49 protein-coding genes and 1 pseudogene (2 of these 50 cut by a window edge) are annotated in these 57,428 nt (G+C 64.8%); 16 read left to right on the top strand and 34 right to left on the bottom strand.

All coding sequences use genetic code 11. The features are described 5' to 3' along the window. The 17 genes from pal to ACW7G0_RS01490 form a co-directional block, all read right to left on the bottom strand. A protein-coding gene (gene pal, locus ACW7G0_RS01570) for a peptidoglycan-associated lipoprotein Pal (protein WP_456962320.1) crosses the window boundary here: on the bottom strand, positions 1-461 show its 5' portion. Its footprint begins 52 nt before the window's first position; only the first 461 of its 513 coding nucleotides appear in the window; it begins with the start codon at positions 459-461; its stop codon lies off the left edge, out of view. 82 nt (positions 462-543) lie between these two features. Further along, complete coding sequence (gene tolB / locus ACW7G0_RS01565; protein WP_456987222.1) at positions 544-1,878, bottom strand: Tol-Pal system beta propeller repeat protein TolB; 1,335 nt, start codon at positions 1,876-1,878, stop codon at positions 544-546. Between the two features lie 104 nt (positions 1,879-1,982). Then, positions 1,983-2,888, bottom strand: coding sequence for a cell envelope integrity protein TolA (locus tag ACW7G0_RS01560; protein ID WP_456989421.1), 906 nt, complete (start codon positions 2,886-2,888; stop codon positions 1,983-1,985). A gap of 71 nt (positions 2,889-2,959) precedes the next feature. Beyond that, on the bottom strand, positions 2,960-3,400 hold the full coding sequence (gene tolR, locus ACW7G0_RS01555; RefSeq protein WP_456987220.1) for a protein TolR: 441 nt from the start codon (positions 3,398-3,400) through the stop codon (positions 2,960-2,962). A 107-nt stretch (positions 3,401-3,507) separates the two neighbouring features. Continuing rightward, positions 3,508-4,290: a protein TolQ gene (gene tolQ / locus ACW7G0_RS01550; RefSeq protein WP_456987218.1), complete on the bottom strand. Its 783-nt coding sequence runs from the start codon at positions 4,288-4,290 to the stop codon at positions 3,508-3,510. 74 nt (positions 4,291-4,364) lie between these two features. Then, positions 4,365-4,787, bottom strand: coding sequence for a tol-pal system-associated acyl-CoA thioesterase (gene ybgC / locus ACW7G0_RS01545; protein WP_456989420.1), 423 nt, complete (start codon positions 4,785-4,787; stop codon positions 4,365-4,367). A 39-nt stretch (positions 4,788-4,826) separates the two neighbouring features. Next, positions 4,827-5,879, bottom strand: a complete 1,053-nt coding sequence (gene ruvB / locus ACW7G0_RS01540; RefSeq protein WP_456987217.1) for a Holliday junction branch migration DNA helicase RuvB — start codon at positions 5,877-5,879, stop codon at positions 4,827-4,829. Between the two features lie 26 nt (positions 5,880-5,905). After that, positions 5,906-7,825, bottom strand: a complete 1,920-nt coding sequence (locus ACW7G0_RS01535) for a potassium transporter Kup (protein WP_456987216.1) — start codon at positions 7,823-7,825, stop codon at positions 5,906-5,908. Positions 7,826-7,864: 39 nt separating this feature from the next. Then, the gene (gene ruvA, locus ACW7G0_RS01530) at positions 7,865-8,461 is read right to left on the bottom strand and encodes a Holliday junction branch migration protein RuvA (protein ID WP_456987214.1); all 597 of its coding nucleotides are present in this window, start codon (positions 8,459-8,461) and stop codon (positions 7,865-7,867) included. Positions 8,462-8,474: 13 nt separating this feature from the next. Continuing rightward, on the bottom strand, positions 8,475-9,002 hold the full coding sequence (gene ruvC, locus ACW7G0_RS01525) for a crossover junction endodeoxyribonuclease RuvC (protein ID WP_456987212.1): 528 nt from the start codon (positions 9,000-9,002) through the stop codon (positions 8,475-8,477). Between the two features lie 17 nt (positions 9,003-9,019). Then, a complete protein-coding gene (locus tag ACW7G0_RS01520; RefSeq protein ID WP_456987210.1) occupies positions 9,020-9,751 on the bottom strand; it encodes a YebC/PmpR family DNA-binding transcriptional regulator in 732 nt (243 codons plus the stop codon). A gap of 25 nt (positions 9,752-9,776) precedes the next feature. Further along, on the bottom strand, positions 9,777-10,502 hold the full coding sequence (locus ACW7G0_RS01515) for an alpha/beta hydrolase (protein WP_456987208.1): 726 nt from the start codon (positions 10,500-10,502) through the stop codon (positions 9,777-9,779). Next, positions 10,502-11,044: a DUF3016 domain-containing protein gene (locus tag ACW7G0_RS01510; RefSeq protein WP_456987206.1), complete on the bottom strand. Its 543-nt coding sequence runs from the start codon at positions 11,042-11,044 to the stop codon at positions 10,502-10,504. The genes ACW7G0_RS01515 and ACW7G0_RS01510 overlap by 1 nt, the downstream gene beginning before the upstream one ends. A 122-nt stretch (positions 11,045-11,166) precedes the next feature. Then, complete coding sequence (locus ACW7G0_RS01505) at positions 11,167-11,715, bottom strand: N-acetyltransferase family protein (RefSeq protein ID WP_456987205.1); 549 nt, start codon at positions 11,713-11,715, stop codon at positions 11,167-11,169. Then, entirely contained in the window at positions 11,716-13,515 is a 1,800-nt protein-coding gene (aspS, locus tag ACW7G0_RS01500; RefSeq protein WP_456987204.1) for an aspartate--tRNA ligase, read from the bottom strand. A 133-nt stretch (positions 13,516-13,648) separates the two neighbouring features. Continuing rightward, complete coding sequence (locus ACW7G0_RS01495; RefSeq protein WP_456978378.1) at positions 13,649-13,987, bottom strand: FmdB family zinc ribbon protein; 339 nt, start codon at positions 13,985-13,987, stop codon at positions 13,649-13,651. A 168-nt stretch (positions 13,988-14,155) separates the two neighbouring features. After that, positions 14,156-15,370 carry a cation:proton antiporter gene (locus ACW7G0_RS01490; protein ID WP_456989419.1) on the bottom strand — a complete coding sequence of 405 codons (1,215 nt, stop codon included), beginning with the start codon at positions 15,368-15,370 and terminating at the stop codon, positions 14,156-14,158. A gap of 161 nt (positions 15,371-15,531) precedes the next feature. Between ACW7G0_RS01490 and ACW7G0_RS01485 the strand changes: the two genes are divergently transcribed. Then, positions 15,532-16,242, top strand: coding sequence for an SIMPL domain-containing protein (locus ACW7G0_RS01485; RefSeq protein WP_456987203.1), 711 nt, complete (start codon positions 15,532-15,534; stop codon positions 16,240-16,242). A 69-nt stretch (positions 16,243-16,311) separates the two neighbouring features. Here the strand turns inward: ACW7G0_RS01485 and ACW7G0_RS01480 are convergent, their stop codons facing one another. Continuing rightward, a complete protein-coding gene (locus ACW7G0_RS01480; protein ID WP_456987202.1) occupies positions 16,312-18,213 on the bottom strand; it encodes an ABC-F family ATP-binding cassette domain-containing protein in 1,902 nt (633 codons plus the stop codon). Between the two features lie 100 nt (positions 18,214-18,313). Between ACW7G0_RS01480 and ybaL the strand changes: the two genes are divergently transcribed. After that, positions 18,314-20,017, top strand: a complete 1,704-nt coding sequence (ybaL, locus tag ACW7G0_RS01475) for a YbaL family putative K(+) efflux transporter (protein WP_456987200.1) — start codon at positions 18,314-18,316, stop codon at positions 20,015-20,017. 154 nt (positions 20,018-20,171) lie between these two features. After that, positions 20,172-22,556 (top strand): TonB-dependent receptor plug domain-containing protein, encoded by a 2,385-nt coding sequence (locus ACW7G0_RS01470; protein WP_456987199.1) that lies wholly within the window; start codon positions 20,172-20,174, stop codon positions 22,554-22,556. A 539-nt stretch (positions 22,557-23,095) separates the two neighbouring features. On the opposite strand, the gene clpB is transcribed toward ACW7G0_RS01470, so the two are convergent. Beyond that, the gene (clpB, locus tag ACW7G0_RS01465; RefSeq protein WP_456987197.1) at positions 23,096-25,681 is read right to left on the bottom strand and encodes an ATP-dependent chaperone ClpB; all 2,586 of its coding nucleotides are present in this window, start codon (positions 25,679-25,681) and stop codon (positions 23,096-23,098) included. Positions 25,682-26,027: 346 nt separating this feature from the next. Between clpB and ACW7G0_RS01460 the strand changes: the two genes are divergently transcribed. Both ACW7G0_RS01460 and ACW7G0_RS01455 read left to right on the top strand, forming a co-directional pair. Then, the gene (locus tag ACW7G0_RS01460; protein ID WP_456987196.1) at positions 26,028-26,465 is read left to right on the top strand and encodes a hypothetical protein; all 438 of its coding nucleotides are present in this window, start codon (positions 26,028-26,030) and stop codon (positions 26,463-26,465) included. 44 nt (positions 26,466-26,509) lie between these two features. Next, the gene (locus ACW7G0_RS01455; protein ID WP_456987194.1) at positions 26,510-28,714 is read left to right on the top strand and encodes a methyl-accepting chemotaxis protein; all 2,205 of its coding nucleotides are present in this window, start codon (positions 26,510-26,512) and stop codon (positions 28,712-28,714) included. A 106-nt stretch (positions 28,715-28,820) separates the two neighbouring features. Here ACW7G0_RS01455 and pgeF read toward each other — a convergent pair whose 3' ends face one another. Together pgeF and rluD are read right to left on the bottom strand one after the other, a co-directional pair. Beyond that, positions 28,821-29,645, bottom strand: coding sequence for a peptidoglycan editing factor PgeF (gene pgeF / locus ACW7G0_RS01450; protein WP_456987192.1), 825 nt, complete (start codon positions 29,643-29,645; stop codon positions 28,821-28,823). A gap of 131 nt (positions 29,646-29,776) precedes the next feature. Beyond that, on the bottom strand, positions 29,777-30,751 hold the full coding sequence (rluD, locus tag ACW7G0_RS01445; RefSeq protein ID WP_456987190.1) for a 23S rRNA pseudouridine(1911/1915/1917) synthase RluD: 975 nt from the start codon (positions 30,749-30,751) through the stop codon (positions 29,777-29,779). A gap of 81 nt (positions 30,752-30,832) precedes the next feature. Here rluD and ACW7G0_RS01440 point away from each other — a divergent pair, with 81 nt between their 5' ends. Beyond that, on the top strand, positions 30,833-31,675 hold the full coding sequence (locus tag ACW7G0_RS01440; RefSeq protein WP_456987188.1) for an outer membrane protein assembly factor BamD: 843 nt from the start codon (positions 30,833-30,835) through the stop codon (positions 31,673-31,675). A 9-nt stretch (positions 31,676-31,684) separates the two neighbouring features. On the opposite strand, the gene ACW7G0_RS01435 is transcribed toward ACW7G0_RS01440, so the two are convergent. From ACW7G0_RS01435 to ACW7G0_RS01415, 5 genes are all read right to left on the bottom strand, one after another. Next, on the bottom strand, positions 31,685-33,364 hold the full coding sequence (locus tag ACW7G0_RS01435) for an NAD+ synthase (protein WP_456987187.1): 1,680 nt from the start codon (positions 33,362-33,364) through the stop codon (positions 31,685-31,687). A gap of 1 nt (position 33,365) precedes the next feature. Further along, entirely contained in the window at positions 33,366-33,725 is a 360-nt protein-coding gene (locus ACW7G0_RS01430) for an endonuclease domain-containing protein (protein WP_456987185.1), read from the bottom strand. 277 nt (positions 33,726-34,002) lie between these two features. Continuing rightward, the gene (sucD, locus tag ACW7G0_RS01425) at positions 34,003-34,878 is read right to left on the bottom strand and encodes a succinate--CoA ligase subunit alpha (RefSeq protein ID WP_456987183.1); all 876 of its coding nucleotides are present in this window, start codon (positions 34,876-34,878) and stop codon (positions 34,003-34,005) included. A 24-nt stretch (positions 34,879-34,902) separates the two neighbouring features. Continuing rightward, positions 34,903-36,066: an ADP-forming succinate--CoA ligase subunit beta gene (gene sucC, locus ACW7G0_RS01420; protein ID WP_456987182.1), complete on the bottom strand. Its 1,164-nt coding sequence runs from the start codon at positions 36,064-36,066 to the stop codon at positions 34,903-34,905. A gap of 219 nt (positions 36,067-36,285) precedes the next feature. Next, positions 36,286-37,629, bottom strand: coding sequence for a hypothetical protein (locus tag ACW7G0_RS01415; RefSeq protein WP_456987181.1), 1,344 nt, complete (start codon positions 37,627-37,629; stop codon positions 36,286-36,288). 178 nt (positions 37,630-37,807) lie between these two features. Here ACW7G0_RS01415 and ACW7G0_RS01410 point away from each other — a divergent pair, with 178 nt between their 5' ends. From ACW7G0_RS01410 to ACW7G0_RS01400, 3 genes are read left to right on the top strand one after another with little or no spacing between them, the layout of a single operon-like run. Beyond that, the gene (locus ACW7G0_RS01410; protein ID WP_456989418.1) at positions 37,808-39,439 is read left to right on the top strand and encodes a sensor histidine kinase; all 1,632 of its coding nucleotides are present in this window, start codon (positions 37,808-37,810) and stop codon (positions 39,437-39,439) included. A gap of 32 nt (positions 39,440-39,471) precedes the next feature. Next, entirely contained in the window at positions 39,472-40,905 is a 1,434-nt protein-coding gene (locus ACW7G0_RS01405; protein ID WP_456987179.1) for a sigma-54-dependent transcriptional regulator, read from the top strand. A gap of 16 nt (positions 40,906-40,921) precedes the next feature. After that, positions 40,922-43,567 carry a type VI secretion system Vgr family protein gene (locus ACW7G0_RS01400; protein ID WP_456987178.1) on the top strand — a complete coding sequence of 882 codons (2,646 nt, stop codon included), beginning with the start codon at positions 40,922-40,924 and terminating at the stop codon, positions 43,565-43,567. Between the two features lie 67 nt (positions 43,568-43,634). On the opposite strand, the gene ACW7G0_RS01395 is transcribed toward ACW7G0_RS01400, so the two are convergent. The 3 genes from ACW7G0_RS01395 to ACW7G0_RS01385 all read right to left on the bottom strand — a co-directional run bounded on the left by ACW7G0_RS01395 (position 43,635) and on the right by ACW7G0_RS01385 (position 44,786). After that, positions 43,635-43,928 carry a HigA family addiction module antitoxin gene (locus ACW7G0_RS01395; protein ID WP_456987177.1) on the bottom strand — a complete coding sequence of 98 codons (294 nt, stop codon included), beginning with the start codon at positions 43,926-43,928 and terminating at the stop codon, positions 43,635-43,637. Further along, on the bottom strand, positions 43,928-44,071 hold the full coding sequence (locus ACW7G0_RS01390) for a type II toxin-antitoxin system RelE/ParE family toxin (RefSeq protein WP_456987175.1): 144 nt from the start codon (positions 44,069-44,071) through the stop codon (positions 43,928-43,930). The genes ACW7G0_RS01395 and ACW7G0_RS01390 overlap by 1 nt, the downstream gene beginning before the upstream one ends. A gap of 181 nt (positions 44,072-44,252) precedes the next feature. After that, positions 44,253-44,786, bottom strand: a complete 534-nt coding sequence (locus ACW7G0_RS01385; RefSeq protein WP_456987174.1) for an outer membrane beta-barrel protein — start codon at positions 44,784-44,786, stop codon at positions 44,253-44,255. 474 nt (positions 44,787-45,260) lie between these two features. Here ACW7G0_RS01385 and ACW7G0_RS01380 point away from each other — a divergent pair, with 474 nt between their 5' ends. From ACW7G0_RS01380 to ACW7G0_RS01370, 3 genes and pseudogenes are all read left to right on the top strand, one after another. Further along, positions 45,261-45,689, top strand: coding sequence for a pilin (locus ACW7G0_RS01380; protein WP_456987173.1), 429 nt, complete (start codon positions 45,261-45,263; stop codon positions 45,687-45,689). Between the two features lie 180 nt (positions 45,690-45,869). Continuing rightward, a pseudogene (locus ACW7G0_RS01375) lies at positions 45,870-45,935 on the top strand (prepilin-type N-terminal cleavage/methylation domain-containing protein); the annotation flags it as partial. A 451-nt stretch (positions 45,936-46,386) separates the two neighbouring features. After that, positions 46,387-48,105 carry a hypothetical protein gene (locus ACW7G0_RS01370; RefSeq protein ID WP_456987172.1) on the top strand — a complete coding sequence of 573 codons (1,719 nt, stop codon included), beginning with the start codon at positions 46,387-46,389 and terminating at the stop codon, positions 48,103-48,105. A gap of 212 nt (positions 48,106-48,317) precedes the next feature. Here ACW7G0_RS01370 and ACW7G0_RS01365 read toward each other — a convergent pair whose 3' ends face one another. From ACW7G0_RS01365 to ACW7G0_RS01345, 5 genes are all read right to left on the bottom strand, one after another. Beyond that, entirely contained in the window at positions 48,318-49,214 is an 897-nt protein-coding gene (locus ACW7G0_RS01365; RefSeq protein ID WP_456987171.1) for a lysylphosphatidylglycerol synthase domain-containing protein, read from the bottom strand. Continuing rightward, on the bottom strand, positions 49,211-49,906 hold the full coding sequence (locus ACW7G0_RS01360) for a class I SAM-dependent methyltransferase (protein ID WP_456987169.1): 696 nt from the start codon (positions 49,904-49,906) through the stop codon (positions 49,211-49,213). The genes ACW7G0_RS01365 and ACW7G0_RS01360 overlap by 4 nt, the downstream gene beginning before the upstream one ends. Next, entirely contained in the window at positions 49,903-50,970 is a 1,068-nt protein-coding gene (locus tag ACW7G0_RS01355) for a glycosyltransferase family 4 protein (protein WP_456987168.1), read from the bottom strand. Before ACW7G0_RS01355 ends, ACW7G0_RS01360 begins: the two co-directional genes overlap by 4 nt. Next, positions 50,967-52,025 carry a UDP-N-acetylglucosamine 2-epimerase gene (locus ACW7G0_RS01350; RefSeq protein WP_456987167.1) on the bottom strand — a complete coding sequence of 353 codons (1,059 nt, stop codon included), beginning with the start codon at positions 52,023-52,025 and terminating at the stop codon, positions 50,967-50,969. The genes ACW7G0_RS01355 and ACW7G0_RS01350 overlap by 4 nt, the downstream gene beginning before the upstream one ends. Before the next feature lie 62 nt (positions 52,026-52,087). Next, a complete protein-coding gene (locus tag ACW7G0_RS01345; protein WP_456989417.1) occupies positions 52,088-52,945 on the bottom strand; it encodes a glycosyltransferase family 2 protein in 858 nt (285 codons plus the stop codon). 164 nt (positions 52,946-53,109) lie between these two features. Between ACW7G0_RS01345 and pilB the strand changes: the two genes are divergently transcribed. The 4 genes from pilB to coaE all read left to right on the top strand — a co-directional run. Further along, complete coding sequence (gene pilB, locus ACW7G0_RS01340) at positions 53,110-54,837, top strand: type IV-A pilus assembly ATPase PilB (RefSeq protein ID WP_456987166.1); 1,728 nt, start codon at positions 53,110-53,112, stop codon at positions 54,835-54,837. A 201-nt stretch (positions 54,838-55,038) separates the two neighbouring features. Beyond that, positions 55,039-56,301 (top strand): type II secretion system F family protein, encoded by a 1,263-nt coding sequence (locus ACW7G0_RS01335; protein ID WP_456987164.1) that lies wholly within the window; start codon positions 55,039-55,041, stop codon positions 56,299-56,301. A 9-nt stretch (positions 56,302-56,310) separates the two neighbouring features. Continuing rightward, the gene (locus ACW7G0_RS01330; protein WP_456978335.1) at positions 56,311-57,174 is read left to right on the top strand and encodes a prepilin peptidase; all 864 of its coding nucleotides are present in this window, start codon (positions 56,311-56,313) and stop codon (positions 57,172-57,174) included. Positions 57,175-57,199: 25 nt separating this feature from the next. Further along, on the top strand, positions 57,200-57,428 hold the start of the coding sequence (gene coaE / locus ACW7G0_RS01325; protein WP_456987163.1) for a dephospho-CoA kinase. The gene runs 386 nt beyond the window's last position; 229 of the gene's 615 nt are visible here — the first part of the coding sequence; the start codon lies at positions 57,200-57,202; the stop codon falls past the right edge of the window.

Here is a 57,428-nt window from a genome sequence, read left to right as displayed (position 1 = left end):
TCACTGGAGGTGGTGCATACCGGACGCTCTTCGCCGTAGCTGACCACGGTCTGCTGGCTGCCCGAGCCGCCATTGGCCTGGACCGCCGAGGACACCGAATTGGCGCGACGCTCGCCCAGGCCAAGGTTGTACTCACGGCTGCCGCGCTCATCGGCGTGGCCTTCCAGGGTCATGCGCGAGGAAGGACGGTCACGCAAGTACTTGGCGTGGCAGCCGACCAGGGCCTGGAACTCAGGACGCAGCGCGTCGCGATCCAGGTCGAAGTACACCACGCGCTGGCGCAGGCAAGCATCGGTGTCCAGGTCGCCGGGGCCATACGCGCCCTGCATCGTCGGGGTGGTGTCGGTGGCGGGGGCGGTGGTGACCGGAGTCTCCGGCGGAGCCTCCTTGACCTTCTTGGAACAGCCGACTGCAGCGACGCAAAAAAGAGCGGTCATCAATAAACGCGTGGTGGTATTCATCATGGTTTCCTCGTCATGGCTGGGACAGGTGGAACTGTGGGAGAACGCGGTAGATAAAGGATGTCAGCTGATCAGGAGGACATCAGCGCGGTGTACGGAATGGCCCCCAGGCTGGCTCGCGCACGTTGCCGTCCGCCAGTACCAGACGCTGGCGCACCCGGCCATCGGACGATACGGCATACAACACCCCACGCGTGCCTTCACGAGCAGCATAGATGATCATCGCGCCATTTGGGGCAAAGCTGGGTGACTCGTCCAATGAGCCGGGGGAAAGCGTGCTCCAGCGTGCCGACCCCAGGCTCGAGTCCATCATCGCGATGCGGTAGGTATTGCCCGCACCCTGGGCAACGGCAATCTTGCTGCCATCCATCGAAACCGTTGCGCTGGCGTTGTAGTTGCCCTGGAACGTCACCCGGCTGGCGCTGCCACCGCCCGCGGACACCTGGTAGATCTGCGGCGCACCGCCGCGGTCGGAGGTGAAGTACAGCGAGCTGCCGTCGGCGCTCCAGGTCGGCTCGGTATCGATGCCGAAATGGTTGGTCAGCTGGGTCAGCGCGCGGCTGCCCAGGTTCATCACGTAGATCTCCGGGTTGCCACTGCGCGACAGCGTCAACGCCAGGCGGCTGCCATCCGGGGAGAACGCCGGCGCGCCATTGATGCCACGGAACTTGGACACCACCTCGCGGCTGCCGGTATTGATGTCCTGGATGTAGATGGCCGAGTTGCCGCTTTCGAAGCTGACGTACGCCAACTTGTTTCCGTCCGGGCTCCACGATGGCGACATCAGCGGCTCGGGCGAGCTGACCACGGTCTGCGGGTTGTAGCCGTCCGAATCGGCGACCATCAACGAGAAGCTGGCCGTCGGGCCCACTCCGGTGGCGGTGATATAGGCGATGCGGGTGAAGAACGCACCCGGCACGCCGAGGATCTTCTCGTAGATGGCGTCGGCGACCTGGTGTGCCACATCGCGCATCGCATTGGCCCGGGCGGTCATCGCGAAGCCCAGCAGGCGCTGCTGGGTGGCGACATCAAACAGCTCGTACTCGACCCGGTAGCTGCCACTGCCGCCGTCCACGACCCGTCCGACCACCAGGTAGTCCTGGTTGAGTGCACGCCAGGTCGGGTAATTGACCTCGGACCCACTGGTGGGTCGTTCGACCAGGTCGGACTCGGGCAGGCTGCGGAACTGGCCGGAGCGATTCAAGTCGGCAGCGATCACCGCCGCGACATCGGTCTCCGGTGCGGTCGCACTGCCCTGGTAGGGCATCGGCACCACCGCGATCGGCAACGCGGCGGCATTGCCGCCGACGATGTCCAGTTCCAGTCCCTGCTGTTGTGCAACAGCGGCGAACGGGACGCTCATCATGAAAACCAGGGCCGCAAGCAATGCGGCCAGTCTTGGGGTGAATCGTTTCATCGGCAGGACCTGACGGAGAAGCTGAAGTTTTAACAGCATCCATGTGAACGCTTTCTCAAAGCTGAACACGGCGGACGCGACGGGTGCGGCAATTTTGGGGCGGCTCAGCGATCGCGCGCCTCGAAATTGAGCGTCAAAGTTCGCGCAAACACACTCTCGAAGCCCGCGTAGGGCAGCGGCTGCGCCTTGAGCACGGCGGCCTCGATCGAGCGGCGACCCTGTTCATCGTAGGCACATGGCGACGAGACGTCGGCACTCATCACCTCGCCCCCGGGCAGCTGCTTGATGACAAGGCGGCACCTGGCACCCAGAGGAACGGTTTCCGGACGGGTCCACTTGGCCAGGATTGCCTCCTGCAGCGCTGCCGAATAACGAGCTTCCAGCCCGGTGTCGGTGCCGTTGTTGCCCGGCGGCGGACTGGCGCCACTGCTCGCAGTGCTGCTGTCCCTGGACTCGGCGAGCGCGCGGGCGGCGGCGATCTGCTTGAGTTTTTGCTCCGCCAGTTCCGCCTGGCGCGCGGCCGCGGCGCGCTGGCGACGGATCTCCGCCAGTTTCTTCTCGCGCTCTTCCGCCTGCGCGGCCAGGCGGCGCGTACGCTCCGCCTCGGCCTGGCGTTTCTTCTCGGTCAGGTCGATCTGGGCCTGGCGCCGCTTCTCCTCCTGCAGCTGCTCCTCATCCGCCGGGGTCGGCGTCGGCTCGGCCACGACCTCATCCTGCTCCACGGTGTCGGGTTCGACCACGAAATCCTGCGGCTGCGATTGCGGCGGCGTGGGCGCGTCCTCGGGGATGGGTTCGGGCTCCGGTTGCGGCGGCGGCGCGGCATCCTCCTCGACCGGCTCGGGCTCGGGCTGCGGTTCGGGCAGCGGCTCCTCGGCCGGTTCGGGCCGGTCGTTGAGCACCTCGCGCATCGACGCCGACAACGCGTTGGGGTCAATCAGCTCGGCCTCGATTGGCGAGCCGGCGGCAGACACGGGCGCGGCGCTGCGGGTCCACCACATGCCGGCGAACATCAGCGCGAACAGCGCCACATGCAGCACGATCGCCTGCAGGATGGCCTGTTGGTTGTCGGCGCGGCTTTCCCTCACTTGCGCACCGTCTCCGACGGCGCACTCATCAACCCGACTCGCGGCACGTCGGCGTTCTGCAGCAGTACCATCGCCTGCAGCACGATTTCATAGTTGGCGGCCCGGTCACCGGCCACATATACCGGCACGCCGGGATTGTTGCGTACGAACGCGGCCACCTTCGCCGACAGCTCCTCCGCGCCCAGCGCCTCCTGCTCCGCACCCTGCAGGGTCAGGAAATAATTGCCGTCGGCATCCACGCTGACAATCACCGGCTCCTGGTTCTGGGAGATGGTCCTGGCATCGGACTTGGGCAGTTCGATGTCAACGCCCAGGTTCATCAGCGGCGCGGTGACCATGAAGATGATCAACAGCACCAGCATGACGTCGATATAGGGCACGACGTTGATCTCGGACTGGAGTTTGCGTTTGCGGCGGCGACCGGTGGAGACGGACATGCGGTGTTCCCGAGTGGCGGCGAGTTCAGTGGACGGTAGATTGATCGATGGATGCCGGGCTTGCGTGCGGCCGCGACCCTGCGGTCACGCGCTCGGCCGGCGCCGGATCACTCCTGCGGCACCTGCCGCTCCAGGATCGAGGAGAACTCCTCGGCGAAGGCGTCATAGCGCACGGCGATGCGCTCGACCTTGGTGGCGAAGCGGTTGTACGCCCATACCGCCGGAATCGCCGCGAACAGGCCCATCGCGGTGGCGATCAACGCCTCCGAGATGCCCGGCGCGACGCTGGCAATGGTCGCCTCGGTCATCGTGGCCAGGCCCTGGAACGAGATCATGATCCCCCACACGGTGCCGAACAGGCCCACATACGGCGCAATCGAGCCGACGTTGGCCAGGAACTCCAGGTTGCGCTCCAACCCGTCCAGTTCGCGCGCGGTCGCCACCCGCATCCCGCGCTGGGCGGTTTCCAGCTGCATCCGGACATCGGCGATGCGGCGCTGGCGCGAGAACTCGCGGAAGCCGGCCTCGAAGATCGATTCCATGCCGCCGGTGTCGCGGTTGCGGCTGGTCGCACCGGTATAGAGCTTGCTCAGCTCGGTGCCCGACCAGAAGCGCTCCTCGAAGGTCTCCGCCTCGCGGTCGGCGCGCCCAAGCAGCTTGGTCTTGCGGAAGATGATCACCCACGAGGCCACCGAGGCGAACAGCAGCAACACCAGCACCAGTTGCACCGGCAGCGAGGCGTGCAGTACCAGCTGCAACATGTCGACGCCGCCATCGCCCGCGACCGCGCCAGGCAGGGCTGCTGCGGTGCTGGCAACTGCGCTGGCCGGGTCCAGGGGCAATGGCTCGACGACGGTGGTGGCCTGCAACAAGCTCAACAATGGGGTCATGCCTGGATCTCCGCTGCCCGCGCTCGCGGGCTTGTGATGGATGAATGTCGGTAGTGCCGTGTTGCCAGGTCCTGCTATCGCGTCGTTTGCAGCGCAGTGAGCTCATCGAGCAGTGGTTGCGGGATCGCACGGGGACGAAAACCCTGCGTGTCGAGCGCCGCCACGCGCACCGTCGCGGCCAGCAACAATTCACCGTCGCGCCGCACCTGCTGCACGAACACCGCACTCGCGCGACGGCATTGCTGCAATGACGCGTCCACCTGCAACAGGTCGTCCAACCGCGCCGGCTGATGGAAGTCGACCTGCATGGCGCGCACCGCAAATACCAGTCCATGCTCGAGCTGCAACTGCTGCTGCCCGTATCCCTGCTCGCGCAACCACTCGGTCCGCGCGCGTTCCAGGAACGCGACATACCGCGCGTGGTAGACCACGCCGCCGGCATCGGTATCTTCCCAGTAAATGCGGATCGGGAGGCTGAACAAAGGCAAAGCGGAAATCTCCGGGAGCTTCAAATGAGACAGGCCGCCAAGATGGCGCTACTGGTCACCGCTGGTTCCGACCGGCATTGAGCGCAACAGTTCCCCATCCTTGCCGCGCGGGGTCAGCCCGACATGCTGGTACGCCTTGGGCGAGGCCATCCGGCCGCGGGCGGTGCGGATCAGGTACCCCTGCTGGATCAGGTACGGCTCGATCACGTCCTCCAGCGTGCCGCGTTCTTCACTGAGTGCGGCAGCCAGCGACTCGACCCCGACCGGACCGCCGTCGAAGGACTCGATGATGGTCCGCAGCAGACGCCGGTCCAGTTCGTCGAAACCCTCCGGGTCGACCTTCAACATCGCCATCGCGGCACCGGTGGTGTCCAGGTCGATATCACCGCCGGCGCGGACCTGGGCGTAATCGCGCACCCGTCGCAGCAGCCGGTTGGCGATACGCGGCGTGCCACGCGAGCGCCTGGCGATCTCCGCCGCGCCCTCCGGCGTGCAGGAGATCCCGAGGATTCCGGCCGAGCGCCGCACGATCCGGGTCAACTCCTGGGTGCTGTAGAACTCCAGGCGCTGGACGATACCGAAACGGTCGCGCAGCGGCGCGGTCAGCAGGCCAGCCCGGGTGGTCGCGCCAATCAAGGTGAACGGCGGCAGGTCCAGCTTGATCGACCGCGCGGCCGGACCCTCGCCGATCATGATGTCGAGCTGGTAGTCCTCCATCGCCGGATACAGGACCTCCTCGATCGCCGGCGACAGCCGATGGATCTCATCGATGAACAACACGTCGAACGGCTGCAGGTTGGTCAGCAACGCGGCCAGGTCGCCCGCCTTCTCGATCACCGGCCCGGACGTCTGCCGCAACCCGACCCCCAGCTCATTGGCGATGACATGGCTCAGCGTGGTCTTGCCCAGGCCGGGCGGCCCGAAGATCAGCACATGGTCGAGCGCCTCGTTACGCCCCTTGGCCGCTTCGATGTAGATCGTCATCTGCTCGCGGACCGGGACCTGGCCCAGGTATTCGTCCAGCCGCCTGGGGCGAATCGACGCCTCCACGGCGTCATCCCCGAAGGCCTCGTCCGCAGCGATGATGCGCTCGTCATTCATCCGTCTATGGTCGCATGGCGGACGGCCTAGATTTCGACCTGCGCGCCCAACTCGACCAATCGGTTGCCGGGGATCCGGAAGAAACTCGTGGCTGGCGCTGCGTTGCGATGCATGAACGCGAACAAGCGGTCACGCCATACCGGCATTCCGCGGTGCGCGGCGGCCACTACGGTTTCGTGGCTGGCGAAATAGGTGGTATCCATCGGATCGAAATAGATCCCGTCCTGGTCGCAACTACGCATCAGCGCCACCGGCACGTCCGGCGTCTCCATGAACCCGAACCGGATCAACACCCGGTGGAAGTCGTCGCCGATCTCGGTGATCTTCAGCCGTTTGTCGATCGGCGCGTACGGCACCGACAGCGTCTCCACGGTCAGGAACACATTGCGCTCATGCAACACCTTGTTGTGCTTGAGGTTGTGCATCAGCGCATGTGGGACCACACCCTTGTCGGTGGTCATGAAGACCGCCGTGCCCGGCACCCGAACCGGCGGCGCCAGCATCAGCCCCGGCAGGAAGCTGTCCAGCGGGATGCCGCCCTTCTGGATCTCCTCGCGCAGCAATTCGCGGCCACGCCGCCAGGTCCGCAACAGAATGAACAGGACGATCCCGAGCGCCAGCGGGAACCACCCGCCCTGCAGGAGCTTGACGCCGTTGGCGATCACGAAGGCGATGTCGCCGATCAGGAACAGCGCGCAGCACGGCAGCACCCACCAGCGCCAGTTCGGCCACAGCGCGCGAGCCACCAGGGCCAGCAACAGGGTATCGATCAGCATCGTGCCCGACACCGAGATGCCATAGGCGGTGGCGAGGTTGGAGGAACTGCCGAACGCCAGCACCAGCGCGATCACCACCAGCATCATCGACCAGTTCACCAGCGGGATGTAGATCTGGCCGATGGTGTCGCTGGAGGTGTGCTTGATCCGCATGCGCGGGATGTAGCCCAACTGCATCGCCTGGCGGGTGATCGAGAACGCGCCGGTGATGACCGCCTGCGAGGCAATCACCGTGGCCGCGGTGGCCAGCACGATCATCGGGATCCGGCCCCACTCTGGCACGCCGATGAAGAACGGATTGCGGATGGCGGTAGGGTCCTCCAGCACCAGCGCGCCCTGGCCCAGGTAGTTCAACATCAGCGCCGGCAGCACGAAGTAATACCAGCCATAACGGATGGGTTTGGCGCCGAAATGACCCATGTCGGTGTAGATGGCCTCGCCGCCAGTCACCGCCAACACCACCGCGCCAAGGATGAAGACCCCGCCCCATTGATGGGTGACGAAGAAATTGACCGCCCACCATGGGTTGATCGCGTGCAGCACCTCCGGCTCGTGCAGGATGTTGACCACGCCCAGCACCGCCAGCGTGATGAACCACAGGCCGGTGACCGGGCCGAAGACCTTGCCGACCCCGGCGCTGCCGAACCGCTGGCTGGCGAACAGGGCCACCAGTACCACGATCGTCAACGGGACCACCCAGGCGCCCAACTCGGGCGCGACGACCTCCAGGCCCTCCAGGGCGGACAATACCGATATCGCCGGGGTGATCACGCCGTCGCCGAAGAACAGCGCCGCACCGAACACCCCGATCACGCCGACCAGGTAGGCCGACCTGGAACCCTTGGGCAGGGTGCGCTGAGCCAATGCCATCAGCGCCATGATGCCGCCCTCGCCCTCGTTGTCGGCGCGCATGATGATGGTCACGTACTTCAGCGTGACCACCAGCATCAGCGCCCAGAACACCAGCGACAGGATGCCGAGCACGGTGTCATGGTTGGCGACCAGGCCGTAGTGCGGGCTGAAGGCTTCCCTCAGCGTGTACAGGGGGCTGGTACCGATATCGCCGAACACCACCCCGATCGCACCGACCACCAGGCCGGCCATCCCGGGTTTATCGTGGCCATCACGGGCAGTCTTGCTGCTCAACGATCGGGGCGAAGGTGAGGACATCGGGAAACTCGGTCTGGGCCGGGACGAGCCAACGGCGCCTCAGCGAAGCGCGGACTGTAGCGCCTTACGGATGATGGTGGCAGCGTCGGCGTCGGACTCCGTTGCCGCCTCGCGCACCATGCGGGCCGCGTCGGCGGGCTTGTAACCCAATTGCTGCAAGGCGATCACCGCCTCGCTTTGCGGATCGCGGGGCACATCCCCACCCGAAACGACCACGCCGTCACCGCCGGTCATGTCGCTGGCGCGATCGCGAAGTTCCACCACCATGCGCTCGGCGGTCTTCTTGCCGATGCCCGGGACCCGGGTCAGCGCGGTGACGTCGCTGGCCTGGACCATGCATGCAAACTCATCGACGCTGACCCCGGACAAGACCGCCAGAGCGATTTTCGCGCCGATGCCCTTTACCTTCTGCACCTCGCGGAAAAGGCGTCGCTCCGAGTCGCGCAGGAAGCCGTACAACGAGACGCTGTCTTCCTTCTGCGCGTAATGGGTAAACAGCGACACCTCGCGCCCGAGTTCGGGCAAGTCGTAGAAGGTGCTCATCGGCGCCTCCAACTCGTAACCCACGCCGTTGACGTCCACCACCAGCCACGGCGGCTGCTTGTGGATGACGATTCCCTTGAGCCTGCCGATCATGCCTGCCTGCCAATCATGTGCCACGTCTCCGTAAATCAGCCACGCCCAATCCGGTGCGGATCGCGGTTGCGCTCATGTGAGCATGGGTGAGTGCGACCGCCAATGCATCCGCGGCATCGGCTTGAAGTTTCCTGTCGGCGAGGTTCAACAGCAGCCGGACCATGTGCTGCACCTGCAACTTGTCTGCCGCGCCGCGACCGACCAGTGACTGCTTGATCACCCGCGGCGCGTACTCGCTGACCACCAGCTTGCGCCGCACCACCGTCACCAGGGCCGCGCCACGCGCATGGCCGAGCTTCAAGGCCGACATCGCCGACTTGCCCATGAACACGGTCTCGATCGCCACCTGATGCGGTTGCCACTCATCCAGCACCCGCTCCAGGCCTTCGCACAGCAAGCCCAGCCGCGACGGAAAGTCGGGCGCGTCCAGCAGCTTCAGGGCCTCGCAGTGGACGAACCTGCAGCGCCCATCGCTGGCCACGTCGATCACGCCGATGCCGGTTCGCTGGGAACCGGGGTCGATACCCAGGATTCTGATCACGTCGCCAGCTTACGCCGTCAGGCGTAGGCGTCCTCGCCCAAGTCGGCATTGGAGTAGACGGCCTGCACATCGTCGAGGTCTTCCAGCCAGTCCAGCAGCTTGAGCACCTGCTGCGCGGTCTCGCCTTCGACCGCGATGTCGTTGTCGGCGCGGAAGGTGACCTCGGCGTGCGCAGGCTCCAGCCCGGCACCGGTCATCGCCGCCTTCACCGCATCAAATGCGTCGGCCGGAGTCAGTACGTCGATCGCGCCATCGGGCGGATACACCACGACATCATCGGCACCACTGTCGATCGCTACCTCGGTAATCGCGTCCTCGTTCGCACCTGCAGCGAAACCCAGCACGCCCACCTTGTGGAACATGAAAGCAACCGACCCGTCAGTGCCCAGGTTGCCGCCGAACTTGCCAAACGCATGGCGCACATCGGCGACGGTGCGGACCTTGTTGTCGGTCAGGCAATCAACGATCACCGCGACCCCGCCCGGGGCATAGCCCTCGTAGCGTATCTCTTCGTAGTTGACGCCTTCCAGTTCACCACTTGCCTTCTTGACCGCGCGTTCGACCACGTCCTTGGTCATGTTGGCGGCGTACGCCTTCTCGATCGCGGTACGCAGGCGGGGATTGCTCGCCGGGTCACTGCCGCCGGCTCGCGCGGAAACCGAGATCTCGCGGATGAGCTTGGTGAAAATCTTGCCGCGCTTGGCGTCCGAGGCGTTCTTGCGACCCTCGATCGACGGTCCCCTACCCATGAGAATGTCCGTTAAGTGTGCTGTGTCAGCCCGCTACTTTACTCGAACCGGCGATCTTCGGCGGCAATACCGTCTGATGCTCGAACCGGCCGTGGGCAAGAAAATGAATGGCCTGGGCGGACACCTCGGGCGATAGCAGCATGCCGCTGTGGCTGGTTGGCAACACGATGTGGTCGGACTCGCCGGCTAGCCGGGTTTCATCCACCGCGACGGTGCCGTCGTTGCCGCCGGAGAAGCGGCCAAACACCCGCCCGAACCCGAGGCCGAGGTTGCCGGCCACCACGCCCAGTTGCGCCGGTCCCTGCCATGGCCCACACCCATCGCGAAGCAGGTCCGCGCTGCGCCCCAGCGAAGCACTGCCCAGCCCGAATCGGCCCATCCCGCGGGCCGCCGCGCTGCCGCACAGCGGCGAGCCAAGACAGACCAGCCGTCGTACCGGCAACGCCGGATCCCGCTCCAGCGCCTGCACTGCGATCAACCCGCCCAGACTGTGGGCGACGATGTCGCAGGGCTCATGCAACGTCGCTCGCAACCGCGATATCGCCGCCTTGGGGCCGCCGGCAATGCCCGCGTAACCGACCAGGACAGGACTGAAGCCGGCCCGACGCAACTGCCGGGCGTGCCATTGCATCGATAACCGCGGCATCCACAGCCCATGCAGAAGCACCACCCGCCGCCCGGCCGCTGTCGTGGCGGGCTGCTCCGTGTCGACCTGATCCTGCTCCGCCGCAGCGCCACCTGTATCAGCCATTACAGCCCCTTGAACTGCCTTCGCAGCCAGTCATCGAGCAGTCGTTTCTCGTACCGCAGCGAGTCGCTGTTCCGACCGGCGGTCGACCGCGACAGATAGTCGCTGCCGACCAGCTGCTGCTCCCCTTCGGCCACTATCTCGCCGTCCGCACCCGAATGCCGGAACTCCAGCCGGATCCGCGGCGGGTAGATGTCGCGCATGATCCGCACATCGTCATATCGCGAACCAAGCCAGGGCTCGTACCCGCCGGCCCGGTCGATGTCGATGAACGTGACCTGCAATCGCTCGCCCGGTGGCAGCCGGTCCCCCGCCTCGCTACGCAGGTACTGCGCCAACTCCCGAGCCCAGACGCCGCGCAGCCTGTCGACCCGATCCTGCCCACGGGTGACCTCCCGGAACCCGGCCGGGTCATGCCACGCGACCTGCACCGCTCCGACATCGGCCAGCTGCCCGGGGCCGCTACTGATGGCCGGCGTGGTGGCACAGCCCGCCAAGACCAGCGACAGCGCGAACACCAGCGCAGTGGCGATTGGGAAAGTCATGGCGGGCTCCTGGCGACGGCGGAACCTGCATTCTGCCTTGATCCAGGTAGTCATGATGTCCCGGCTCATGCCGAACCGGACCCATGTGGCACCCGATCATCCCGGACCCGGCCCTGCCGGTCTCAGCCGGTCCAGTCGGCGGGCCGGCGCAGGATGAATTCGTGGTCGCGCACGCGGCCGACCGCGAACTCGTAATCGCCCACGTGCTCGAAACCGTGGCGTGCATAGAAGCGTTGCGCAGCCAGGTTCTGCGACCACACCCCGATCCACAGGGTGCGCGGGCCGTCGCGCTGCAGCCAGTCCAGGGCGGTTTGGAACAGCCGGCCGCCCCAGCCGCCATTTTGCTCACCTTGCACCAGGTACAGGCGCTTGAGCTCGCCATCGTCGGGACGGGCCGCGGCATGCGGCAAGCCGCACGGACCGGCCGCGGCATGCCCGATCGCCTCGCCTTCGCGCTCCAGCAGCCAGACCGCGTAGTCGGGATGGGCCAGGATCGTGCGCTGGCGTTCGACCGCATAACTCTCGGTCAGGAATGCATGCAGGTCCGCGTCCGGATACAGATGGCCGAACGTCTCGACGAACGTGCGCGTCGCCAGTTGCGACAACACCGTGGCATCGGCTGGCGTCGCGCGGCGGATGACGGGGACGGCATTCCCGGCACTGGCGCCCATCTAGCCTGCCGCGGGCTCGTCGTCGGCCTTGGCCGGCTTCGGCCGCACCGACACATGCACCTCGGCCAGTTGGGCATCGGGGATCGGCGACGGCGCGCCGGTCATCGGGCATTGCGCGCCGGTGGTCTTGGGGAAGGCGATCACGTCGCGGATCGACTCGGTGCCAGCCATCAACGCGGCGATACGGTCGATGCCGAAGGCAATGCCACCGTGCGGCGGCGCGCCGTACTTGAGCGCGTCGAGCAGGAAGCCGAACTTGGCCTGCGCTTCCTCGGCGTCGATACCCAGCAGTTCGAACACCGCCGTCTGCATCGCCGGGCGATGGATGCGGATCGAACCACCACCGATCTCGTTGCCGTTGAGCACCATGTCGTAGCCGCGCGACACCGCAGTCTTCGCGTTCGCCTTCAGTTCGGCGACGTCATCCACCGCCGGCGCGGTAAACGGGTGATGCAGGGCCACGTAGCGGCTGGCCTCGGCGTCCCACTCGAACATCGGGAAATCGGTCACCCACAACGGTGCCCAGCCTTCGCGCACCAGCCCCAGGTCCTTGCCCAGTTTGAGCCGCACCGCGCCCATGAAGTCCGAGGCAGTGTTGTAGCCCGCCGCGCCGAACAGGATCAGGTCACCGGTCTGCGCGCCGGTCGCCTGCAGGATCGCGGCAAGGGTCGCGTCGTCGAGGAACTTCGCGATCGGCGAGTTAACGCCCTCGCGGCCCTTCGCCGGGTCTTCGACCTTCATCCACGCCACGCCCTTGGCGCCGTACTTGGCCGCGTGCGCGCCGACCTCGTCGATCTGCTTGCGCGACAGCTTCGCCGCGCCCGGGACGCGCAGCGCAACCACGCGACCGTCCTCGGCGTTGGCCCAGTCGGTGAACACCTTGAACTCGCAGCCCTTGACCAGCGCGGCGATGTCGGTGAATTCCATCTCGATGCGCAGGTCCGGCTTGTCAGACCCGAAGCGGCGCATCGCCTCGGCATAGGTGATGCGCGGAAACTCGCCCAAGTCGACGTCCATGACCTCGCGGAACACCTCACCGATCAGCGCTTCGGCGGTGTCCTGCACGTCGCGCTCCTCGACCCAGGCGAACTCCATGTCGAGCTGGGTGAATTCGAGCTGTCGATCAGCGCGCAGGGCCTCGTCGCGGAAGCAGCGCGCGATCTGGTAGTAGCGGTCGAAGCCGGCCACCATCAGGATCTGCTTGAACAACTGCGGGCTTTGCGGCAACGCGTAGAACTCGCCCGGATGCATCCGCGCCGGCACCAGGAAGTCGCGCGCGCCTTCCGGCGTCGCCTTGGTCAGGATCGGGGTCTCGATGTCCTGGAAGTCGCGCGCGTCCAGCCAGCGCCGCAGAGCCTGCACCAGCTTGGTCCGGGTGCGCATCTTGCGCTGCATCTCCGGCGTGCGCAGGTCCAGGTAACGGTACTTCAGGCGGATGTCCTCGCCCGGGTTCTCGTGGGCGTGGAACGGCAGCGGCTCGGCCTTGTTCAGCACCTCGATGGCCGCGGCCACCACTTCCACCTGGCCGGTACGGATCTTGTTGTTGACCGCCTGGCGCTGGCGCACCACGCCGGTGACGCGCAGGCAATCCTCGTAACCTACATGTCCGGCAGCAGCGATGACGTCCGCATTGCCGGCCGCATCCGATGGCTCGGCGACGACCTGGACGATGCCCTCATGGTCGCGCAGGTCGATGAAGCACAAGCCGCCCAGGTCGCGGGCAACATCGGCCCAGCCGCACAAGGTAACGGTCTGGCCGATCATGGATTCATCGATCAGGCCGCAAAAATGGGTACGCATGGGGGCTCCGGTTCAGCAGTGGCACGCCGGCACGAACCGGCTGGCCCATTAGTTTAGTGGCGCAATGCGCGATGTCACACCCGGCACCGCAACGGCCCGTCGCGCTGCGTCGCCCGGCAACGGCCCACAACCATCAGCCAGCCGCTGGCTTGTTTTCCACCGGCTTGGCCGTGGCCGCACTCGCTGCAGGCTTCGCGTCGGCTTTGGATTCGCTCTTGGCGTCGGACTTGGCGTCCGTGGTTGTCGCGTCCTTGCCACCATCACCGGCCAAGTTGCGCTTCTTCTCGCCGTCCTTCTTGAAGTCGGTCTCGTACCAACCGGTGCCGGACAGACGGAACTGGGGCGCGGTCAACTGCCGCTTCAATTGCGGTTTGCCGCATTCCGGGCAATCGGTCGGATCGGCATCAGACAACTTCTGCAGGCGGTCGAAATCGTGGCCACAAGCAGCGCACTCGAAAGCATAGATCGGCATGGAGACGTGACCTTGGGGTTGGGCAATGCACTGGCAAAGCGGAATTGGCGACCCGGCCAACACGGAAGGGGCCAGACGGCCCAAGCCGAACCGATATTGGGGACGTATCCGGGCAACTCAAGGCGGCGACGGTTCGATCGCGGCTGCGCCCGACAGCGACAACCGCCCTCAGCTGTTGGCCGCCGGCGGATAACCGTTCGGCGTCGGCTCGGCGCGCATGCGGTCTTCCGGGTGTTGCCGCGACCCCGGCTCGATGGTGTCGACGTCAAAGGGCGAGCGCAGCACCAACGACGGCAGCAGGGTATTGAGGGTGGTGTAGAGGATCAACCCGCCAAACAGGGTCCCGGATATCTGGAACTGCTGGTGCAGGATGGTGGCGATCACCAGGGTGAACACCAGCGTCGGCGCCAGCGCGACCGAGACCTTCAGGCTGCTCTTGTGAGCCTCGCCAAACATCAGCCGGCGCTGCAACCACACCAGTCCGACCCGCAACGGGACAAACACCACGGTCAGCATGACGCCCAGCCCCGCCGCCTCCCACGTCAGCGCATCGCGGGTGATCTCGGTACCGGCGTGGAAGAAATAGACCGGCACGAAGAACGTGGCAAACAGCCGCAATGCGTGGATGTTCTCGTCCGAGGCCAGTCGCGGCATGCGCACCCGCAGCAGCCGGGCAACCAGGCCGGCCACGAATGCGCCCACCAGGTAATACACCCCCAGCTTGAAGGTGATGAAAGCGGCGACCAGCCCGACCATCACCAGCAACGAGAACTCCGAGCCCGGTGCATGCGGCACCACCCAGCGGCCCAGCGCGATGAACAGCAACGGCAGCCCGACCATCATCGCCAGCATCACCAGCGACGAGATCCCCAACTGCACCGGATCGTCGGCCTGCAGCACCACGAACAGCACCGCCAGCGCCAGTAATTCGCCGGCGATCGCCTTGCTGGTGACCCAGAACCGCTCTTCCTCGTTGAGACCCAGCCGTTCCAGCGTGTCCAGGATGAACCCGGTCGAAGGGGTCAGCAGCGCCAGCGACACCAGCGCCGCCGGCTGCCAGTCCAGGCCCAGGTAACGCCACGCCAGCCAGCTCACCGCACTCAACGAGGCTACCCGCATCAGCAGGTAGACACTCAGCCCGCCCAGCCCCTTGCGCAGGGACGCCAGCTCGACTTCCAGCCCGGCAAACAGGAACAACGACGAGATCCCCAGTGTCGACAACAGCACGATGACCGGGTCGTGGACGCGGTCGGCCCACAGCAGCATCGCCCCGACGCCCAGCAGCAGGCAGGTAATCGGGGCGGGGACCTTGAAGCGCTGCAGCGCGCGCGGGATCACCAGCAAACCGAATATCAACAGCAGGTAGATCAACTCATTGGTCATGCGCGTGCCGGTGGCGAGGAATGAATGCTTCCGGCGCATGGTCGGCGCAGGTCGTCGTCGCTGGCAACCCCCGGTCGCGACTTGACTGATGCTTGCCGCCTCCATGCCGCGCTCACCCGATTCGGTTACGCTGCCGCTCCACGTGTCCTGGAGCCGTACCGATGCCTACTCATCCGCCGCGCGCCACCCTTGTGATTGCCGCCGCCCTGCTGGCCCTCGGCGTGGCCGGTGCCGGCTGGTTGGCCGGCCAGGGCATGGAACGGCTGAAGACCGCCGACCGCTACGTCACCGTCAAGGGGTCGGCCGAAAGGACCGTCGAGGCCGACCGGGTGGTCTGGCCGCTGCCGCACAGCGTCGGTGGCAACGATCTGGCCGAAGTCCAGCGTCAGCTGGAAACCAATACCGCCGTCATCCGCGACTTCTTCACCGAGGCCGGCTTCAAACCCGAGGAAATCGTGGTCTCCCCGCCACGGCTGGAAGATCGCTGGGCGTGGGCCTACGGCGACAACCGGCCACCGGAGCGCTATCGCTATTCGACCACGGTGAGCCTGCGTACCGACGATGTACCCAAGGCGCTGAGCGTGCTGCGCCGCAGTGGCGAGCTGGTCGGCCAAGGGGTGATGATCGGCGAAGGCAGCGCGCCGGACTTCGACTACACCAAGCTCAACGACATCAAGCCGGAGCTGATTGCCGAAGCCACCGCCGCCGCGCGCGATTCCGCCGTGCAATTTGCCAAGGATTCCGACTCGCGCCTGGGCGGTATCCGCAGCGCCAACCAGGGCGTGGTCAGCATCACCGACCGCGACCAGAGCAGCCCGCAGGTCAAGCGGGTGCGGGTGGTGACCACGGTGGAATACTTCCTGCGCGACTGAAGGCGGGCCACGGCACAAACGTCGTCAGGATCGCAGGCGTAATTGCCCGGGCCGCCCGGTGACGTGTGCTCAGGCGGCATCGACCTCGTACAAGGCCAGCAGCTCGGCTTCGGCCTGTTCCAGCTCGGCGCGTCGCTGTACCTGCTGCTTGCCCAGCTCCACGCCACGGGCGCCGCCGTCTGCATACACGGCCGGGTCCGCCAACTCGGCTTCCAGCGCCGTCAACTGCGCCTCCAACTCCGCTACGCATTCCTCGGCCTTGGCCAGCTTGTACGGATTGGCCTTGCCTTTGCGAGGCTTGGGGGACGGTGGCACGACCGCCTCCTGGGCAGCGCCCGGAGCAGACCCTGGCCGGCCCTGACCATCATTGGAATTATCGCGCGTGCGCAGCCAGCTCGCGTATTCGTCCAGATCGCCGTCGAACGGTTGGGCGATGCCATCGGCGACGCGCCAGAACGTGTCGCAGACCAGCCCGATCAGGTGCCGATCATGCGAGACCAGCACGATTGCTCCTTCGAACACCGCCAGTGCCTCGGCCAGTGCCTCGCGCATGTCGAGGTCCAGATGGTTGGTCGGCTCATCGAGCAACAGCACGTTGGGTTTGCGCCAGGCGATCAATGCCAGCGCCAGGCGCGCGCGCTCGCCGCCGGAGAACACATCGACCGTCTCGAACGCACGGTCACCCGGGAAATTCCATTTACCGAGGAAGTCACGCAACTGCTGGGTGGCCACGCCCGGCGCGATATCGGCGATATGGTCGATAGCGCTGGTGCCGGCACGCAGCGACTCGACCGTGTGCTGGGCGAAGTAACCAATCCGCAGGTCGGGATGGCCATGGCGCTCCCCGGCCAGCAGCGCCAGATCGCCCACCAGTGATTTGACCAACGTCGACTTGCCGGCACCGTTGGGGCCGAGCAAGGCCACCCGGTCGCCGGCTTCGAGGATGAAGCCGACGTCGTGGAGAATGGTGGTGACTCCCCGCGTTTTTGCAGGAGCGGCCGCAACGTAGCCGCAGTCGGCATGCGCCAGGCGCAACAACGCATGCGGCAGCTTGGCCGGGGCCGGAAACTCGATCCGCAGCGCGCGCTCGATACGCACCGCCTCGGTGCCGGCCATCTTGGCCAGGCGCTTGACCCGCGACTGCGCCTGCTTGGCCTTGGTCGCGCTGGCGCCAAACCGGTCGATGAAGCTCTGCAGGTGGGCACGTTCGGCCTGCGCCTTCACGTGGGTGATCTGCTGCAGGCGCAGGTGCTCGGCGCGTTGGCGCTCAAAGGCGGTGTAGTTGCCCGCATACAGCTTGGCCTTGCCGTCATGCAGGTGCAGGGTGTGATTGGTGACCTCGTCCAGGAACTCACGGTCATGGCTGATCAACAGCAAGGTGCCGGGGTACTTCAACAACCACTGCTCCAGCCACAGCACCGCATCCAGATCCAGATGGTTGGTCGGCTCATCGAGCAGCAGCAGGTCCGACGGTGTCATCAGCGCTCGGGCCAGGTTCAGGCGCACCCGCCAGCCGCCCGAGAACGTGCTGACGGCACGTCCGTGCGTATCGGCGGCAAACCCAAGGCCATGCAGCAACTTGCCGGCGCGCGCGCTGGCGTCGTAGCCGTTGAGCTCCTCCAGCCGGTGGTGGGCCGTGGCGACCGCTTCCCAGTCCTCATTGGCGACTGCCTCCGCCTCGGCCTGGATCGCCGCATGCACCAGCGCATCTCCCGACAGCACGAAGTCCAGTGCCGGGTCCGGCAGCGACGGGGTTTCCTGGGCGACGCTGGCGATGCGCACCCGGCTGGGAATACCCAGATCGCCCTTGTCGGCTTCCAACTGGCCCTGCAATGCGGCGAACAACGATGACTTTCCACTGCCGTTGCGGCCGATCACGCCCACCCGCCAGCCGGCCTGCAGGACCAGGTCGACTTTGGACAACAGCAGCCGCTCACCGCGACGGAGGGCAAAATCCTTGAAAGCAATCATGCGGTCATTGTACGGGTGCAGGCTCGACCTGCCGAGGTTATCGCTTGCCTGATCCGGCAACGACCTACATGATTGACCGGCTAAGCCCAATGGAGTCCTGATGCCGCACGAAACCGACCTGATCAGCATCATCGCCGTGGGGCTGCTGCTGGCTTTCCTGTTCGGCGCGCTGGCGAATCGATTGCGGCTCTCCCCACTGGTGGGTTACCTGGCGGCGGGCATCGTTGCCGGCCCGTTCACGCCCGGCTTCGTCGGCGACCAGGGCCTGGCCAACCAGCTGGCCGAAATCGGCGTGATGCTGCTGATGTTCGGCGTCGGCCTGCATTTCTCGGTCAAGGACCTGATGGCGGTCAAGTGGATCGCGATCCCCGGCGCGATGGTCCAGATCACCGTCGCCACGCTGCTCGGCTGGGGCCTGGCCGCGCTGATGGGCTGGTCGACCGTGCACGGACTGGTGTTCGGCTTCTCGCTCGCCACCGCCAGTACCGTGGTGCTGCTGCGGGCGATGGAAGACCGCCGCCTGCTGGACACCAACCGCGGCAAGATCGCGGTGGGCTGGCTGATCGTGGAAGACCTGGCTTGCGTGATCGCGCTGGTGCTGATGCCGGTGCTGGCCGAGATCACCAATCCTTCCGTCGGCGGCGAAACCCACACCTTTGGATCGATCGTGGTCGCTATTCTGCTGACCCTGGTGCAGGTCGCAGCCTTCGTCGCGGTGATGATGGTAGTGGGCCGGCGGGTGATCCCCTGGGTATTGGAACGCACCGCCGGCACCGGCTCGCGCGAGCTGTTCACCCTGTCGGTATTGTCGATCGCGCTGGGCGTGGCCTATGGCTCGGCGGAGCTGTTCGGGGTCTCGTTTGCACTGGGCGCATTCTTCGCCGGACTGCTGCTCAACGAGTCCGAGCTCAGCCACAAGGCCGCTAGTGATTCGCTGCCGCTGCGCGATGCGTTCGCGGTGCTGTTTTTCGTCTCGGTCGGGATGTTGTTCGACCCGATGATCCTGATCGAGCAGCCGCTGCACGTGCTGGCGACGGTGCTGATCATCCTGTTCGGCAAGTCCGCGGCCGCCTACGTGATCGTGCGCGCGTTCGGCTATCCCAACATCACCGCCATCACCATCTCCGCCAGCCTGGCGCAGATCGGCGAGTTCGCCTTCATCATTGCCGGTCTCGGCGTCGCGTTGCAGATCATGAATGAGGAAGCGCAGGACCTGGTCCTGGCCGGCGCCCTGATCACGATCATGCTCAACCCGCTGATCTTCGTGCTGGTCGATCGCTGGCAAGCCAGGCACACCCGGTTGGCCGAGGAGCAGGTCGAAACCGGACCCCTGCCCGGCCCGTCGCTGGACCTGAGCGATCACGCCATCGTGATTGGTTTCGGCAGCGTCGGCACCGAGCTGGTCAAGCTGCTGCGTGGCCACGACATACCGGTGATCGTCATCGACGATAGCAGCCACCACGTCGAGCGCGCGCACGCTGCGGGCATCCCGGCAATCCGCGGCAGTGCGGCCGCCGACCTGGTACTGGAGGAGGCGCACCCCGAGCGTGCCACCATCGCGATCCTGGCGATCCCGCAGCCGCTGGAAGCAGGCGAGACCATGGCCAAGCTGCGTGCCATCAACCCGTCTCTGACCTTGCTGGCACGCGCGCACAGTGATGCGGAGGTCAAACACCTGTTGGAGCGTGGCGCCGACGGCGTGGTGCTGGCCGAGCGCGAACTTGCCCACAGCCTGGCCGAGATGGTGATTGCCACCCCGGCTTATCGGGGTGATCACCACTTGCCACGGACCAGCCGCGCCTGACGGCCATCGGGCCTGATCACCTGGTTGCGCACAGGTCCGGCCGGTCGTTCCATTAACGTACTTCCATCGTTCCATCAAGATGGTTTGACGGGAGCGTTAATTTTGGGTTAATCAAGGGAACGCCGCCATTGCGGTCTTCCCCCGAGAACCCACCATGACCCCGACCCGCCTGCAGTTGGCCATCGCCGTTGCACTCGCCGCTCCCGGAGCCTTTGCCCAGACCGCGACCGTCCCTGTCGATGACGCCACCACGCTTGACCAGGTGATCGTCACCGGCACCCGGGTGACCGGCCGTACCATCGCCGAGTCGGCGTCGCCGATCGACATCATCACCCCGGAGGTGCTGCGGGCCACCGGCACCACCGAGCTGGCCACAGCGTTGTCGCGGGCGTTGCCATCGCTCAACTTCCCGCGTCCGGCGGTCACCGACGGCACCAGCGCGATCCGACCGGCACAGTTGCGTGGCCTCGCACCCGACCAGGTGCTGGTGCTGGTCAACGGCAAGCGCCGCCACACCACCGCACTGCTCAACGTCAACGGCAGCCAAGGTCGCGGCTCGTCCCCGGTCGACCTCAACGCCATCCCGGTCTCGGCGATCGAGCGGGTCGAGGTATTGCGCGACGGCGCCTCGGCGCAATACGGCTCCGATGCCATTGCCGGGGTGGTCAACATCGTCCTCAAGGGGGCCGGCAGCGGCGGTAGCCTGGATGCGAGCTACGGCCAGTACTCCGCAGGCGACGGCAAGCAGCACCAGGTTTCCGGCGATGCCGGGATCACGATCGGCGAGGAAGGCTTCCTGCACCTGGCCGGACAGTTCGGCGAGCAGGACTTCACCAACCGCGCGCGTCCTTTCGCGGGCACGCCCAGCCCGACCCAACCCGAGCTCGGCCAGAAGGCCTTTGTCTATGGCGATCCGTCCGTCGAGCACTGGGCGTTTTCGGCCAACTCCGAGATCCCGTTGACCGACACCATCGACCTGTACGCCTTCGGCATGGCCAGCGAACGCGACATCACCTCGTTCGCCTTCTTCCGCGCACCGGGCAACCCGAACCAGAACATTCCCTCAATCCACCCCGACGGCTTCGTGCCGCAGATCAACAACATCGCCGATGACCGCTCACTGGTGGCCGGACTGCGCGGCGACACCGCCGGCTGGGCCTGGGACCTGAGCTACAACTACGGCTACAACCACCTTGAATTCTTCACCCGCAACTCGCTCAACGCCAGCCTGGGGCCAAGTTCGCCGACGTCGTTCTTCGCCGGCGCACTGGAGACCACCCAGAACATCGTCAACCTCGACCTCAGCCGCCAGTTCGACTGGGGCCTGGCCTACCCGGTCAACTTCGCGATGGGTACCGAGTACCGCGAAGAGAAATGGAACCAGTCCCCGGGTGAGCCGGACTCCTGGAGCCAGGGACCGCTGCCTCGGCCTATCGCCTCGGGTGCGCAGGGCTTTCCGGGCTACCGCCCGAGCGATGCCGGCCACTATTCGCGCGACAGCTACGCGCTGTATGCCGACCTTGAGGCCGACCTCAGCGATCGCTTCTCCGGTGGCGCGGCGGTGCGTTACGAGGACTACAGCGACTTCGGCAACCAGACCTCCTTCAAGCTGTCGGGGCGTTACGAGTTCAGCGACGCCGTTGCCCTGCGCGGCACCGTCTCCAGCGGCTTCCGCGCGCCCTCGCTGTCGCAGCAGAACTTCCAGACCACCAGCACCACTTTCATCGCCGGCATCAGCGACCCGTTCGAGATCCGCACCTTCCCGGCTTCCAGCCCGATCGCCGAGGCTCTGGGTGCCGAGCCGCTGCAGCCGGAAGAGTCGCTCTCCTACAGTCTTGGCGTGGTGCTGCAGCCGGTGGACCGGCTGTATGTCACCGTCGATGCTTATCAGGTTGATGTCGACGACCGCATCGTTCTGTCGTCCAACCTCACCGGCGATGACGTCCGCGACTTCCTCGAGGCACGCGGCATCTTCGGCGTCACCGGTGGTCGCTACTTCACCAACGCCATCGACACCCGCAGCCGCGGCATCGACGTCCTCGGCAGCTATCGTTGGGATCTGGCCGCCGGCACCTTGGACGTGACCGCCGGCTACAACTATTCGAAAACCGAGATCACCCGCATCGCGCCCAACCCGCCGGAGCTGGAGACCGGTGGCCTGGACCTGGACCGACTGGACCGGGCCGAACAGGGCCGGATCGAGAAGGGGTTCCCGCGCGACAAGTTCGTACTCAACGGCACCTGGAACCTGGGCGACTGGACCCTGCTGGCCGGTACGACGCGCTACGGCAGCTTTGAGACCACGCCCAACAACGCCGACAACGACCAGACCTACGACCCCAAGTGGCTGATCGACCTGGCCGCGACCTACCACCTGGATCGCTGGAGCTTCACCCTGGGCGGCGACAACGTGCTGGACGAGTATCCGGAGGAGAACATCTTCGGCAACTCGACCAGCGGCCAGTTCCCGTACAGCTCAGCCTCGCCGTTCGGCTTCAACGGCGCCTACATGTACGCGAAGGTGGGCTACCGCTGGTAACTCTCCCCGCGACACGTGTGTGAAACGAAGCCTCCCTGCTCATTGGCGGGGAGGCTTTTTCAATTGCGACCGCGAACCGGCACGGTGATTGGTGATTGGTGATTGGTGATTGGTGATTGGTGATTGGTGATTGGTGATTGGGGTCCTGGGAGAAATGGGGTTTTGGGTTGCGGGCTTCGGCAGCAGCGACGCCCTGCCGGGGCATTGCTCCTCGGCTCGGTCGGCCATCCATGTCCGCTCTCCGCAATACCCCGGCAGGACGCCGCATCGGCCATCGATTGTCGTCGGCCGGTAAAAACAAGAACAAAGACAAGGCTGGAAACTCGGCTTTTGCTCGTCATCCTCGCGAAGGCGGGGATCCATGGACTTTGATCTTCAGCCTCCCCGGAGCCAGAGCAACTGTCCGCGGGTGTCGGGATGTGGGGGTGTTGCGGAAAGCAGGCCATGGATGGTCTGCGGCCCCGAGTCAGGGCAGGACGCCCTGACCGAGGTGTGGAGCAATCGCCCCCGCAGCCCGGCACCCGCCCGACCGCAGCCGCTCACCCCTTCCGGAATACCAGCCCACCACCTTCGGCATCAACGTGGATGACCTCACCACTGGCGAACTCGCCCGACAGGATCTTCGTCGCCAACGGGTTCTCCAACTGCTGCTGGATCGCCCGCTTCAACGGCCGCGCGCCATACACCGGATCGAAGCCGACATTGGCCAGCAGCGCCAGCGCGCTGTCGGACAACTCGAGCGTCAACCCGCGCTCGGCCAGCCGCTTGTCCAGACCGTGCAGTTGGATCCGGGCGATCTCGCGGATCTGCTGCTTGTCCAACGAATGGAACACCACGATGTCATCCAGCCGGTTGATGAACTCCGGGCGGAAGTGGCTCTGCACCACGCCCATCACCGCAGCCTTCATCTGGGTGTAGCCCTCAGGCGTGTCATCGGCGTCCATCTCCTGGATCATCTGGCTCCCCAGGTTGCTGGTCATCACGATCACGGTATTGCGGAAGTCCACCGTGCGGCCCTGGCCGTCGGTCAGGCGGCCGTCGTCGAGCACCTGCAGCAGGATGTTGAACACATCCGGGTGCGCCTTCTCGACCTCATCCAGCAGGATGACGCTGTACGGCCGCCGCCGCACCGCTTCCGTCAGGTAACCACCCTCCTCGTAGCCGACGTAACCCGGCGGCGCGCCGACCAGACGGCTGACCGAATGCTTCTCCATGAACTCGCTCATGTCGATCCGGATCATCGCGTCGGCGCTGTCGAACAGGAACTCCGCCAGCGCCTTGCACAGCTCGGTCTTGCCGACGCCGGTGGGCCCCAGGAACAGGAACGAGCCGCTGGGCCGGTTCGGGTCCGACAAGCCCGCGCGTGAGCGTCGCACCGAATCCGACACGACCTTGATCGCCTCGTCCTGGCCGACCACCCGGGTGTGCAGGTGCTGCTCCATCTGCAGCAGTTTCTCGCGCTCACCTTCGAGCATCTTCGACACCGGAATGCCCGTCCAGCGGCTGACTACCTCGGCGATCTCCTCCGCGGTGACCTTGTCCTGCAACAGGGTGAAACCCCGGGTCTCGGCCTCGTGCGCGGCCTTGGCCTGCTTCTCCAACTCCGGCAGGCGGCCGTACTGGATCTCGCTCATTTTCGCGAAGTCCTGCTTGCGCTGTGCGGCTTCCAGCTCGAGTTTGGCGGCCTCGATCTGTTCCTTGATCTTCGTCGCGCCCTGCAGCATCGCCTTCTCGGCTTTCCAGATTTCCTCCAGGTCGTTGAACTCCCGCTCCAACACGTCGATTTCGGCCTGCAGGTCGGCAAGACGCTGCTTGCTGGCGGCGTCCTTTTCCTTCTTCAGCGCCTCGCGCTGGATCTTCAGCTGGATCAGCCGGCGTTCCTTGCGGTCCAGCTCCTCGGGCTTGGAATCGATCTCCATGCGGATCCGGCTGGCCGCCTCGTCCATCAGGTCGATCGCCTTGTCGGGCAGCTGGCGGTCGGCGATGTAGCGATGGCTCAAGGTCGCCGCGGCGACGACCGCCGGGTCAGTGATCTCCACCCCGTGGTGGACCGCGTACTTCTCCTTCAGCCCACGCAGGATCGCGATGGTGTCCTCCACGCTCGGCTCATCGACCAGTACCTTCTGGAACCGGCGCTCCAGCGCGGCATCCTTCTCGATGTACTTCCGGTACTCGTCCAGCGTGGTTGCGCCGATGCAGTGCAACTCGCCGCGTGCCAGTGCCGGCTTGAGCATGTTGCCGGCATCCATCGAACCCTCGGCCTTGCCGGCCCCGACCACGGTGTGCAGCTCGTCGATGAACAGGATCACCTGGCCTTCGTTCTTGGCCAGATCACTCAGCACGCCCTTCAGGCGCTCCTCGAACTCGCCACGGAACTTCGCCCCGGCAATCAGCGCGCCCATGTCCAGCGACAACACGCGCTTGCCGCGCAAGCCCTCGGGCACCTCGTTGTTGATGATGCGTTGGGCCAGGCCTTCTGCGATCGCGGTCTTGCCGACGCCGGGCGCGCCGATCAGCACCGGGTTGTTCTTGGTCCGGCGCTGCAGCACCTGGATGGTGCGGCGGATTTCCTCGTCGCGGCCAATCACCGGATCGAGCTTGCCGGACTCGGCGCGCGCGGTCAGGTCGATGGTGTACTTCTCCAGCGCCTGGCGCTGGTCCTCGGCATTTTCTGATTGCACGGTTTCGCCTCCCCGGACCTTGTCGATGGCCGCTTCGATACGGGACTTCTCGGCGCCCGCCGCCTTCAACGCACGGCCGACCTCGCCGCCGTCCTCCAGCGCCGCCAGCACGAACAGCTCGCTGGCAATGAAGGCGTCGCCGCGCTGCTGGGCGTATTTGTCGGTCACGTTGAGCAACCGCGACAAGTCATTGCCGACGCTGACGCTGCCGGCCTGGCCGGAGACGGTCGGCAGCTTGTCGAGCGCCTCGCCCAATCGCTCGCGCAGCACCGGCACGTTGACCCCGGCCTGGGACAGAAGCGGGCGGGTGCTGCCGCCGGACTGGTCGATCAGCGCGACCAGCAGGTGCGCCGGCTCGATGACGTTGTGATCGCGCCCGACCGCCAGGGACTGCGCGTCGGCAAGCGCCTGCTGGAAGCGCGATGTGAGCTTGTCCATTCGCATGGTGGAATTCCTCATGTACGGGCGGCCGACAAGGCCACGATGCAAAGGAAGTGCGGATCGTTGCAGCCGGGTTCAAGCATTGCCTGCACTTTCCAGCGACCGCGTCCACCCCAATGCTGGCATGCGGGTGGCCACGGCCGTGTGCACGGATGCGCTTTACGGGGCCTGATCGGCCCTCGCGCCGGAACCTGCCATCCGACGCCGCAGCACCCGGAGATTCAAGATTTTTACCTTGCTGCCGATATCCATCAAGCAGCCATGGGGAGGCATGGGTATGGGGATGATTGACCCGGGTAGTCGGTGGCACCTTCGTGTCGTGACGGCGACACCATGGCTGGGGGCTGCCTTGCTCGCACTCTGGCTGGGTTTCGTTATCCCCGCCTTCGCTGCCCTTTATGCCCCCCGATCCCAACCACTGCCGGATGCCGCGTTCATCGTTGACTGGTTGCAGGCAACGGGCCAACTGCGATCCGCCGCGGGCGCCGGCATCGCGGTGCGCATGCCCGCACCAACCTGCGCCTGCGGCAACGCCGACTGGGCGGCCACCGAGCAGGCCCTGATGCAGGCCCGACTGGAGCTCGTCGATCTGGGCGCGATGACGGCGCAACCGACCCTGCCGTTCGAACTGGTGGTGCTGGATGCGCACTCGCAGCTGGTGTACGCCGGACCGCTGCGGTTCGACGACCTCTGCGGGGGAACCGGCATTGCCGTCGCCACCCTGCTGCCCAGCCTGCTACGCGAACCGCCTGCCGCCTTCATTTCCACCACCCACTGTCGCTGCTGACAGCCCGTCGAACCAAGCTCCGCCGAACCATGGGAAACATCACGATGTCCACAGATTCAATGCCGCACTGGGTGGGACGCGAGCGATACGCCTACCTGCAGCAACTGGCCGCCGGCGCAGACCGCCTGTTCGTGGGAGTCGGTCTGCTGCTGGGTGCGGTATCCGCGGCGCTGGCCGTATACCACGGGCAGTGGCTGCCGTTCTTCGTCATCACCGTGCCCAGCGTCGCGCTCATCGCGTGCCAGGTCGCGCTGTTCCCCGGTACCCGCCTCAGCCGGGTGAGCGTGGCGCTGGTGTTGATGGTTCTGTCGGCGGTGATGATCCACCAGTCCGGCGGCATGGTCGAAGTCCACTTCGGCGTGATCCTGCTGATCGCGCTGCTGCTGTACTACCGCGACTGGGTGCCGATCGTGGTCGCCGCGGCGGCGATCGCCGTGCACCACGTGGTGTTCTTCTACCTGCAAGCCCGTGGCCTGCCGTTTCCCACCTTTCCGCCCGGCAGCGGCTTCGGCATCGTCGTGCTGCATGCGGCCTACGTGGTCGCGGAGACCGGCCTGCTGGTGGTGATGGCCGTGCAGATGCGTCGCGAGCTGTTGTGCCTGGGCCATGCACCCGAGCAGTTGACCCGGGTGGCGATCGACCTGGCCAACGAGCGTCCGCTCGCCGCCGATGTCGCCGCGATGACGTTCCCCCGGGCCTCGCTCGCCGAGGCGCTGCAGAGCAGCAGCCTGCAACTCCAGCAACGTCTGCAAAGCGAGCGTGCCCTGGGCTCGGAAAACCTGCGCATCCGTACCGCGCTGGACGACGTCACCGCCAATGTGATGATCGCCGACAGCGACCGCACCATCGTGTACGTCAACCGTCCGCTGCTGAGGATGCTCGGCGACGCGCAGGAGGCACTGCGCCGGGACCTGCCGGAGTTCGACGCCGCTCACCTGGTCGGCACCAGCATCGACACGTTCCATCGCCACCCCGAGCATCAGGCCGGTCTGCTGGCCGGGCTGGCGGGCAGCCATGAGGCCCGGATCGAGGTCGGCGGCCGGATCATGCGCCTGACCATCAGTCCGGTCATCGATGCCGACGACCAACGCCAGGGATATGTGGTGGAGTGGTACGACCGCACCGCCGAGGTGGCGGTGGAGGAGGAGGTCGCGCAAGTGGTGCGCGCGGCGGCCGCGGGCGACCTCTCCGGTCGTATCGCCACCGAGGGCAAGCACGGGTTCTTCCTCCAATTGGCGGGGCAGCTCAACGGCCTGCTTGATGCCAACGCCGACAGCCTGTCGGAGGTATCGCGCCTGCTCGGCGCACTCGCCCGCGGCGACCTCGGCGCGCGCATGCAAGGGGATTTCCATGGCGTATTCGCGCAGATACGCAGCGATGCCGACACCACGGCCGAGCAGCTCGCGCGCATCGTCGGCGGTATCCAGCAGTCATCGCAGGCGATCAGTGACGCCGCGACCGGGATCGCCACCGGCAACAACGACCTGTCGCAGCGCACGGCGCAACAGGCGGCCAGCCTGGAGACCGCGGCCGCCTCGATGCAGCAACTGACCGAAGCGGTGCGCCGCAACGCCGAGCACGCCGGCCAGGCACGCGAGCTGTCGGTCGCCGCGGCGGAGGTCGCGACGCAAGGAGGCGAGGTCGTCGGCGAGGTGGTCAGCACCATGCACGGCATCGAGTCCGCATCGAACAAGATCGCCGAGATCATCGGGGTCATCGACGGGATCGCCTTCCAGACCAATATCCTCGCGCTCAATGCCGCGGTCGAAGCAGCACGGGCCGGCGAGCAGGGCCGAGGCTTCGCAGTGGTCGCCTCGGAGGTTCGCCTGCTCGCGCAGCGCTCGGCGGCCTCGGCCAAGGAGATCAAGGGCTTGATCGAGGACTCGGTCGACAAGATCGCTGGCGGCAGGGCGCTGGCCGACCGGGCGGGCCGGACGATGGGCGACATCGTCACCAGCGTGCGTCACGTGACCGACATCATCGCCGGGATCTCCACCGCGTCGCAGGAGCAGTCGGCGGGGATATTGCAGGTCGGCCAGACCATCACCGAGATGGACGAGGCGACCCAGCACAACGCCCGGGTGGTCGACGATGCCAGCACGGCCGCGCGCAGCATGGAGCAGCAAGCCGGCCAGCTCATTCAGGCGGTGTCGGTGTTTCGCCTGGACGGGCAGCCAACGACTGATGCGCCGCTGGCTCCCAAGCCGTTTGTCCTCAAGCGGCTTGCCCGGCCGCGGGTGATTGGCTGACGGACTCCGCCCCGCAGCCGTCGATTTGCGGCGGGGCCGGCGCATGGCTTGGATGCCAAGGGGCCGATGCGCTCCCGGATCCGCTCGGTGCGCTCAGGCGGCGAGCTCAGTCGATCCAGATCAGCGACGCCATCCGCCCGGTGCGTTGATCGCGACGGTGCGAATAGAAGCGCTGCGGATCGGCGATCGTGCACAACCCGCCGCCGTGGATGCGGCCCGGCGCGATGCCAACCGCTGCCAGCCGCTGCCGCGCCAGCGCGTACAGATCGACTCGCCAATGGTCCGGCCGGGTCGCCGTGAAGGCGCGGGCCGCGGACGGATCCTGCGATACGAACGCATCGCGCACCTCGACGCCGATCTCGTAGTTCTCCGGCCCCGCGGCCGGCCCCAGCCATGCCATCACTTGCGCAGGCGGCGTCCGCATCGCCGCGACGGTGGCTTCCAGCACACCGCCGGCCAGACCGCGCCATCCCGCGTGGGCCGCCGAGACCTCACGGCCGTCATCGGCACAGAACAGCACCGGCAGGCAGTCGGCGGTAAGGATCGCGAGTACCGCACCGGCCATGGAAGTGACCGCGGCATCGGCTTCGGGCTCGGTCGTTTTTTCCTCTCCCGCGGCGGCGCCCGAAGGGTGTAAAGAGCTGAGAGGAAGCCCCGCCGTTTGGTTGTGAGGGGGCTCGCCGACGCGGAATACGCCCTCACCGTGCACCTGCCGCAACCAGTGCGGTGCCGAGGGCAAGCCAGCCAACGCGATCAACTCGGCGCGGTTGCGCTCCACCCGCTCCGGGTCATCGCCGTCGACGGCGACGCGGTTGCCCAGGTTGAACGTGTCGAACGGTGCGACCGAACCGCCCGCGCCGTGACGCAAGGTGGTGAAAGCATGGACGCCACGCGGCGCGGGCCAATTGGCCTTCAACAGGGCGCGGCTCACGGCGGGGCCCGCCCATTCTGGCCATCAGTGCCGACGTCCGCGCCGACGGCCACCAAGACGACCGTAGGGAGACGTGCCGCCGCGTTCACGGGTTCAAGACGATAAGCGCTCGGCCGGCACGCAGCCATCGCTCAGCGCTCCCGCTCGGCCGCTTCGCGGGTATCGTCCTGCAAGGCCTTCACCAACGCCTGCATGTCGGGCGGCATCGGCGCGCTGCAGCGCACCGGCTCACCGCTCACCGGATGCACGAACTCCAGCGTCTCCGCATGCAGCGCCTGGCGCTTGAATCCCTTCAGCGCCTCGACCAGCGCGTCGTTGGCACCGCGCGGCAGCTTCAGCGAGCCGCCATACAGCGAGTCGCCGATGATCGGATGCTTCAGGTGTGCCATGTGCACCCGGATCTGGTGGGTACGACCGGTTTCCAGGCGGCACTCCAGCAAGGTGTGGGCACGGAAGCGCTCACGCAGGCGGTAATGGGTGATCGCGTCGCGGCCGTCCTCGCGCACCGCCATCCGGATCCGGTCGCGCGGGTGGCGGTCGATCGGCGCGTTCGCGGTCCCGCCCGATACCAGCGCCCCCGACACCACGGTCAGGTATTGCCGGTGCACGTCGCGCGCCGACAACTGGGCCACCAGCGCGGTATGCGCGACCAGGCTGCGCGCAACCACCATCACCCCCGAGGTGTTCTTGTCGAGACGATGCACGACGCCCGCCCGCGGCAGCGCATTCAGCTCCGGGTGCCGGAACAGCAACGCATTGACCAGGGTGCCGTCCGGATTGCCCGCACCCGGATGCACCACCAGGCCCGCCGGCTTGTCGATCACGATCACATGCTCGTCCTCGAACAGCACCCGCAACGGGATATCCTCGGCCTCGGAACGGGTCTGGACCTCGGGCACCGCATGCAGGACGACGGACTCACCCCCGCGGACCGGGTCGCGCGGGCGCGCTTCACGCCCGTCCAGCAGGACTTCTCCGGACTTGATCCAGCTCGCCAGCCGGCTGCGCGAATAGGACGGGAACAGTTCAGCCAGCACCGCATCGAAGCGACGTCCGGCGGCGGCATCAGGCACGACGGCCTGCAGGGAGATGGCAGGTTGGCTCATTGGATGGACACGGTTAAGGGCACACGGCGCGGGACTGCTATTATCGGCGCTTCGTGCCTCCGGCGCCCGTTGATCCCGACCATGACCGATCGTTCCTCCCCAATTCGCCTGCTTTCGCTGATGCTGGTTGTCCTGTTCGTCGGCTCCGGCTGCTCAATGTTCAAGAAAAAGGACGCACCGGAAAACGCGCCGGTGGAGCAGCTCTACGAGAAGGCCCATGCCTCGATGATCAGCGGCAACTGGTCGGTCGCCGCCACCACCTTCAGGGGCCTCATCGCCCAGTACCCCTATGGCCCGTATACCGAGCAGGCGTTCATGGAGACCGCCTACGCGCAGTACAAGTCCGGCGCGCATGAGGAGGCGATCAGCAGCATTGACCGCTTCATCCGCACCTACCCGACCCACCGCAACATCGCCTACATGTACTACCTGCGCGGCTTGGTGAATTCCAACCGCGACGCGGTGTTCCTGCAGAAGGTTTGGCGGCTGGACGCCAGCCGCCGCGACCTGGCCACCCCGACCCAGGCCTACAACGACTTCTCGATCGTCACCAGCCGTTATCCCAACAGCCGCTATGCCGCCGATGCACGTGACCGCATGGCCGAGCTGCGCAATACCTTTGCGCGACACGAGCTGGAAACGGCCCTGTACTACCTGCGCCGCACCGCCTACGTCGCCGCTGCCGATCGTGCGACCTACCTGCTGGAAACCTACCCGCAGAGCATTTACCAGAACGACGCCGTAGCGACGCTGGCATCCGCTTACGAGGGATTGGGCAACGAGACTCTCGCCGCCGACGCGCGCCGGGTACTGGCCCAGAATGCACCGGACCATCCGTACCTGAGCGGAAACTGGCCCGACTTCCCCAGCGACTGGCGCAAGCTGAACCCGTTTTCCGGCGAGAAGTCCGCGCTCGACAACTAAAGGGACCCGCTACCCCTTGTATCCGTTGCTGATGGGGTAGCGGCGCTCGCGACCGAACGCGCGGCGTGACACCTTCGGCCCGGGCGCGGCCTGGTGGCGCTTCCATTCGCTGATCCGCACCAGCCGCAACACCTTGTCGACGGTGGCGGCATCGAAGCCGGCCTCGATGATCTCCCCGCGCGACTGCTCCTGGTCCACGTAACGCACCAGGATCGCGTCAAGCACGTCGTACGGCGGCAACGAGTCCTGGTCCTTCTGGTCGGCGCGCAACTCGGCCGATGGCGGCCGCTCGATTACCCCGACCGGGATTACTCCCACCGCAGCCGCCCCGACCGGGACCGCCCCGCTGCCTTCGGTGGTGTCACCGACCGTATTGCGCCAACGCGCCAGCGCGAACACCTCGGTCTTGTACAGGTCCTTCAACGGCGCGTAGCCGCCGGCCATGTCGCCGTAGATGGTCGCGTAGCCGACCGCGTACTCGCTCTTGTTGCCGGTGGTCAGCAGCAAGCCGCCGAACTTGTTGCTCAATGCCATCAGGATCCCGCCGCGGGTCCGTGACTGCAGGTTCTCCTCGGTGGTGTCGGCCGGTTCGCCTTCGAACAACTCGGCCAGTGCGTCCAGGTAGCCCTGGAACGGCTTCTCGATCGGCACCGTCAACAGCCGCACACCCTGCCGCTCGCACTGCTCGGCCGCCAGGTCGTTGGACAGATCGGCGGTGTAGCGCGACGGCATCCGCACGGCGGTGACGTTGTCCGCACCCAGCGCGTCCACCGCGATGGCCAGGCACACGGCCGAATCCAGCCCGCCCGACAAGCCCAGCCAGACCTTGCCGAAGCCATTTTTCCGGCAATAGTCCCGGGTCCCGCAGACCACCGCGCGCCAAGCCAGCGCATCCCGGCTTTCATCGCCGTCGTGCGGCCACAGCACCGGCTGGAAACGTCGCTGCGCCGGGTCGAAATCGACCACCAGCCATTGCTCCTGGAACGCCGCCGCCGTCGGATGCACATGGCCGTCGCCATCGGCCACCATCGAGTCGCCATCAAACACCACCGCATCCTGGCCGCCGACCCCGTTGAGGTACGCAATCGGCACGCCGCTACCGCGGGTCGCGTCCTCCAGCAACGTGACACGCCGGCCGTGCTTGTCGCGTTCGAACGGGGAGGCATTGATCGACAACACCAGCTCCGCGCCGGCGGCAATCGTGGAGGCCAGCGGCTCGTGGAACCATAAATCCTCGCAGATCAGCAGTCCCAGCCGGACCCCATTGAGCTCGAACACGCAGTCACGGCCGTCCGGGTCGACCACGAAATAGCGCCGTTCGTCGAACACCGCGTAATTGGGTAACTCACGCTTGCGATAGGTCCGCTCGATGCATCCATCGCGCAGGATGCTGGCCGCGTTGTAGACCACCGCCCCAGCCGTTTCCGGCCAGCCCACCACCGCGGTGATCCCTGTCGCCGCAAGCGCGACCCGCCGCATCGCCGCATCGCAGTCGGCCAGGAAGCCCGGTCGCAGCAGCAAGTCCTCCGGCGGATACCCGGACAGCGCCAACTCCGGGAACAGCACCAGGTCGGCCCCGTACTCATCGCGTGCCTGGCCGATGAGCTTGATGATCCGGCTCGCGTTGTCTTCCACCGCGCCGACCGGAAAGTCGAACTGTGCCAGCGCGATGCGAATGGGTTGGGTCATGTCAGTCTTCTGCCGGATATGGAGTGGGGACCAGTGCTTCGCAGATGCACGCCAGCACCCGTCCGATGTCGGTCAAGACGTCATTGTTCCAGAACCGGAGCACGCTAAAGCCCTGCTCGCGAAGGAACCGGTCGCGGATCGCGTCATGCATGGAGCCATTGTGCTGGCCACCATCGATCTCGACGATCAAACCGGCATCGAGACAGACGAAATCCACGACATACCGACCGATCGGGAATTGCCGCCTGAATTTGGCGTCCAGCAGCCTGCGATCCCGCAGCTGGTACCAGACCTTCCGCTCGGCATCGGTCATCGTCCCGCGTAACGCACGCGCGAAATTACGTTTCTGCCCCTCGCGCATCCTTGCGCTCCTTCGATGAATATGACGGTGATCGTGGCAATCCTACCGGCCAGACGCAACTTCCCTTCTCCCGCCTGCGGGAGAAGGTGCCCGAAGGGCGGATGAGGGGCTTTGGGCTGCGAGCGCCCTCACCCCAGCCCTCTCCCGCAAGCGGGAGAGGGGGCAGAAGCAGATCAGCTCGCCCCCACGAAAAAGGCCACCCGAAGGTGGCCTTTCTCTGTCGCTCCCATCGGTCGCAGCAGCTTTCTTTACCGCCGACGCAACCGGTCGGGACGTATTACTTCGCCAGACGCTTCGCAATCGCCGCGCCCAGGTCGCCGGGCGACTTGACCGTGGTCACGCCGGCCTTTTCCATCGCGGCAAACTTGCCCGCCGCAGTGCCCTGGCCGCCGGAGGCGATCGCACCGGCGTGGCCCATGCGCTTGCCTTCCGGGGCGCTGGCACCGGCGATGAAACCCACCACCGGCTTGGTCACGTACTGGGCGATGAACTCGGCCGCCTCTTCCTCGGCGCTGCCGCCGATCTCGCCGACCATGATGATGCCTTCGGTCTGCTCATCGTCCTGGAACAACTTCAGGCAGTCGATGAAGTCCAAGCCGTGGATCGGGTCGCCGCCAATACCAATGACGGTCGATTGGCCCAGGCCCACGTCGGTGGTCTGCTTGACCGCCTCGTAGGTCAGGGTGCCCGAACGCGACACGATGCCGATCTTGCCGACGGTGTGGATTTGGCCGGGCATGATGCCGATCTTGCACTCGCCGGGAGTGATCACGCCGGGGCAGTTCGGGCCGATCAACACGACGTCGTCGTAGTCGTTCAGCACGTTCTTGACCCGCAGCATGTCCAGCACCGGGATGCCCTCGGTGATGCACACGATGACGGTGATGCCGGCATCGGCGGCTTCCAGGATCGCGTCAGCGGCAAACGCCGGCGGCACGTAGATGACCGACGCATCCGCGCCCGTCTGGTCGACCGCATCGGCGACGGTGTTGAAGACCGGCAGGTTCAGGTGCGTGGTGCCGCCCTTGCCCGGGGTCACGCCACCCACGACCTGGGTGCCGTATTCGAGCATCTGCTCGGCGTGGAAGGTGCCCTGCGAGCCGGTGAAGCCCTGCACGATCACCTTGGTGTTCTTGTTGATCAAAACGCTCATGTGTATCGAATCCTGGTGAGGGTGTCAGGCGGCAACGGCGGCAACGGCCTTGCGGGCGCCGTCGTTGATGTCGTCGGCCGGCGTGATGGCCAGACCGGAGTTCTTCAGCAACTCCTTGCCCGCTTCCACGTTGGTACCGGCCAGGCGCACGATCACCGGCACCTTGACGTCGACTTCCTTGACCGCCGCGATAATGCCCTCGGCAATCATGTCGCAACGCACGATGCCGCCGAAGATGTTGACGAAGATCGCCTTCACGTCGTCGCTCGACAGGATCAGCTTGAACGCCTCGGTCACGCGCTCCTTGGTGGCGCCGCCGCCAACGTCCAGGAAGTTCGCCGGCGAGCCGCCGTTGAGCGAGATCACGTCCATCGTCGCCATCGCCAGGCCCGCGCCGTTGACCATGCAACCGATGTTGCCGTCCATGGTCACGTAGTTCAGGTCGTGCTGGCTGGCCTTGACCTCGGCCTCGTCTTCCTGGCGGATGTCGCGCATCTGGGCCAGGTCGGGGTGGCGGAAGGTGGCGCTGTCATCGGAGTTGATCTTGCCGTCCAGCACCGCCAGGTTGCCATCGGTGAGGATCGCCAGCGGGTTCAGCTCGACCAGTGCCAGGTCCTTCTCGTGGAACAGCTTGAACAGCCCCATCATGATCTTGGTCAGCTGGTTGGACTGCTTGGCGGTCAGGCCCATATCGAAACCGAGCGCGCGGCACTGGTACGGCTGCAGGCCTTCCACGTAGTTGACGTGGACGGTCTTGATCGCCTCGGGCTTCTCGCGGGCGACCTGCTCGATCTCCATGCCGCCTTCAGCGGAGGCGATGAAGGTCACCGTCTGCGTGCTGCGGTCGACCAGCACCGACAGGTACAGTTCCTTGTCGATGTCGGTGCCTTCGCACACCAGCACGGTGTCGATCGGCAACTCGACGCCAGCGGTCTGGTAGGTTTCCATCTTGGTGCCCAGCATCGCCGCGGCGTACTGCTTGACCTCGTCATACGACCGGGCGAGTTTGACGCCGCCGGCCTTGCCGCGACCACCGGCATGGATCTGCGCCTTGACGACCCACAGGTCGCCGGGGATGGACTTGGCCGCTTCGACCGCTTCTTCCGGAGTGCGCGCAATGCGCCCGGCCGGCACCGCAATGCCGTAGTCGGCAAACAGCTGCTTTGCCTGGTATTCGTGAAAATTCATGCGTCACCGAGGGGAGTGGAAGACATCCCACGCGGAGGCCACCGAAAAACGGCGCGGCGCGAGGGGGCCGGGTATTGTCGCCGATCGCGGCGGGGTGAGCAAAAACTGCCCGCCTAGTGACTTCAAGTCATTGAAAGCAGAGGCGCTGGGTTCCCGCTTTCGCGGGAATGACGAACAAAAGCGAAATGATGAGCGAAGACCGGGTGGTCCAGAGCCTGCTTAGCGCGCTCCGGCGGTGGCGCTTGGCTGCCCTGCCGGCGCGGACAACAGCAGGTCCCAATGGCGCCCGCTGCCTCGCTGCAGCGTGATGCGCAGGGCCTGCCCACCGTTGACGATCTCGATCGGGTGCTGCGGGCTGTGCAGCTCCGCCGGTCGTGCCGCCAGTCGCTCGGCCAACGGCCGGTGGTCGTGGGGATGGGTCTGCAACCAGTACACCGTCGAGCCCAGCCGCATCTTCGCGCCGGTCTCCTGCGCCTTTTTCAGGTAGTCCTGATAAGCCGGGCCCGAGACGTGGGTCAATATGCAGCCAACCGGATTACGGATGCAGCTGAAGTCGAATGCTGCCGGCAGTGCCGACGGCGGCAACGGGCGGTCGTTGACAATCGCGCGCTCGGTCGCTTCATCGCAGCCCACCGCCATGATGGCGGCGCTGCGCATATAGGTGCCGTCGCGGTCGTACAACAGGTTGCTGTCAGGCCAGCCCGCCGCCGCCAGCCCGGACCGCATGAAGGCAAATTCGCCCTTCATCACTTCGCACATCGACAGCTCCTGCGGCCGTGGCGGTGCCAGGGCGGCCTCACAGACGGGCGGCAATGATTCGCCGGCAGGCGCGCGCGCCAGCATTTCAGCGAACATCCTCAAGGAGCCATCAACAAAGCCGGACGCTACCCCCTTCACCAGCAGAGTGTCCGCGTTCGTACCCAGGCGCCGCCAGGTATTGATGTCGTGGCAGACGCCGGAAAATGCCGCCTCCCGGTCGCCGGTAACAAAATCCAGCGCCTGACTGGCCCGGCGCGCCCGCGCGCCGACACTGAAGTTCGGCGACGGGCGATAAATGGCAGGCTCGAACGGATTGCGGTAGTAATCGGTCCCGTCCAGTGCCGCACGCTCGATCAATGCCCGATTGTGCGTGCGCCAGCCTTGGTAGTCCGCCTCTCGGGCGCTGACGTGCTGCAGGCAGGCCACCGGGTCCGCCAGGCACGACATCGGCAAGTCACTTTCATCGCGCGACCGCCGCGTGAACTGTCCCTGCGCCACGCTGGCAAAATTCGCCATCGTCGATCCAGCATCGACGGGCTGCCCGTTGGGAGCGGACAAAGCATTGAAGCGCCGCCCATCAGTGGCCGCGATGGCTGCGACCTTCTCGGGTGGAATGTCATAGGGCATCAGCCACAACGCCGCAAACGCGTTGGTTCCAGTGACCGGCTCGCGGTCGCTCATCAACGCCAGTGCGCGCTCGTGCTGGTCACTCGGACCCAGTGCCCGTGAGATCACGTACAAGCCAATGATCACCACGACTACCGCTCCGGTTGCCACGGCCGCCCATTTCAGAAAACGTTTCATCCCCATCCCCGCATCCATTCAAGGCCGCGCCATTGCCGCCCGGGCGCACGACACCACAACGACGTCACTTCCCCTTGGTTCGTCCGATACTGTCATCGACCATCGGCGCCCGCAATCTGGAAGCCCCGGTCGATCTGCCTATACTCCGCGTGACTGCAACGGGGACTCGCGCTTGCCACTGACCATCGCTGCCATCCCGGCCGAAGACGCCGACAACGCACTGCGCCGTGAGCTGTACCTGTGCACCCTGTACCGGCTGCTGGAGGCGTCCTTACTGGTGCTGGTGTTGTTTGGCCCGGTCGCCGACATGATCGACCCGCCCCGGCACCAACTGGTCGCGCAGGCGGGCGCGCTGTCGTATGTCTTCCTGTCAGCGCTGCTGTTTGCATTCCGCAATCGCGGCGAGCTGCGCAACCTGGCCCTGGCCGGGATCGCCTGTGACCTGTTTTTCGGCCTGCTGGCCATCCACGCCATCCCCGCGGTAGGCACCGGCATCGCGCTGATGCTGATGTTCAACGTGGGTGCCGCCGCGTTGCTACTGCCGGCGCGGCTCGGACTGGCGGCGGCATTCGTCGCGGTGGCCGGGATCATCGGCGAGCACCTGTGGAGCGTGGCACTGGAAGCCAGCGACCGTGCCCTGGCCGAACCGCTGATGTTCGCCGTGGGCTACCTCGCCATTGCCACCACCACCAGCGTGCTGGGCCGGCAGATGCGCGACAGCTACGACCTGGCCGAGCATCGCGGCGTGCAGACCGCCCACCTGACCGAGGTCAACGAGCTGATCATCCGCCGGCTGCGCACCGGCGTGCTGCTGGTCGACGGCCACAACCGGGTACAACTGGCCAACGAAGCCGCCAACCTGCTGTTGGGCGATGCCGGTGAAGGCAACCGTGACCTGGGCATGGCCTTGCCCGAGCTGGCCAAGCGCCTGGCCATCTGGCGCGAAACCGGCAAAGCCAACGAGGACCCGCTATTGGTCGTCGCCGACCAGAACGAGGTGGTACCGCGCTTCACCCGCCTGCTGGCCGGCAGCGACCAGACCCTGGTGTTCCTTGACGACACCTCACTGGTCTCGCGGCGCGCCGAATCGATGACCCTGGCCACCCTCGGGCGCTTCTCCGCCAGCCTCGCCCACGAGATCCGCAACCCGCTGGCGGCGATCAACTACGCCGTGCAGTTGCTGGAGGAATCCGACGACGTCGCCACCGCCGACCGACGCCTGCTGCAGATCATTCGCCAGCAGGGCCAGCGCATGAACGGCATCGTCGAGAACGTGCTCGGCATGGCGCGACGTGACCCGGCCAAGCCCGACTACATCGAGCTGATTGGCATGACCCGCCATTTCGTCGAGGACTATCGCGCCGGCCACCCGTTGGAACAGGACAGTTTGTTGACGACCAGCGAATTGCCCCGAATCGCCGCCCTGGTCGACCCGCGCCAGCTGCACCAGATCCTCACCGTGCTGGTGCACAACGCCCTGACCTACGGGCGCATCCCGGGCGAACCGGCGCGGGTGACCCTGCATGTGTACCTGGACAGCCATCAGCACCCGGTCATCGACGTCACCGACCGTGGCCCGGGGATCCCCGAGCGCGTGGCACAGCAGTTGTTCCGGCCCTTTTTCACCACCTCCGGCCACGGCACCGGGCTGGGGCTGTACATCGCCCGCGAGTTGTCGCGCGCCAACCAGGCCTCGCTTGACCACATCGCCCTGCCTGCCGGCGGCAGCTGCTTCCGCCTGCGCCTGTCGGCCACCGGCACGGACAAGCGTGTGCCGGATAACGGCAATCCACGCCGCCAGCGGTCATGATCGATTAAGCTGTCACCATGATCGGAGGAGCAATGACAGACACCCGCAGCGCATTGGTGATCGACGACGAGCGCGACATCCGCGAGTTGCTGGTCATGACTCTGGGACGGATGGGCCTGCGGTGCGACACCGCATCCAGCCTGTCTGACGCCCGGGCCCAGCTGGCACGCAACCAGTACGACCTGTGCCTGACCGACATGCGGTTGCCGGATGGCTCGGGCCTGGACCTGGTTGCCGAGATCGCCCACAAGCACCCCGACACCCCGGTCGCGATGATCACCGCATTCGGCAACGTCGACTCGGCCGTGGAGGCGCTCAAGGCCGGCGCGTTCGACTTCGTCGCCAAGCCGGTGGAATTGTCGGTGTTGCGCGACCTGGTCCGCCACGCCCTGGAACTGAAGGACAAACCGGCTCCCGTCCACAACCCGGAAGCCGTCGCCACCCGCCTGTACGGCGAGTCGCCAGCGATGGTCAGCCTGCGCCATACCATCACCAAGGTCGCCCGCAGCCAGGCCCCGGTCTATATCGCCGGCGAGTCCGGCGTCGGCAAGGAGCTGGTGGCCCGCACCATCCATTCCGAAGGGGGCCGCGGTGCCAACCCGTTCGTGCCGGTCAACTGCGGCGCGATCCCTTCGGAGCTGATGGAAAGCGAGTTCTTCGGCCACAAGAAGGGCAGCTTTACCGGCGCCCACGCCGACAAGCCGGGCCTGTTCCAGAGCGCCGACGGCGGCACCTTGTTCCTGGACGAGGTCGCCGAGTTGCCGCTGTCGATGCAGGTCAAACTGCTGCGCGCGATCCAGGAAAAGTCGATCAAGCCGGTCGGTGCCAACGCCGAGATTCCAGTCGACGTGCGCATCCTGTCGGCCACCCACAAGGACCTGGCGCGCATGGTGGCCGATGGCCGCTTCCGCCAGGACCTGTACTACCGCATCAACGTCATCGAGCTGCACGTGCCACCGCTGCGCGGACGACTGGAGGACCTGCCCGGCCTGTCAGCCAAGATCCTCCAGCGCCTGTCCGCCGACCTGGGCTGCCAAACGCCGAGCCTGAGCGCCGACGCCGTGGCTGCGCTGGGGCAATACCATTTCCCCGGCAACGTGCGTGAGCTGGAGAACATCCTCGAGCGCGCCATGGCGTTGACCGATGGCGGCCGCCTGACCGCCGCTGACCTGTCGCTGCCGCAACGCTCCGGCTTCAGCAACCCGCCCGGCAGCCCCCAGCACCCTGGCATCTCCCACCCGCAGGCCCCGCAGACCGCCGCGGCAGCGGCCGGCATCGACCCGCGCACCATCGATCCACGCGATACCGCAACCAGCGCCCTGCCCTCGTATATCGAGGAGATCGAGCGCGCCGCGATCAATCACGCCCTGCAGGAAAACCGCTACAACAAGACCCGTACCGCCGCCGCGCTGGGCATCACCTTCCGCGCATTGCGCTACAAGCTGAAGAAGCTCGGCATCGACTGAACCAAGGATGGAAACCATGGATACGGATATCCAGTCACTCGCAGCAACCGCCCGGCAATGGTCGACGCTGCTGTCGCAAGACACCCGCCTGATCGAGATCGATACGTCCGTAGGCGGCCGGTCCGGGGCTGCTGCCTCACCGCCGGCGCTGGTGGTCGAGCGTTTCGACGGCCGCGAATCGGTCTGCGACGACTTCACCTTCAATATCGATTGTCTGTCGATGTCGGCGTTCCTGGACGCCAAGGCACTGATTGGGCAACCCCTGGCGCTACGTTTGCGGCAGGCCGACGGGTCACACCGCCATTGGCACGGCTACTGCACCCGGGTGGCGCCGCTGGGCAGCGACGGCGGCCTGGCCCGCTATCGGCTGACGATGGAGCCGTGGACCGCGTTCCTGAAACTTCGCCGCAACGCACTGGTGTTCCAGAACCTGGACGCGCTGGGCGTGGTCGAACGGGTTCTCGCCGACTATCCGCAAGCCGCCTTCCGGGTCGACGCCACCCAGTCACTGGCGCGCTACCCCACCACCACCCAGTACCGCGAGACCGACCACGCCTTCGTATTCCGCCTGCTGGCCGAAGCCGGTCTCGCCTGGCGCTTTGAACACCCCGGCCCAGCGCCGGCCACTGGTCACCAACCGTCACACCCAGGCGCGCGCGAAGCCGGCGACTCCGACCCGGTCACCACCCACACCCTGGTGATTTTCGACCGCGACGCCGAACCCCCTACCGCCACCCCGGCCACGCTGCGCTTCCACCGCAGCGATGCTGCCGAGTCGCGGGACGCGATCAACCTCTTCACCGAGCAGCGCCAGGCCACCGCCAACGCCTTTACCACCGCCAGCTGGCAAGCCGAGCAGGTCGAAGCCACCGCAGCCAGCCTGACCACCAACCCGGCCGGCCCGAACCTGCCGACCCGCGAGGTCTACACCGTCCCGCGCGCCGGCCGTTTTGCCGCGCGCACTCATGCCAACCTCGCCGCCGCGCTGCAACTTGATGCCTTGCGCCTGCCGCAGCGCCTGCATGCGGGCAGCGGCAGCGGTCGCGGACTGGCGCCGGGGTTCGCCTTCACCCTGTCCCAGCATCCCGGCCTATCCGACCAGCGCTTCCTCCCGCTGGTGATCGAGCACATCGCCGCCAACAACCTGGGCAGCGGCATCGTCGCCCTGCTCGATAGCGCGTTCACCGGCAGCGGCGACCTGGAGCGCGGCAGCTACCGCAACCGCTTCCTGGCGGTCACAGCCGACACTCCCATCGTTCCGGTCTCGCGGCCCCGACCGACCGTGCATGGCCTGCAGACCGCCCACGTGGTCGGCCTGCCCGATGCCAGCATCACCCCCACCCGCGATCACCAGGTCCGCGTCCAGTTCCCGTGGCAACGCGGCGTCGCCCCCAACCGCGGCGGCCTCACCGAGACCGGCTCCAACACCCATCCCGACGGCCACGCCCCCGGCGACCACAGCAGCGGCACCTGGGTGCGGGTATCGGAATGGCAGGCCGGCCCCAACTGGGGCAGCCACGCCCTGCCGCGTATCGGCAGCGAGGTGCTGGTCGAGTTCCTGCATGGCGACATCGACCAGCCCGTCGTCGTCGGCCAGCTCTACAACGGTGCGATTCCCCCACCGTTCGCCCTGGCCGATGCCAGCAACCATCCCGGCACCCTCAGCGGCCTGCACAGCCAATCACTCGACGGCAGCGGCACCCAGCAATGGCTGATGGACGATGCCAGCGGCCAACTGCGCCAGCGCCTGCACACCAGCCTCGCCGATAGCCGGCTGGAGCTGGGCTACCTGATCGACCCCGGCAACGCCCGCCGCGGCAAGCTTCGTGGACAGGGCTTCGACCTGGCTACCCTCGGCTGGGCCAACCTGCGCGCCGGCCAGGGTGTGTTGTTGTCGACCACGGCGAAAACCAATGCCACCTCGACCCAATTGGACACGGTCGAGACGCTGGCCCAACTCAAGGGTGCCGAACGCACCGCGCAAGCCCTGAGCGACGCCGCCCAAAGCAGCGAAGTCGCCGCGCTGGCCGCCAACCCCGCCCAGACCGACCTGATCACCGCGCTGGACCCCAAGCAGGACGGCAAGCATCCGGCCAGCGTCAATGGCCAAAGCGCCACCAAACCAAGCGCCAGCGCCCGTGACGGCGGCGACGCAGTCGAGAAGTTCGCGACGCCGCTGCTACTGGCCGAATCGCCCGACGCCATCGCCCTGACCACGCCCAACAGCGCCCTGGCCTACGCCGGCGGCAACACCCACCTGACCAGCCAACAAGACGCTCATATGGCGGCCGGCCACACCTTTGCCGGCGTCAGCGGCGGCCACGTCGCCCTGTTCGCCCAGCACGGCCCGATCAAGGCGATCGCCGCCAACGGCCCACTGACTCTGCAAGCCCACGCCGGCCCACTGGAACTGCTGGCCGACCAGTCCGTCACCATCACCGCCACCGACGAGCGCATCGACGTGTTGGCGAAGCAGAAGATCGTCCTGCAGGCGGGTCAGACACAGATCATCCTGGAAGGCGGCGACATCACCTTTGCCTGCTCGGGCAACTTCACGGTGAAGGCCGGGCAGGTGCCGTTTCGGGGTGGGGCGAGTGGCGAGGTTCACATCCTCAACATCGTCCATGGCGCCCGGCGGTGGCCGCCCAGACTGCCATCGTGAAGCGCTCGCTACTGCCGCAACGCAAGCACCAACCCCAATCCTTTATTCGCACCCGAGGACATAATTGTTAGACCGTCGCCAGTTTGAGCTTGCTAACCCGCTGCAGGTTGACGTGCTGCCGTGCCCCCCACAAATCATGGGCGTCCTGCATGGCAAGCCAACTCTCAGGAGAACGACCAACCGCCTTGGAAAGCCGGAGCGCCATCTCCGGGGTGACCCGGCTAGTGCCCTTGAGAATACGGCTGAGAGTGGACGCAGCTACATCCAACTTTTCCGCGAGTTGACGGCCGCTGATGCCATTGGGCTCAAGGTAGATGTCAGTGATGAATTCACCCGGATGGGGAGGGTTGTACATCGCCATTAGTGATAGTCCTCATAGTCCAGGACGTAAGCGTTCCCATCTTGGAACTCAAACGTCAGCCGCCAATTGCCATTGACCGATATAGACCAGCGTCCGCGCATTTGCCCTTTGAGCGGGTGCAGCCGGAAGCCGGGGATGTCCATCAACAAACGACGCCCTGAAGGACGAAACGAGATCAGCCGCAGGCCAAGTGCGTTATTCAGCGCCGCCTCATCAGCCAGGTCGGCCTTGCGCTCATTGGCAAAGCGGGGACCCAGCGCCTTCGGCTCTCAAAGGCCCGAAGTCGCTGGATCCTCGCTCCCTCAGAAACGGTTCGCAGACTCCCTAGAAGTCAAACCGCAGCTGCACCTGGGCTAGGTCGACGTCGATATCGTCCATCTCGAACCGGCTGTACTCGCCGCGCAGGGCGACAGCGTCGGTGAAGCGGTACTGCAGGCCGAGGCCGTAAGTCGGATCGGTACCGTCATCGCTCGCGCCGATCACTCCCGGGATACGCGCCTCGGCGTCCCAGACATGGACGCCGGCCTTGGCGTACCCGGAGAAGCTCTCGGTAAATGGCAGCGTGCCGACGGCGGTCAGGTAGGCCGTGTCGGCCTCGACGTTACCGGCCACGCCGCGGGGCTCGATCTTGCCGAAGTCGGCGTAGCCGGCCTCAACACCGAAATAGCGGTTGACCTGGTAACCACCGAATACCGAGAACGCGGTGTCCTCGTCATCCAGGATGCCTTCGTCGACGATGGACTGGCCGGCACCGACGCCGGCATAGAAACCGGGCTGCTCGGTGGCCTGCGCGCCGAAGGCGGCGGCGCCGATCACGGCGGCCAAAAGAGTACGGGACAGGATGTTGGTCTTGTTCATGGTGCTGGTAGCTCCTGCATCCGGACATCGCGGCAAGGGGGAGGGAGCGGCGAGTTGTCCGTGCGACGGGCCCCGGCGGAATGCCTGGACTGCCGTCGCTGCAGGACAAAAAATGGGGCTCCGGCCCGGGCTATAAAGGGGTACAAGCAGGGATGGATCGTCCCGCGCGTGGGACTGGCGTTGCCGTGAGCTCCAGAGCGCATTGGCTGCCCACCCCCCAATGTGACGCAAACCGTCACTCAGCCAGCAGCCAAACCGACCTTCCGCGTCACCCTGCCAACACACATGCCCCATCCAAACGTGACCCGGCATTCAGTTTCGCGTCTTGGCACCAGCAAAACGCCCATAACACTGTACTTGGCACGGCTCATGCGTACTCTTCCCTGCACGTGCAGCACGCACGGCAACGCCGACGGACCGGAACAGCCGGACCTGCAGGTACGTGAAGTAACCATCACTCCTAGGGGAAACACCATGAAGAACAACCAGCAAGGCTTCACCCTCATCGAACTGATGATCGTTGTGGCGATCATCGCCATCCTGGCCGCGATTGCGCTGCCGGCTTATCAGAACTACATCGCCAAGTCTCAGTCAACCGCTGGACTCGCCGATATTCGCGGTGGTGTGACGGCGTTCGAAGAAGGGATTCAATCGGGCACTCACACTGGCACCGCGACTGCTCTTGACCTTGGTCTTTCCGCCAGTACACCGCGTTGCGCCATCACCGTGGGCGCCGCGCCTTGGACCGACGCTGAGGGTCAGTCCATCATCTGCACCCTGAAGGGCAATCCGAACGTCGTCGGCGAAACCATTACGCTGACCCGAACCGCGAGCGGTCAGTGGCCGTGTACCGTATCTGCAGATCTGGAAGCGAATCACCGCCCGAACAACTGCACCCTGTAAGACAGTCGAAAGAAACAGTTGATTGCGAGGCGTCTTTTTTCTTTCACGCCAAGTAAGTGAAACAAATAAACCCCGCTTCGGCGGGGTTTATTATTTCCATTCTTTCGACAGGTCTCCGATAGCAACCCTGGCGCGTACCTGCAACTATTAAGGCCATGACGCCACTTATGCGCACCCAATAAAGGATTTACCTTGATTGAGATCATGGTCGAAAACGGCAATCCGCGCCATTCTCGCAACAACTGAACCGCTCGCTCTATCGCGCGCTGCGCACTGAGTCATATACCCGAACACAACTGGCTTTACCCGCCGCGCCTTGCGAGGCAGTCCGATAATAGCTGGAAAGAGCATCGAAATTCTCGCAATCGTTCGGATAATAGGGAATGCAGCGTAGACGCAACCATTTCATCTCGGTTCTGGCCCACCAATTACCAATGGTTTGGTGCCGACTCTGGCCACACAAAAAAGGATCCTCGCGATGATGGAACTCCGTTGGTCGCAGGCTGCGGCCTTATGCATATCGTTGGTTATCATAATTGGATTGGTCTATTGGTCGGGATTAAGCGGCCCGTTCATATTCGATGACTTCCCTTCGATAGTTCATAACCCCCGCTTGCACGCAACCAGCCTCGTACCTTCCGCGATATGGGACGCCGCTTTTAGCTTTGAAGGCGGTGGGGGCAGCCGCCCACTTGCTATGGCGAGTTTTGCCATTAACCACGCGATCAGCGGACTGGATCCTTGGGCCTACAAGCTCACTGGCCTTGTCGTGCATTTGATCAATACTTTACTGGTCGCGGTGCTCTGCCTCCGGATACTTTCGTTGGCCCGCGTCGCCAAACGCCATTGCCTCTGGGCCGCATTCGCGCTGGCACTGGCCTGGGCGGTTCACCCATTGCAGGTATCGACCGTGCTGTACGTGGTGCAGCGCATGGAAACCCTGTCACTCACCTTCGTGTTGCTGGCCTTGATCTCCTACCTGCGTGGCCGTCGGCAACAGGTACATGGCCTTCGCGGCTGGCCGTGGCTGATCGCCTGCCTGCCGCTTGTGGCGTTGGGGCTGGCCAGCAAGGAAACCGCGGTGCTGCTGCCCGCCTACACGCTCGCGCTGGAGTTGACGGTGCTCGGATTCTCCGCGCATAGCCCCGCCACCGAGAGTGGTTGGCGCCGGGCATATGTCGTCGCCACGTCCGCCGCACTGTTGTTGTTCGTGCTGTGGGCTATCCCGCATTTCGCCTCAATGGATGCTTATTCTGCCCGCAATTTCAACGCTCTTGAACGCGTATTGAGCCAGCTACGGATCCTGCCCATGTACTTGGGACAGATCCTGCTGCCATTGCCCGGCAGCATGCCCTTCTATTACGACGACTTCGCCCCCTCCACTTCCCTGCTTGCTCCGATTAGCACCTTACTGGGAGGTCTGCTGGCGCTGGCCTTGCTCTCGGCGGCATGGTTCCTGCGACGCAAGGCGCCGCTTTTCGCCCTCGGCGTGTTCTGGTTCCTTTTCGCCCACGCACTCACCAGCAACGTGATCTCTCTGGAACTCGTGTTTGAGCATCGCAATTACTTCGCCCTGCTGGGCGTGTTGCTGGCAATCGCCGAGCTTGTCCGTCGCTTGCCGGTGCGCGATGGCCCCGCGATCAAATACGCTGCGGTCGCCGTCCTGGTCGTCGGCATCGGCGTGCTGGGCATGCTCCGCTCGGCAACCTGGGGCGAAAAACTGCTGTTATCAACCGACCTGGCCGGTGCCAATCCGCAATCCGCACGAGCGGCGCACGAGCTTGGCGTGGTGTATTACGAAATGGCTGATGGGTCCAGCACGTCACCGTTCTTCAGCTTCGCCCAGCAGCAGTTCGAGCGTGAATCCGCACTGCCGCACGCGTCGATCCTCGGCGACCAGGCCTTGATCCTGATGGCTGCCTCCGCTGGGAAGCCGGCTGAGGACGCGCGGTGGGATGAGCTGCTTCGCAAACTACGCGACCGGCCCATCACGCCCGAAACCACGCGGGCCATGTTCGCCCTGCTCGGTAACCGCATCAAGGGAGCCGAACTGGATGACGACCGCCTGATAGAGGCGTTCATCACGATGTTTTCGCGGGCCACCTTACCGCCGTACAGCTATGCGCAATTTGGCGACTACGTGCTGAACCAAGTGGGGGATCAGGCGCTGGCGGACAAGGTGTTTGCCCTTGCGGTGGAGCGCAGCATCGACTCCCCGGACTATGCCGCCCAGATAGTCCGCGTGCTCACGGAGCAAGGCCACGCCCGGCAGGCCGGAATCGCCCGGCAACGCGCGGAAGAACTCGGCCTCGACCTAGGGCGGACGGCCAATACGGTATCGGATCACTTTGATGAAGCTGATCCGATGCAAGGCAGCTACGATCGGGCGCTACCAACCACGCATTTGAACGAGTAATTGAACGGGCTTGAATGACACTTGCCAGAAGCCGGACGGAACTTACGATGGTGCTTCCGAGACCTAATGCCGAAGATAAGCGAGGGACAAAAAGTGAATCTTCCTGAGTCGGCTAAGTCCGCGCATTTTAATTGGGTCGTAGTTCCAGAATTCCGGTCTTTCTTTGGATAAACAGCCTACTGAAAGATCGTAATTGATCACTTCCGCCCCATTCAACTTGCCCTTACATAGCGTATGCAGAGCATTCCGAAGGGAAGGATGATGGCTGACACCAACACGCGGTCTAACAAGGCGAACGCCAATGCGTCCGTATCCTGCATGCCACTCAGATGCGCGGCGATGATGATCGCCGCTTCGCGAACTCCTAGCCCACCGAAAGTTACCCCGATCAACGCCGACAGCGAACTGACACAGGCAATGATAGTCAGCACTCCCAACTCCAACGGCAATCCGATCATGCGCCCCACCGCCCAATACCGGAGCACGGTGAATCCCAGCAGGAGTAGCGCAAGCAACACCAGCACGAAGAACGGACCGGGCCCAGCATTGACCCAGGCCACGATGCCGGCTCGCAGGCGCCCTAGGAAAGGCCACTTACCCACGCCCGAACGCACAACCAGTAAAATCGCGATCACCGCCGTCGCCGCCAGCACTAAAGCCCAAATCGCTGGGCCTGCCGCACCCTGGCTGGCTATCAGCGCCGCCACTAAGAGGGCTGCAAATACCGCTTGGATCAATAGAGTTGACATCAGCAGCGAGGCGGCGAGCTGCAGCATGTCCTGGCCGGCGAGCCGCACATAAGCGGTCAACCTGAAAAGCGATCCCGCCTTTAACGGCAGGAAATAATTCAACATGATCGATGCGAATCCGATCGACACCCACAACGCAGCCGCCAATGACCTCCCGGTACGCCGTGCGGCTTGCTCCGCGATAGCCCCGTTGACGGCAATCACTGCCAACGTAGACAGGAATACAGTCGTCGTGTTCGCGTAGCCAAATGAAAGCTGGGGCAGCTGAGTCGATTGGGTATTAAGCAAGTGCACAGCCCAGACGACAAATCCCAAAGCGGTCGCCCAGGAAAGCAGACTACGGGCTTGCCGCAGCGTCATCGTACGATTCGCTGGATCTGATAGACCTGATAGCCACCCAGCCACTTGAACGGCCCCCGCATCGCGGCGCGATCGGCCCAACGGAAGAAACGACCCAGCATGCCTGTGTAGCTTCCGGCAGTAGGGCCGAAGATACGAACGCCGGCGAACAGCCTGACCTCCACCCCAAGTGGTGCAGCGCGACGTACGTCCGCAACCATGTAGTGCTTGATGAACACCTTGCGCGAAGCTCCCCGGAGCTTGTCCCACACTCCTTTCAGGCTCAGCGGGTTGTACAGCTCCAAGTAGGCCACCCCTTCCTTGGTCAATACGCGCATGACTTCGGCTATAGCCAAGTCGAGGTCGGGCACATGCGACAACACTTTGTAGCTATAGACCACCTCGAAACTCGAGTCCTGGAAGGGAAGCTGCATGGCCGAGCCACACACCACCTCCCTCCCCGGGCGCGCGGCTATCGACAACATCCCCAAAGAAAGATCAACACCGGTGAGGGCTGCCGGCTGGTAGGCTTCCACTAGGTCCAGCATCAGCCCGGTGCCGCAACCCAACTCAAGGACACGCTTGCCCTCGACCTTCCCAACCAGCAGCGACGCCTCCAACTGGTTGATGAAGCCGAAATATCCACCACGCCGTTCGTCGCTATAGGTTTGCGAGAACTTGTCGTAATAACGCTTGGTTGGTTCGATGCTCATACTGCATTTCCTGCGGGGGCAGCCTCTAGGATGCCGATGATTTCCAAGGCCGTTTGCTGTATCGAGTACTGACTTGCCGTTTCCCGGGCGCCCGCCGAAAGCACATTGCGCATCTCCTCATCGACGATCAACTGTCCCAGGGCGTCGGCGATCTGTTCATCACTATCACACAGCAGGCCGTTGGAACCGTCCACTATTACTGCTGAGATAGCTTCGACATTGCTGCCGACAACAGGTATGCCAAGTGCCAGCGCCTCCAGCACGACTTGGGAAATGCCGAGAACGGTATTGCTTTGCCTGAAAGGTGCGACTAACAAGTCGCACGACCGGAGCAACTCGAACGGATCCTTCAGGTAACCAAACAGCTGCACCGGCGTGCCATGAGCCGCGACCCAAGAGTCAAGATGGGTACTGAGTTGACCGGAACCGGCAATCACGCAATCCCAGTTAGATGCTCCAATCTGCCCCAGGATCGAGGGCAAGCGATCAGCTCCCTTTACCTCATTCAGATGGCCGAAGAAACCGATACGCATCGGCGCGCCCACTTTCTTTTCTGACCGGTTCCCCAGCATCCCGGCATCAATACCAGACTTCAAATACACAGCCCCTGCTAGGACCGCTGCCGCCCTTCGCGCCTCAAACGGATTCAAAAAAGCCACCTTGGACATCGATCTAACAAGGAATCTTGCTTCGCGGACAGCAAGTTGCCGATCAAGAGTGACCGCCTGAACGTAAACAACGCGTTTGTTGCGTATTCCGCCAAAGCGCATCAGCCATGTCACCGCCATCAACATAAGCGGCGAATGAATACCCGACAAAATAAGTATGTCTTCAGTGTCGCCTCGCAGCTCGCGCCAAACCCTGAACCAAAAAAACGGATGCACGCGCACGCAACATACCTGGTCGGCGCACTCGAACGTGGCTTTATCACGCGAACCGCTATAGACCGTAACCTCGCGCAGGCCCGCTAGAGCCGGCACCAATGCCTTTGCAAAGGAAACAAGGCCGGAAAGCCGCCCTTCTCCCGGAAAGTGATTCACGACAATAGCCAAGCTGCGTTTCATTTTCCTGCCCTCGCAGCCCCATCATCGTCTATAGAGTAGCCGCTTAGCATCGCAACGATCCTTCCCGACACTCCATCGTTGCATTTCAGAACAGCAGGTTTTCTGAGCATTGCGGCTTTTCCTTCAAGCACAAAAGCAGCCAGCCCACCGGCACCGAACCCATGCTCAAGCATTGCGTTCGCACCCAGCCCGTCGGGGCGCTCACTGCGTTCCCGCAAGATCAACGTGGGGATGCCGAGCAACGCGAATTCTTCTTGGTTGGAACCACCGTCCGTGATTACCACCTCTGCAGCCGACGCCAAACCGATGAACCTCGAATAGGACATACGCGGCACGAGCGAAATGCTGCGATGCGAATCCAGTTTGTCGTAGAGACCGAAGTCGCGGAGCTTAGTCAACGTAGCGGGGTGGAGGACGAAAGAAACTGACTTTCCATCCGCGATCTTGAACACCTCACCAACTATTCGAGCCAACCTGTCGCGGTTGCGAATATTTTCGAACCTATGGATCGAAACCACAACTTCAGCTAGTTCATCCTCCGATTTTCGGTTGGTCATTGCTAACAACAGCGCATCAGCAATCGTATTTCCACCTGAATTATGTACCTGTAGGCCCGAGTATTTTTTCATTCGATCAAACGCTAACTGATCCGGGCAAAAGGCAATCGTGGTCAAGCGGAACACCAGCCGACGCAATAGCTCCTCCGGGAACGGGTCGAATAAGGCGCCGGAGCTCAACCCGCTTTCTATGTGCACTACCGGCAAGCCAAGCGACCGTGCAGCCAGAGCTCCAAGGAAGGTAGAAGCTGTATCGCCGTGAACGAGCACAAGGGCACGCCCATTGCCGGAAACAGCCTTCAGTCGTTTTCGGCAATTCATGAGCGCGCGGGGAAACCAGGTCACTAGCTTGAATACAGTAGACCGTTCAAACTGAAGATCTTCGCTGGGGAAGTAATGTCCGACACCAAGATCATTGGCCAGCTCGGACATCGATTCGTGATGCTGCCCGGTAAGCTGGACATCAATTCGATACCCGGCAGATGCCGATGCAAGCATGACTGGCGCCATCTTGACTAATTGCGCACGCGTGCCGATGACGAAAACGAACGGAGACTTTATCAATTGTCATCACGTCGATAATTTAGAGCCGTAATCTGTTCCGAGATCAGCCCGATCAAGAATACGATTACCGACGCACTAAACAGCAACGCGCTCATGTTAGTGAAGCGATGGATCGTGATGAAGGTGTAAGCGTAATATCCCAGTCCCAGAACGAAGAACCCACCAGCTGCCGGCGCGAACAGCTTCAGCGGAGAATACAATGTCGCGATCTTGAAGATGATCAGCAGAAAGCGGATGCCATCTTTCAGGGGCCGGATATGACTTCCAGTGCCAACGCGCTTGGCAACCGGGATCGGTACGTACGCCACCGGATACGCACTGCGGAAGAACGCCATGGTGCTGGTGGTGGGGTAACTGAAACCGTTTGGCAGTAAATGCAGGAACTCGCGGAACTTGTCTGCGCGCACAGCCCGGAAGCCGGAAGTCAGATCGAGCACCGCGTGGCCCGTCATCACACTGGCAAGCTTGTTGTAGAGCGTGTTCGCCAAGCCACGATGGAAGTTGGCCTGCCCGGAGCCATCCCGGGCACCCACCACCATGTCGAAACCTTCCTCCAGCTTGTCCAGCAATGCCTTGATGAGGGCCGGGTCGTGCTGGCCATCGGCATCCATGAATACGAGGATGTCACCGCTGGCGGCCCGTGCGCCGCGCTTGATGGATGCTCCGTTGCCCATGGAATAGGGGGATGACAGCACCTGGACGCAGTGACTGGTGGCGATCGCTGCGGTGTCATCGGTTGAGCCATCGTCCACCACGATCAACTCGGCGTCCGGCCACAGCTCCCGCAGCCTGGGTAACGTCCGCGCCAGGCCTTCGGCCTCGTTCTTGGCCGGCAACACCACTGAAATTCGCATTGTTCCTCCCCCTTTCGCCACAGGGTAGGCTAGCAACAGGCGGCCGTGAAGGTGTCCCATCCCAAAGTCCCCCATTAGATCTTGGCGGCCAAGGCGGTATCTACAGCAACCACGCCAATGGGCGATTGCAGTAAAGTTGCCCTCACGGGACCACAGGGGATCACATGAACGCCGTAGCTACTGCCAACCTGGTAGGGATCACCGGCATCGCCCGGCGACTGGTGCTGGACGGTGCGCTGAGCGAGGCCGCTGCCCGCGAAGCCATGGCCGCGGCCAGCGACGAACGCAAGCCGCTGGCGAACTACATCGTCGACAAGCGCCTGGTCACTCCGGCCAACCTGGCGGCGGCCAACTCGATCGAGTTCGGGGTGCCGCTGTTTGATGCCGCGGCAATGGATCCGGAGCAATCGGCGGTCAAACTGGTCAAGGAAGAGCTGCTGCGCAAGCACTGCGTGTTGCCGTTGTTCAAGCGCGGCAACCGGCTGTTCGTGGGCGTCGCCGACCCGACCAACACCCATGCACTGTCGGAGATCAAGTTCCAGACCAACTTCACCATCGAGGCGATCCTGGTTGATGAGGAGAGCATCAAGCGCCACCTGGACCGCTGGCTGGAAAGCGCCGATGCGATGGGCGATGCGCTGGGCGGCGACGACGAGGGGCTGGAGAACCTCGACGTCAGTAGCGATGAGGACGACTCGTCCGACGCCGGGGTCGACGCCAAGACGGACGACACGCCGGTCGTCAAGTTCATCAACAAGGTGTTGGTCGACGCAATCCGCCGCGGCGCTTCGGACATCCATTTTGAGCCCTACGAGACCGAGTACCGGGTGCGTCTGCGCATCGATGGCCTGCTTAAGCAGTCGGCGCGGGTGCCGGTGAAGCTGCAACCACGCATCTCCGCACGCCTGAAGGTCATGGCGCAACTGGACATCGCCGAGAAGCGGGCGCCCCAGGACGGGCGCATCAAGCTCAATCTGAGCAAGACCCGGCAGATCGACTTCCGCGTCAGCACCTTGCCGACATTGTTCGGCGAGAAGATCGTGCTGCGTATCCTGGACGGCAGTGCCGCCAAGATGGGCATCGAGAAGCTGGGTTACGAGGACGAGCAGCGCGACCTGTTTTTGGGTGCGGTGCAGCGGCCTTACGGCATGGTGCTGGTCACCGGCCCGACCGGCTCGGGCAAGACGGTGTCGCTGTACACCGCGCTGAACATCCTCAATGACGAGACCCGCAACATCTCCACGGTCGAGGATCCGGTCGAGATCCGGGTGCCCGGCATCAACCAGGTGCAGATGAACATCAAGCGCGGCATGACCTTTGCTGCCGCACTGCGCAGCTTCCTGCGCCAGGATCCGGACGTGATCATGGTCGGCGAGATCCGCGACCTGGAAACTGCCGAGATCGGCATCAAGGCGGCCCAGACCGGGCACATGGTGCTGTCCACCCTGCATACCAATGACGCCCCGCAAACCATCGCGCGATTGATGAACATGGGCGTGGCGCCGTTCAACATCACCTCCTCAGTCACCCTGGTGATCGCCCAGCGGCTGGCGCGGCGGCTGCACAGCTGCAAGCGCCCGGTGGAACTGCCGGAGCATGCCTTGCTCGCCGAAGGGTTTGCCGCCGAGGAAATCGCCGACCCGGAGTTCAAGCTGTACGAGGCGGTCGGTTGCGGCGACTGCACCGAGGGCTACAAGGGCCGGACCGGCATCTACCAGGTGATGCCGATGAGCGACGAGATCCAGATGATCGTGCTGGCCGGCGGCAACGCAATGCAGATTGCCGAAGCGGCGCAGGCGGCCGGCGTCCGCGATCTGCGGCAATCGGCATTGTTGAAGGCCCGCAACGGAGTCACCAGCCTGGCGGAGATCAACCGCGTGACCAAAGACTGAAATCTCAAAGTCCGCACCGTGACCGGCGTTGCTATCGCGACGTGGAAGGTCAGGATATGCTGGCCTACGGCATGCTTGGCATTTTACGCGGGGCGTGCCGGGTAGTCCGCAGCCGGGGAGGCGCGGCCTACACTGGGGAATGATGTGTCACCACTGACCCATCACATTGGTCGAATTGCTACGCGTTACTGGGGCCCAACCATGTCCGTTACCCGATCTGCTGCCACCAAGTCCGCCGTTGCGGTACGCCGCGCCGAACCGACACCGCTGTTTGTCTGGGAGGGCACCGACAAGCGCGGCGTCGTCATGAAGGGCGAGCAGACCGCGAAGAACGCCAACTTCGTACGCGCCGAGCTGCGCAAGATGGGCATCACCCCGAAGGTGGTCAAGGTCAAGCCCAAGCCATTGTTCGGCAGTGCCGGCAAACGGGTCACGCCGCAGGACATCGCGATCTTCGCCCGTCAGGTCGCCACCATGATGAAGGCCGGCGTGCCGATCGTGGGTTCGCTGGAGATCATCGCCAGCGGCAACAAAAACCCGAAGATGCAGAAGCTGGTCAACTCGATCCGCTCGGAGGTCGAGAGCGGCTCGTCGTTGAGCGAAGCATTGGGCAAGCATCCGGTGGAGTTCGACGAATTGTTCCGCAACCTGGTCAAGGCCGGTGAATCGGCCGGTGTGCTGGAGACCGTGCTCGACACCGTGGCGACCTACAAGGAAAACACCGAGGCGCTGAAGGGCAAGATCAAGAAGGCGATGTTCTACCCGGCCTCGGTGGTGGCGGTGGCGTTGATCGTCAGCGCGATCCTGCTGGTGTTCGTGGTGCCGATGTTCGAGGACGTATTTGCCGGCTTCGGCGCGGAACTACCTGCCTTTACCCAGATGGTCGTCAACCTGAGCGGGTTCATGGTGGCGTGGTGGTGGCTGATCCTGATCGGCTCGGTCGCGGCCGTGGTCGCCTTCATCATGGCCAAGAACCGCTCGACGACATTCCAGTACTTCCTCGACCGGCTGATCCTCAAGGTGCCGGTGGTGGGCCAGATCATCCACAACTCGGCGATCGCACGTTTTGCGCGGACCCTGGCGGTGACCTTTAAGGCCGGCGTGCCGTTGGTGGAAGGGCTGGACACCGTGGCCGGCGCGACCGGCAACATCGTCTACGAGAAGGCGGTCTACCGGGTTCGCGACGACGTGGCGGTGGGCTACTCGGTCAACATGGCGATGAAGCAGACCAACCAGTTCCCGCACATGGTGGTGCAGATGACCGCAATCGGCGAGGAGGCGGGCGCCCTGGATTCGATGCTGTTCAAGGTCGCCGAGTTCTATGAGCGCGAGGTCAATGACGCGGTCGACGCGCTGTCGAGCCTGCTGGAACCGTTGATCATGGTGTTCCTGGGCGTGATCGTGGGCGGCATGGTGATCGCGATGTACCTGCCGATCTTCAAGCTCGGCGCGGTGGTCGGATAAGCTCGGCCGATGGCATTCCTCGACCAGAATCCTGAAATAGGTTATCCATTGGTGGCCGGTTTCGGCCTGCTGCTGGGCAGCTTCATCAACGTGGTGATCCTGCGCCTGCCCAAACGGCTGGAGTGGCAGTGGCAGCGCGACAGCCGCGAGGTGCTGGGCGAGCCGGACGATTACGATCCGCCGCCGCCAGGCATCGTGGTGGAGCGTTCGCACTGCCCGCAATGCAAGCGTCAGCTGAGCTGGTACGAGAACATCCCGGTGCTCAGCTGGGTGATCCAGCGCGGCCGTTGCCGTGGCTGCGCGGCCCGGATATCGATCCAGTACCCGTTGGTGGAGTTGTTGACCGCGGTGCTGATGGTCGCCTGCGTGTGGCGCTTCGGCTTCGGCTGGCAGGGCTTCGGGGCGATGGTGTTTACCGGCTTTTTGATCTCGCTGTCGGGGATCGACCTGCGCACTCAGTTGTTGCCCGACCAGTTGACGTTGCCGCTGATGTGGCTGGGGTTGATCGCCGCGGCGGACAATCTGTATATGGCCACCAAGCCGGCGCTGCTGGGCGCGGTCGCCGGGTACCTGTCGTTGTGGCTGGTCTGGTGGGTGTTCAAGCAGGTCACCGGCAAGGAAGGCATGGGCCACGGCGACTTCAAGCTGCTGGCCGCGATCGGCGCCTGGGTCGGCCTCAATGGCATCCTGCCGACGGTACTGCTGTCATCGCTGGTCGGCGCCATCATCGGCTCGGTCTGGCTGGCCGCAAAAGGCCGCGACAAGGCCACCCCGATTCCGTTCGGCCCCTATCTCGCCGTCGCCGGCTGGCTGGCGTTCTTCTGGGGCGACCAGATGGTCGACAGCTACCTGCGGGTCGCGGGACTAGCCTGACCGGTCACATGGCATCCTGTGCGGCATGAGCAACTGCATCATCGGCGTCACCGGCGGAGTCGCCTCGGGCAAGAGCGCGGTCACGGGGCGTTTTGAATTGTTGGGCATCTTCGTGGCGGATGCAGACCTTGCCGCGCGTGAGGCGGTGGCGCCGGGCTCGGAAGGCCTGACCGAGGTGGTGCAGGCATTTGGCGCCGAAGTCCTGCTCGGCGATGGCCAACTGGACCGTGCGGCGATGCGCGAGCGGGTGTTCG

This window comes from Lysobacter sp. A286 (assembly GCF_054052105.1).
Note: the sequence above shows the minus strand (reverse complement) of the source record. Positions and strands in the feature narration are given on the sequence as shown.

Coding starts and splice junctions, on each gene's coding strand:
- tolB (WP_456987222.1), bottom strand. CDS start 1,878: ATGAAACGATTCACCCCAAGACTGGCCGCATTGCTTGCGGCCCTGGTT.
- ACW7G0_RS01560 (WP_456989421.1), bottom strand. CDS start 2,888: ATGTTCGCCGGCATGTGGTGGACCCGCAGCGCCGCGCCCGTGTCTGCC.
- tolR (WP_456987220.1), bottom strand. CDS start 3,400: ATGTCCGTCTCCACCGGTCGCCGCCGCAAACGCAAACTCCAGTCCGAG.
- tolQ (WP_456987218.1), bottom strand. CDS start 4,290: ATGACCCCATTGTTGAGCTTGTTGCAGGCCACCACCGTCGTCGAGCCA.
- ruvB (WP_456987217.1), bottom strand. CDS start 5,879: ATGAATGACGAGCGCATCATCGCTGCGGACGAGGCCTTCGGGGATGAC.
- ACW7G0_RS01535 (WP_456987216.1), bottom strand. CDS start 7,825: ATGTCCTCACCTTCGCCCCGATCGTTGAGCAGCAAGACTGCCCGTGAT.
- ruvA (WP_456987214.1), bottom strand. CDS start 8,461: ATGATCGGCAGGCTCAAGGGAATCGTCATCCACAAGCAGCCGCCGTGG.
- ACW7G0_RS01520 (WP_456987210.1), bottom strand. CDS start 9,751: ATGGGTAGGGGACCGTCGATCGAGGGTCGCAAGAACGCCTCGGACGCC.
- ACW7G0_RS01515 (WP_456987208.1), bottom strand. CDS start 10,502: ATGGCTGATACAGGTGGCGCTGCGGCGGAGCAGGATCAGGTCGACACG.
- ACW7G0_RS01510 (WP_456987206.1), bottom strand. CDS start 11,044: ATGACTTTCCCAATCGCCACTGCGCTGGTGTTCGCGCTGTCGCTGGTC.
- ACW7G0_RS01505 (WP_456987205.1), bottom strand. CDS start 11,715: ATGGGCGCCAGTGCCGGGAATGCCGTCCCCGTCATCCGCCGCGCGACG.
- aspS (WP_456987204.1), bottom strand. CDS start 13,515: ATGCGTACCCATTTTTGCGGCCTGATCGATGAATCCATGATCGGCCAG.
- ACW7G0_RS01495 (WP_456978378.1), bottom strand. CDS start 13,987: ATGCCGATCTATGCTTTCGAGTGCGCTGCTTGTGGCCACGATTTCGAC.
- ACW7G0_RS01490 (WP_456989419.1), bottom strand. CDS start 15,370: ATGACCAATGAGTTGATCTACCTGCTGTTGATATTCGGTTTGCTGGTG.
- ACW7G0_RS01485 (WP_456987203.1), top strand. CDS start 15,532: ATGCCTACTCATCCGCCGCGCGCCACCCTTGTGATTGCCGCCGCCCTG.
- ACW7G0_RS01480 (WP_456987202.1), bottom strand. CDS start 18,213: ATGATTGCTTTCAAGGATTTTGCCCTCCGTCGCGGTGAGCGGCTGCTG.
- ybaL (WP_456987200.1), top strand. CDS start 18,314: ATGCCGCACGAAACCGACCTGATCAGCATCATCGCCGTGGGGCTGCTG.
- ACW7G0_RS01470 (WP_456987199.1), top strand. CDS start 20,172: ATGACCCCGACCCGCCTGCAGTTGGCCATCGCCGTTGCACTCGCCGCT.
- clpB (WP_456987197.1), bottom strand. CDS start 25,681: ATGCGAATGGACAAGCTCACATCGCGCTTCCAGCAGGCGCTTGCCGAC.
- ACW7G0_RS01455 (WP_456987194.1), top strand. CDS start 26,510: ATGTCCACAGATTCAATGCCGCACTGGGTGGGACGCGAGCGATACGCC.
- rluD (WP_456987190.1), bottom strand. CDS start 30,751: ATGAGCCAACCTGCCATCTCCCTGCAGGCCGTCGTGCCTGATGCCGCC.
- ACW7G0_RS01440 (WP_456987188.1), top strand. CDS start 30,833: ATGACCGATCGTTCCTCCCCAATTCGCCTGCTTTCGCTGATGCTGGTT.
- ACW7G0_RS01435 (WP_456987187.1), bottom strand. CDS start 33,364: ATGACCCAACCCATTCGCATCGCGCTGGCACAGTTCGACTTTCCGGTC.
- ACW7G0_RS01430 (WP_456987185.1), bottom strand. CDS start 33,725: ATGCGCGAGGGGCAGAAACGTAATTTCGCGCGTGCGTTACGCGGGACG.
- sucD (WP_456987183.1), bottom strand. CDS start 34,878: ATGAGCGTTTTGATCAACAAGAACACCAAGGTGATCGTGCAGGGCTTC.
- sucC (WP_456987182.1), bottom strand. CDS start 36,066: ATGAATTTTCACGAATACCAGGCAAAGCAGCTGTTTGCCGACTACGGC.
- ACW7G0_RS01415 (WP_456987181.1), bottom strand. CDS start 37,629: ATGAAACGTTTTCTGAAATGGGCGGCCGTGGCAACCGGAGCGGTAGTC.
- ACW7G0_RS01405 (WP_456987179.1), top strand. CDS start 39,472: ATGACAGACACCCGCAGCGCATTGGTGATCGACGACGAGCGCGACATC.
- ACW7G0_RS01400 (WP_456987178.1), top strand. CDS start 40,922: ATGGATACGGATATCCAGTCACTCGCAGCAACCGCCCGGCAATGGTCG.
- ACW7G0_RS01395 (WP_456987177.1), bottom strand. CDS start 43,928: ATGGCGATGTACAACCCTCCCCATCCGGGTGAATTCATCACTGACATC.
- ACW7G0_RS01390 (WP_456987175.1), bottom strand. CDS start 44,071: ATGGACATCCCCGGCTTCCGGCTGCACCCGCTCAAAGGGCAAATGCGC.
- ACW7G0_RS01385 (WP_456987174.1), bottom strand. CDS start 44,786: ATGAACAAGACCAACATCCTGTCCCGTACTCTTTTGGCCGCCGTGATC.
- ACW7G0_RS01380 (WP_456987173.1), top strand. CDS start 45,261: ATGAAGAACAACCAGCAAGGCTTCACCCTCATCGAACTGATGATCGTT.
- ACW7G0_RS01370 (WP_456987172.1), top strand. CDS start 46,387: ATGGCGAGTTTTGCCATTAACCACGCGATCAGCGGACTGGATCCTTGG.
- ACW7G0_RS01365 (WP_456987171.1), bottom strand. CDS start 49,214: ATGACGCTGCGGCAAGCCCGTAGTCTGCTTTCCTGGGCGACCGCTTTG.
- ACW7G0_RS01360 (WP_456987169.1), bottom strand. CDS start 49,906: ATGAGCATCGAACCAACCAAGCGTTATTACGACAAGTTCTCGCAAACC.
- ACW7G0_RS01355 (WP_456987168.1), bottom strand. CDS start 50,970: ATGAAACGCAGCTTGGCTATTGTCGTGAATCACTTTCCGGGAGAAGGG.
- ACW7G0_RS01350 (WP_456987167.1), bottom strand. CDS start 52,025: ATGCTTGCATCGGCATCTGCCGGGTATCGAATTGATGTCCAGCTTACC.
- ACW7G0_RS01345 (WP_456989417.1), bottom strand. CDS start 52,945: ATGCGAATTTCAGTGGTGTTGCCGGCCAAGAACGAGGCCGAAGGCCTG.
- pilB (WP_456987166.1), top strand. CDS start 53,110: ATGAACGCCGTAGCTACTGCCAACCTGGTAGGGATCACCGGCATCGCC.
- ACW7G0_RS01335 (WP_456987164.1), top strand. CDS start 55,039: ATGTCCGTTACCCGATCTGCTGCCACCAAGTCCGCCGTTGCGGTACGC.
- ACW7G0_RS01330 (WP_456978335.1), top strand. CDS start 56,311: ATGGCATTCCTCGACCAGAATCCTGAAATAGGTTATCCATTGGTGGCC.